Origin of the sequence: Methanobacterium petrolearium, assembly GCF_017873625.1 — an archaeon.
In the GTDB taxonomy this organism is placed as follows: Archaea; Methanobacteriota; Methanobacteria; order Methanobacteriales; family Methanobacteriaceae; genus Methanobacterium; species Methanobacterium petrolearium.
This window is the reverse complement of record NZ_JAGGKL010000007.1, coordinates 1-57,671: the sequence shown is the minus strand read 5'-3', so window position 1 is coordinate 57,671 and position 57,671 is coordinate 1. Positions and strand designations below refer to the sequence as shown.

General features: G+C 36.7%; 43 protein-coding genes (1 of these 43 running past the window's edge). 25 read left to right on the top strand and 18 right to left on the bottom strand.

The genetic code is table 11. The features are described from left to right. The 3 genes from J2743_RS07830 to J2743_RS07820 all read right to left on the bottom strand — a co-directional run. Window positions 1-4, bottom strand: partial view of a putative ATP-dependent zinc protease gene (locus tag J2743_RS07830; RefSeq protein WP_209626029.1) — the 5' end (the start) only. 548 nt of this gene lie to the left of the window's left edge; the window shows 4 of its 552 coding nt (coding positions 1-4); the start codon lies at window positions 2-4; its stop codon lies beyond the left edge, outside the window. 66 nt (window positions 5-70) lie between these two features. Beyond that, window positions 71-1,447: a 2,3-diphosphoglycerate synthetase gene (locus tag J2743_RS07825; RefSeq protein ID WP_209626028.1), complete on the bottom strand. Its 1,377-nt coding sequence runs from the start codon at window positions 1,445-1,447 to the stop codon at window positions 71-73. A gap of 34 nt (window positions 1,448-1,481) precedes the next feature. Beyond that, the gene (locus J2743_RS07820; RefSeq protein ID WP_209626027.1) at window positions 1,482-1,805 is read right to left on the bottom strand and encodes a UPF0058 family protein; all 324 of its coding nucleotides are present in this window, start codon (window positions 1,803-1,805) and stop codon (window positions 1,482-1,484) included. Window positions 1,806-2,067: 262 nt separating this feature from the next. On the opposite strand from J2743_RS07820, the gene hisD reads away from it, so the two are divergent. From hisD to J2743_RS07805, 3 genes are all read left to right on the top strand, one after another. After that, on the top strand, window positions 2,068-3,345 hold the full coding sequence (gene hisD / locus J2743_RS07815; RefSeq protein ID WP_209626026.1) for a histidinol dehydrogenase: 1,278 nt from the start codon (window positions 2,068-2,070) through the stop codon (window positions 3,343-3,345). Between the two features lie 373 nt (window positions 3,346-3,718). Continuing rightward, a complete protein-coding gene (gene aspS / locus J2743_RS07810; RefSeq protein WP_209626025.1) occupies window positions 3,719-5,038 on the top strand; it encodes an aspartate--tRNA(Asn) ligase in 1,320 nt (439 codons plus the stop codon). A 159-nt stretch (window positions 5,039-5,197) separates the two neighbouring features. Continuing rightward, on the top strand, window positions 5,198-6,436 hold the full coding sequence (locus tag J2743_RS07805; protein ID WP_209626024.1) for a BaiN/RdsA family NAD(P)/FAD-dependent oxidoreductase: 1,239 nt from the start codon (window positions 5,198-5,200) through the stop codon (window positions 6,434-6,436). A gap of 171 nt (window positions 6,437-6,607) precedes the next feature. Here J2743_RS07805 and J2743_RS07800 read toward each other — a convergent pair whose 3' ends face one another. Further along, window positions 6,608-7,228, bottom strand: a complete 621-nt coding sequence (locus tag J2743_RS07800) for an MATE family efflux transporter (protein WP_209626023.1) — start codon at window positions 7,226-7,228, stop codon at window positions 6,608-6,610. A gap of 173 nt (window positions 7,229-7,401) precedes the next feature. Between J2743_RS07800 and J2743_RS07795 the strand changes: the two genes are divergently transcribed. From J2743_RS07795 to J2743_RS07785, 3 genes are all read left to right on the top strand, one after another. Beyond that, complete coding sequence (locus J2743_RS07795; RefSeq protein ID WP_209626022.1) at window positions 7,402-7,941, top strand: SAM-dependent methyltransferase; 540 nt, start codon at window positions 7,402-7,404, stop codon at window positions 7,939-7,941. Between the two features lie 14 nt (window positions 7,942-7,955). Continuing rightward, complete coding sequence (locus J2743_RS07790; protein WP_209626021.1) at window positions 7,956-8,750, top strand: 2-amino-3,7-dideoxy-D-threo-hept-6-ulosonate synthase; 795 nt, start codon at window positions 7,956-7,958, stop codon at window positions 8,748-8,750. Window positions 8,751-9,010: 260 nt separating this feature from the next. Continuing rightward, window positions 9,011-10,135: a 3-dehydroquinate synthase II gene (locus J2743_RS07785; protein ID WP_209626020.1), complete on the top strand. Its 1,125-nt coding sequence runs from the start codon at window positions 9,011-9,013 to the stop codon at window positions 10,133-10,135. A gap of 375 nt (window positions 10,136-10,510) precedes the next feature. On the opposite strand, the gene J2743_RS07780 is transcribed toward J2743_RS07785, so the two are convergent. The 6 genes from J2743_RS07780 to J2743_RS07755 form a co-directional block, all read right to left on the bottom strand. After that, the gene (locus J2743_RS07780) at window positions 10,511-11,107 is read right to left on the bottom strand and encodes a TetR/AcrR family transcriptional regulator (RefSeq protein WP_209626019.1); all 597 of its coding nucleotides are present in this window, start codon (window positions 11,105-11,107) and stop codon (window positions 10,511-10,513) included. A gap of 260 nt (window positions 11,108-11,367) precedes the next feature. Beyond that, the gene (locus J2743_RS07775) at window positions 11,368-13,155 is read right to left on the bottom strand and encodes an ABC transporter ATP-binding protein (RefSeq protein WP_209626018.1); all 1,788 of its coding nucleotides are present in this window, start codon (window positions 13,153-13,155) and stop codon (window positions 11,368-11,370) included. Continuing rightward, window positions 13,156-14,952 (bottom strand): ABC transporter ATP-binding protein, encoded by a 1,797-nt coding sequence (locus tag J2743_RS07770; RefSeq protein ID WP_209626017.1) that lies wholly within the window; start codon window positions 14,950-14,952, stop codon window positions 13,156-13,158. A 237-nt stretch (window positions 14,953-15,189) separates the two neighbouring features. Then, on the bottom strand, window positions 15,190-16,017 hold the full coding sequence (locus J2743_RS07765) for an energy-coupling factor transporter transmembrane component T family protein (protein WP_209626016.1): 828 nt from the start codon (window positions 16,015-16,017) through the stop codon (window positions 15,190-15,192). 8 nt (window positions 16,018-16,025) lie between these two features. Next, window positions 16,026-17,750 (bottom strand): ABC transporter ATP-binding protein, encoded by a 1,725-nt coding sequence (locus J2743_RS07760; protein WP_209626015.1) that lies wholly within the window; start codon window positions 17,748-17,750, stop codon window positions 16,026-16,028. 87 nt (window positions 17,751-17,837) lie between these two features. Then, on the bottom strand, window positions 17,838-18,413 hold the full coding sequence (locus J2743_RS07755) for an ECF transporter S component (RefSeq protein WP_209626014.1): 576 nt from the start codon (window positions 18,411-18,413) through the stop codon (window positions 17,838-17,840). A gap of 657 nt (window positions 18,414-19,070) precedes the next feature. On the opposite strand from J2743_RS07755, the gene J2743_RS07750 reads away from it, so the two are divergent. The 4 genes from J2743_RS07750 (at window position 19,071) to cca (ending at window position 24,099) form a co-directional block, all read left to right on the top strand. Further along, on the top strand, window positions 19,071-20,273 hold the full coding sequence (locus J2743_RS07750; protein WP_209626013.1) for a hypothetical protein: 1,203 nt from the start codon (window positions 19,071-19,073) through the stop codon (window positions 20,271-20,273). Window positions 20,274-20,964: 691 nt separating this feature from the next. Further along, a complete protein-coding gene (locus tag J2743_RS07745) occupies window positions 20,965-21,906 on the top strand; it encodes a phosphoenolpyruvate carboxykinase (ATP) (RefSeq protein ID WP_209626012.1) in 942 nt (313 codons plus the stop codon). Window positions 21,907-22,034: 128 nt separating this feature from the next. Continuing rightward, window positions 22,035-22,583 carry an RNA 2',3'-cyclic phosphodiesterase gene (gene thpR / locus J2743_RS07740; RefSeq protein WP_209626011.1) on the top strand — a complete coding sequence of 183 codons (549 nt, stop codon included), beginning with the start codon at window positions 22,035-22,037 and terminating at the stop codon, window positions 22,581-22,583. Window positions 22,584-22,641: 58 nt separating this feature from the next. Next, entirely contained in the window at window positions 22,642-24,099 is a 1,458-nt protein-coding gene (gene cca, locus J2743_RS07735) for a CCA tRNA nucleotidyltransferase (RefSeq protein ID WP_209626010.1), read from the top strand. 192 nt (window positions 24,100-24,291) lie between these two features. Here cca and J2743_RS07730 read toward each other — a convergent pair whose 3' ends face one another. The 5 genes from J2743_RS07730 to katG form a co-directional block, all read right to left on the bottom strand. Beyond that, a complete protein-coding gene (locus J2743_RS07730) occupies window positions 24,292-28,893 on the bottom strand; it encodes a DUF1565 domain-containing protein (RefSeq protein ID WP_209626009.1) in 4,602 nt (1,533 codons plus the stop codon). A 280-nt stretch (window positions 28,894-29,173) separates the two neighbouring features. Next, on the bottom strand, window positions 29,174-30,142 hold the full coding sequence (gene priS, locus J2743_RS07725; RefSeq protein ID WP_209626008.1) for a DNA primase catalytic subunit PriS: 969 nt from the start codon (window positions 30,140-30,142) through the stop codon (window positions 29,174-29,176). 3 nt (window positions 30,143-30,145) lie between these two features. Continuing rightward, a complete protein-coding gene (locus J2743_RS07720; RefSeq protein ID WP_209626007.1) occupies window positions 30,146-31,597 on the bottom strand; it encodes a DNA primase in 1,452 nt (483 codons plus the stop codon). Window positions 31,598-31,716: 119 nt separating this feature from the next. Further along, a complete protein-coding gene (locus J2743_RS07715; RefSeq protein WP_209626006.1) occupies window positions 31,717-32,490 on the bottom strand; it encodes a hypothetical protein in 774 nt (257 codons plus the stop codon). A 191-nt stretch (window positions 32,491-32,681) separates the two neighbouring features. Further along, entirely contained in the window at window positions 32,682-34,844 is a 2,163-nt protein-coding gene (gene katG, locus J2743_RS07710) for a catalase/peroxidase HPI (protein ID WP_209626005.1), read from the bottom strand. Between the two features lie 797 nt (window positions 34,845-35,641). Here katG and metG point away from each other — a divergent pair. The 4 genes from metG (at window position 35,642) to J2743_RS07690 (ending at window position 40,751) form a co-directional block, all read left to right on the top strand. Continuing rightward, window positions 35,642-37,636 (top strand): methionine--tRNA ligase, encoded by a 1,995-nt coding sequence (gene metG, locus J2743_RS07705; RefSeq protein ID WP_209626004.1) that lies wholly within the window; start codon window positions 35,642-35,644, stop codon window positions 37,634-37,636. A gap of 97 nt (window positions 37,637-37,733) precedes the next feature. Beyond that, window positions 37,734-39,296, top strand: a complete 1,563-nt coding sequence (locus J2743_RS07700) for a DUF530 domain-containing protein (protein WP_209626003.1) — start codon at window positions 37,734-37,736, stop codon at window positions 39,294-39,296. Between the two features lie 20 nt (window positions 39,297-39,316). Then, window positions 39,317-39,778 carry a helix-turn-helix domain-containing protein gene (locus tag J2743_RS07695; RefSeq protein ID WP_209626002.1) on the top strand — a complete coding sequence of 154 codons (462 nt, stop codon included), beginning with the start codon at window positions 39,317-39,319 and terminating at the stop codon, window positions 39,776-39,778. Between the two features lies 1 nt (window position 39,779). Further along, window positions 39,780-40,751 carry an MraY family glycosyltransferase gene (locus J2743_RS07690; protein WP_245248160.1) on the top strand — a complete coding sequence of 324 codons (972 nt, stop codon included), beginning with the start codon at window positions 39,780-39,782 and terminating at the stop codon, window positions 40,749-40,751. A 106-nt stretch (window positions 40,752-40,857) separates the two neighbouring features. Here the strand turns inward: J2743_RS07690 and J2743_RS07685 are convergent, their stop codons facing one another. Further along, window positions 40,858-41,379, bottom strand: a complete 522-nt coding sequence (locus J2743_RS07685) for a hypothetical protein (RefSeq protein ID WP_245248159.1) — start codon at window positions 41,377-41,379, stop codon at window positions 40,858-40,860. A 60-nt stretch (window positions 41,380-41,439) separates the two neighbouring features. Beyond that, window positions 41,440-41,871, bottom strand: a complete 432-nt coding sequence (locus tag J2743_RS07680; RefSeq protein WP_245248157.1) for a hypothetical protein — start codon at window positions 41,869-41,871, stop codon at window positions 41,440-41,442. Window positions 41,872-41,959: 88 nt separating this feature from the next. On the opposite strand from J2743_RS07680, the gene J2743_RS07675 reads away from it, so the two are divergent. From J2743_RS07675 to J2743_RS07635, 9 genes are all read left to right on the top strand, one after another. Beyond that, window positions 41,960-42,526 carry a THUMP domain-containing protein gene (locus J2743_RS07675; protein ID WP_209626001.1) on the top strand — a complete coding sequence of 189 codons (567 nt, stop codon included), beginning with the start codon at window positions 41,960-41,962 and terminating at the stop codon, window positions 42,524-42,526. Between the two features lie 272 nt (window positions 42,527-42,798). After that, window positions 42,799-43,299 carry a methyl-coenzyme M reductase family protein gene (locus J2743_RS07670; RefSeq protein WP_209626000.1) on the top strand — a complete coding sequence of 167 codons (501 nt, stop codon included), beginning with the start codon at window positions 42,799-42,801 and terminating at the stop codon, window positions 43,297-43,299. Between the two features lie 212 nt (window positions 43,300-43,511). Next, on the top strand, window positions 43,512-43,781 hold the full coding sequence (locus J2743_RS07665; protein WP_209625999.1) for a TIGR00304 family membrane protein: 270 nt from the start codon (window positions 43,512-43,514) through the stop codon (window positions 43,779-43,781). A gap of 101 nt (window positions 43,782-43,882) precedes the next feature. Next, on the top strand, window positions 43,883-45,514 hold the full coding sequence (locus J2743_RS07660; protein WP_209625998.1) for a hypothetical protein: 1,632 nt from the start codon (window positions 43,883-43,885) through the stop codon (window positions 45,512-45,514). A 150-nt stretch (window positions 45,515-45,664) separates the two neighbouring features. Next, entirely contained in the window at window positions 45,665-46,783 is a 1,119-nt protein-coding gene (locus J2743_RS07655) for a glycosyltransferase family 2 protein (RefSeq protein ID WP_209625997.1), read from the top strand. A 161-nt stretch (window positions 46,784-46,944) separates the two neighbouring features. Further along, window positions 46,945-47,808 (top strand): glycosyltransferase family 2 protein, encoded by an 864-nt coding sequence (locus tag J2743_RS07650; RefSeq protein ID WP_209625996.1) that lies wholly within the window; start codon window positions 46,945-46,947, stop codon window positions 47,806-47,808. Window positions 47,809-47,877: 69 nt separating this feature from the next. Then, window positions 47,878-48,924 (top strand): glycosyltransferase family 2 protein, encoded by a 1,047-nt coding sequence (locus J2743_RS07645; RefSeq protein ID WP_209625995.1) that lies wholly within the window; start codon window positions 47,878-47,880, stop codon window positions 48,922-48,924. Between the two features lie 26 nt (window positions 48,925-48,950). Next, entirely contained in the window at window positions 48,951-50,165 is a 1,215-nt protein-coding gene (locus J2743_RS07640) for a glycosyltransferase family 4 protein (RefSeq protein WP_209625994.1), read from the top strand. A 226-nt stretch (window positions 50,166-50,391) separates the two neighbouring features. After that, window positions 50,392-52,545, top strand: coding sequence for a DUF2206 domain-containing protein (locus tag J2743_RS07635; protein WP_209625993.1), 2,154 nt, complete (start codon window positions 50,392-50,394; stop codon window positions 52,543-52,545). Between the two features lie 58 nt (window positions 52,546-52,603). Here J2743_RS07635 and J2743_RS07630 read toward each other — a convergent pair whose 3' ends face one another. Beyond that, entirely contained in the window at window positions 52,604-53,731 is a 1,128-nt protein-coding gene (locus J2743_RS07630; protein WP_209625992.1) for a glycosyltransferase family 4 protein, read from the bottom strand. A gap of 512 nt (window positions 53,732-54,243) precedes the next feature. Here J2743_RS07630 and J2743_RS07625 point away from each other — a divergent pair. After that, on the top strand, window positions 54,244-56,424 hold the full coding sequence (locus tag J2743_RS07625) for a pseudomurein-binding repeat-containing protein (protein WP_209625991.1): 2,181 nt from the start codon (window positions 54,244-54,246) through the stop codon (window positions 56,422-56,424). A gap of 652 nt (window positions 56,425-57,076) precedes the next feature. After that, window positions 57,077-57,671: pseudomurein-binding repeat-containing protein (locus J2743_RS07620; RefSeq protein ID WP_280904557.1), on the top strand; the 595-nt coding region annotated here is incomplete at its 3' end.

The following is a 57,671-nucleotide window of genomic DNA, read 5'->3' as shown; positions in this document are numbered from 1 at the left end:
CCAAAAGATCACCGCCTAATAAGATCAAAAATAATATGGGAAAAATTAGAAAAAAATGAAATTAACGTTACTATTTGCTCTTATGATCGGCAATGGCCTTATCCACCACATCAATGATGGCAGGATCCAAATTATCCCCTTCACGGATTACCAGGGGAATATTGTCACAGTACACCACTTCCAGCCCTGCCTGCAGAGCGTCCTTGGTGGCCACATCCACCGCTGCTGCCTTGAGTTCTGTGAGCATAACATCAACTTCATCAATGTATTTCTCAATATCCTTCTGAAGCAAGGGACGGTTAGACAGGTAGGGGGTGGTTCCAACTACAGTACAGCCATGTTCCTGTTCCAGGTGTTTTATGAGAACATCCTTAATTGAATCAGGAGCTGTGGTAGCAAATAAGACCCGTTTACCCTCCACTGATTCTAAAGGTTTGGGACGGAAAACCGTGGGTATAACCGTGGCTTCAGGGTTGAATTCATTTATGAATTTTTCAATGCGTTGGATTTTCTTTGGACTGGCCATGGGTTCTTCACACATGGTTATAACAGCTAAATCTGCCATTTTAATCCGATATGGTCCGAAGAATTTTTCAATGTTAATGATGGGCTGGTTTGCCCCAATAAGAACAATATGTCGGTTGGTTTTAACTGGTGGTATGGCTGCTCCACTTCCTTCCATGATGACAAAATCAGCATCCACTTCATTGGCCAATTGGGCGCCTTTTTTCATGTTAGTTATAAATACTTGGCCCACCATTCCCCCACCACAACGTCGGCAGCCTATGGTGAGTATGCGGCTCATCAGTGCATCTTCCCAGTGATCTGATGCAGCGTGGATACCTTTATCTGACTGTTCCATGAGGTACTGGGGTGTGATCTGGATCTGGTCACCCCTGACGATTTCGGGTTCTTCAGGACCTCCACGGCCCATAGCCACCACACAGGGATTGTAATTTTCATTATGGATTAAACGGGCCGCATAAGCTGATACTGCAGTTTTACCAATTCTTTTACCCGTTCCTAAAATTTTGAGGGATGGTTTGTCCAGTACATCATATTCATCCAGGGGTTGGAATGAAAAATCAGGACCCTCATAGAGTATGCCTTTCTCCAGGACCAGCGATGCTATTTTAAAACGTTTAGAATAATCAACTACTGGTTCGTCACTGAGGTCCATGACAACATCTGCCTGGTGTTCCTCTGCAACTTCTACAATCAAGTCATATGGAATTTTATTATGGTCTGGTCCAAAGTAAACCTTAACTTTGAGTTTTTCACCGATAGATTCTGGTGAAGCGTCTCTTAATTTTTCTGTGCCACCAATAAAAACAGCAGCAACTACTTCGATATGTTCAATGTTATCCAGAGTGTCTAATGCAGATTTAGTAACGGGAAGATAATGTTCACCATCAATCAAGCATACCATCTTCAGTAAGGTGCTCATCTAAAAATCACCAGCCTAAGGGGTTGTTATTTTTTCACATCTTAATTTGTTGGGCAGTTAAAACATCTTCATTTTGGAATCGTATGAGCTCTTTTTTAGACCGTTTAACCAGTTCTGAGAGGCCATTGGAAATGTTAGAAGAAGTTCCTCCGTTGTTAGCGGCGATAATCTCAGAAATAGCGTTGGATAATACAAAAATAGCATATTTGTGTTCGGCTTTGGTGCGGTGTATGTGATGGGGGCTGATGTTGAGGCACAAATACTCCTTACATTCATCTTTCACCTCATACTCATTGTCCAGATGTTTTAAAACGTATACCAAAAATTGATGCAACTGTATAAGCTCATCTTTGTACATATCTATCAGACACCTACAGATTAGTAAATTAAGTAATTAAGGTTCGACCAACAGGAATATATAAACTTTGTACCAAAAACTATACCCATAACACCATAAGCCCAAGGTATATAGTATTAATTAATTACAGGGCATAGTGGGTAAATTACTGTTTACTCATGATTGTAAATAAAGGTTTTGACTGATCAATGAATTTGAAAAAATGGAATCTGGCTTCACAAAGAGCTTTAAATTATAAATTAGGAAGTACGATGGTTATAAAATGAAAATCGTCCAATTAAAAAATGAAAAACGGGTAAACTTGTTGGAAAGGTCACAGCCTGACACAAGCGCTGTTATTAACACCGTGGGAGATATCATCAGTGACGTGAAAAATAGACAAGATGAAGCACTCCGTCACTACACTAAAAAGTTTGATGGTGTCAATTTAAATGAGTTATTGGTGAGTAAAGAAGATATTGAAGAGAGTTTCAATAAAATAGACCCCGAATTAATTGGTAGTCTCAAAAAAGCAGCCCTTAACATTGGGAAATTCCACCAATCTCAATTACCCCTGGATTGGTCAATGGAAGTTGATGATGGTGTGACTGCTGGTCAGATAGTGCGTCCACTGGAAAAGGTGGGATGTTATATACCTGGAGGAAGAGCAGCTTATCCTTCCAGCATCTTGATGACGGTTATACCTGCCAAAGTAGCAGGAGTACAGGAAATAGTCTGTTGCACACCACCAGGAAAAGATGGCAAAGTAAAGGATGTTGTCCTGGCAGCAGCTTATATTGCTGGTGCAGATAAATTATACAGAGTGGGAGGGGCACAGGCCATTGCAGCCATGGCTTATGGGACCCAAACCATCCAGGCAGTGGATAAAATCGTTGGTCCGGGAAACATCTTCGTGACTGCTGCTAAAAAGATGGTTTACGGTCAGGTGGATATTGAATTTCCTGCTGGACCCTCAGAAGTGCTGATCATAGCTGATGAAACTGCAAATCCCAATTTCATTGCACTTGATCTCATGGCCCAGGCAGAACACGACCCCCAGGCAGCAGCTGTGCTAGTAACCACTTCTAAAGAACTGGCACAAAAAGTAAAGGAAAACGTTACCCGAGATCTTCCCCAGATGGAACGAAACGAAATAATTGAACAATCACTGGCCCAGAACGGGTTAATCATCCTGGCTGACACCATCCAGGAATGTGTAGATTTCTCCAATGATTATGCACCCGAGCACCTCATGATCATGACCTCAGATGCAGAGGAAATTGTTCCAGATATCAGAAATGCTGGTTCAATATTCCTGGGAAATTTAACACCAGTTGCAGCGGGAGATTATGGTTCAGGAACTAACCATGTGCTGCCCACATCCTTTTGTGCCAGAATGTACTCTGGTTTATCCACAGAATCCTTCCTGAAAAAACCAACAGTTCAGAAAATAACAAGAGATGGTTTAAAGAATCTTAAAGATGTTGTTATTCCTTTAGCAGAATATGAAGGATTATATGCACATGCTGAGTCATTTAGAAGACGTCTGGATGAAAATTAAAATGAATTTTCCGTTATTAAGACTTGAATTTTCAAAAAGATGAAGAGAAATTAAAAAAAACCACAGATGAGTAAAAATAATTTGTTGACGAAAATTTGTGTCTAAAAGTATTCTGTTGACTAAAATTTCTTAAAAGTTAGAGGGCAATTTATATTAAAACTAGATTCAAATAGTAGTTACAGCATTTTATTATATCATTGAATATAATTCATTTTGTGAATACTTCATGATTCTGATTTAATGCACTATATTACTTATCTTGTAATGTTAAAAAGTAATAAAGATTAGTTTATTATATTAAAACTGAAAATAAAAATCAACTTGTTGTGATATATTAAAATAAGAATATAAAATCGTTTTACGGTGATTATATATGACAGATTCATTAGGAAACTGGAGAAGAACACATTACTCACGAGAACTCGACGATACAATGGATGGTGAATCAGTGACCCTTATGGGTTGGGTTCATGAAATACGTGACCTGGGTGGAATAATATTCGTACTCCTCAGGGACCGGGATGGAATTACCCAGATCACTGCTCCCAGCAAAAAAATCTCGCCAGAACTATTTGGGGAACTTAGAAAACTTAGAAAAGAATCTGTTCTGGCAGTTTTGGGAAATGTGCAGGGATCACCAAAAGCACCAGGAGGTGTTGAAGTGATACCAGAGGAGATCAGATTACTCAACAACTCAGAACAACCACTACCTCTGGATCCCACCGAGAAGGTGCGGGCAGAAATTGACACCAGACTGGATTCAAGATTTCTTGACCTGCGAAAACATGGAGTCAGCGCCATATTTAAAATAAAAAGCACAATGCTCCACTCAATAAGGGTTTATCTTGAAGAAAACGGTTTTCTTGAAGTGAACACCCCTAAACTGGTTGCTTCAGCCACAGAGGGTGGTACTGAGCTTTTCCCTATCACCTACTTTGAAAGGGAAGCATTCCTGGGTCAGAGTCCCCAGCTTTACAAGCAGATGATGATGGGATCTGGTTTTGATAAGGTCTTTGAAATTGCACCCATCTTCCGAGCCGAGGAACATGATACACTCCGCCACCTGAACGAGGTTATCTCCATTGACGTGGAAATGGCATTCGCCAATGACGAAGATGTGATGAATCTTCTTGAGAATTTGGTGCAAAACGCCATCAAAAAGGTTAAAGAGAACTGTCAGGTTGAACTGGAAGATATTGGGGTTGAATTAGAAGTTCCAAAACTTCCATTCCCTCGTCTTGAATACGATGAAGTGATCGATCTTGTTAACTCCAAAGGAGTGACCCTCCGATATGGGGAAGACCTTTCCCGTGCTGCTGAAAAGGCTTTAGGCGAAGCAATGGATGGATACTACTTTATAACTAATTGGCCCACTGATATCAAACCATTCTATGTAATGCCCCATGAAGATGAACCAGATAAAAGTTACGCCTTTGACTTGATGTACAAGGACCTGGAGATATCTTCAGGAGCAACCAGGGTACACCAGCATGACTTACTGGTGGAACGGATTAAAAAACAGGGATTGAACCCAGATTCATTCCAGCGATACCTGGCAGCATTCGAGTATGGAATGCCACCACATGCAGGATGGGGATTGGGAGCTGAAAGATTCACCATGTGCCTCACTGGAATGAAAAATATCCGGGAAACCGTGCTGTTCCCAAGGGATAGGAGAAGGTTGACTCCATAATATTCAACTTTCTTAAAACATTGAAAAAAAACCTTCTAAAAGATTAAAAATTTAAAAAAGTATAAAACAAAAACTCTTTTTTTACTATAAACATATTTTTTTAAAAAAAATTGAATAAAACATGGAGTTATAATAATTAAAATAAAATTGTATAAAAATATGAAGATTTATGACATAGCTGTAATTGGAGCAGGACCAGCTGGATGCATGGCTGCCATACAGGGGGCACAGCAAGGTAAAAACGTGATTCTCCTGGAGAAAAACGATCAAATAGGTTATAAACTGTCATTAACGGCTAACAGAAGATGTAATCTTACAAACACTGCAACTATGGATGTTTTCCTGGAAAAATTTGGTAGGCGAGGTTCTTTCTACCGGGATGCATTCAGTAAATTTTCCAATCAGGATCTTATGAATTTTTTCAAAACGCATGATCTGGAATTAACCGAAGAACAGGAAGGAAGGATCTTTCCCATAACTGAAAAAGCCAGATCAGTTGTGGAAGTGCTAGAAAAAGTCCTGAATGAAGAAAAAGTTAAACTTATCAGTAATTTTCGGTTAAAACATCTTAACAAAATATCCCATGTTTTTAAACTCGCTTCAACTAAAGGTGAATTGGTAAATGCTTATAAGGTAATCATTGCCACTGGCGGAGTGACCTATGGATTCACAGGATCTACAGGAGATGGTTTAACCATTGCAAAATTTTTAGGACACAACATAACAGACCTTAAACCAGGTGGTGTTCCATTGTTGGTGCGTGAAGAATGGATTCACCAACTAAAGGGAGTTACCCTGGAAAATGTGGGGTTAACCATAAGACACAGTGGGAAAAAGATCGATTTACCCCGCGGGAACCTGCTTCTAACACATTTTGGCGTTTCAGGACCGATTATTCTTGATATGAGCCATGTGATTGTTGGGCTTATGGAAAAACATGGTGATTTAAAGCTTTACATTGATTTTAAACCAGAAATCAGGAAGGATGCTCTGGGAATCATGTTGATGGAAGATTTCCAGGAACACCCTAAAAAAAGTCTGAAAAATTACCTGAAACATCACCTCCCCAATAACCTGATTATCCCCATCTTAAACACTCAATCCATTGATCCTCAAAAAAAGCTCAACCAGATCACTAAAAAAGAGAGACTGCAGCTACAGGATGTATTAAAATCCCTTCCAATAACTTTATACGGCCACCTGCCCATGGATAAAGCCATGGTTACCTGTGGTGGTGTCTCCAAAAGGGAAATTGATCCTCAGACCATGGAATCAAAGTTGGTAAAGGGGTTATACTTTGCTGGTGAAATCATTTCAGGGTGTGGTGGTAGGGGAGGTTATAATCTGCAACAGGCGTTTTCAACAGGTTATGTGGCTGGTGTGAGTGCAGCAAAATAAATTAAATCTTTTCTAATTTATCTGTGCCTTTCAGTTTAAGGGTATTTAGTTTAATGGCCTTTCAGTTTAATGAATTCATGTTATTAAATTAAAATTACTTCCCCAATTAAAAAAAAATAGTATAAGATTAAAAAAAATAATTAATTATATTAATCTATTTACAGATTAGGCTTATTTTGGATTCATTTTTTTGATGTACTCTTCTATGGGTCTGGTACCGAAGTAAAGTACAATGACCGCACCAATGATCCAGGTGAAGTTGGTGACAATGGTCTGTGCTGAGGCCCCGGTAGGGAATGCAAAAATACCAAATGCCATAAGGGGTACAAATGCCAGGTACACAGTTATAAGAGAAACAGTTAAAGCTTTCCTGATTTCTCCAGTGTTGAATGGGGATGTTCCCGACATGTAATTGGTTATCAATATTATCCCAAAGAAGGTCACCAGGCCCATGGACACAAATATCCACTGCAGGGGTATTCCAAGGAGTTTGATTACGAGAGGAACAACCACCAAGTCCAGCACACCCAATATTGAAATCATTTTAAATGCATTTTTCCAGTTTTTATCATTGGAATGACGTACTTTACGTAAAAGATTATCCCGTTCTTTGATAGCCTTCAATCTTTCTTTATCCATCCATTCCGATTTTTTTTCCAATTCTTCATTGATAAGTTCTAATTTTTCTATTTTAATGAGATTGAGATCGTTGATCTCTTTTTCCAGATTAATTCTTTCCTGGTAAAGTTCATCAACCTGTTTTTTTAACTCTTCTTTTTCATCTGCTGCCATACTAACTCCTCCAACAGAGAATAATTGGAAATTATGAAACTTGTTATATCTATATAGAATATTATAACTTATTCAATATATTAATTTTTAGATGAAAATAACATATTATTTAAGTGAAAATCAATTATGGAATGTGAAAAGGTGTTTTCCAAAAGAAGGGGTTTTGAAGGTATATGATAAAAATTGTTTACGATATTAAAGTTTATAGGGAAGTTCTAAAAAATATAATTAAGGAAGATGACGTTGTGGTGGAGTTAGGATGCCATACAGGAAATTCAACCCGCATAATTGCCCGAAAGGCACCCCATGGGAAAATCATAGCTCTGGATAAAGGCTCTCAGTCTGAAAAAAAAATGAATGAACTGATGGAAGAGGAAACTGGTTCAATTGAATTTATTAAGGGTGATGTGCGTCTCCATGAAACCCTGGAAGAAGTAGCAAAAAAGGTCAACCAGATAGGTGGTTGTGATGTTCTATCAATTGATCTTGGTGGTGGTTACCATCCAGACACTACCTTCAAAGTATTCTTCATATGGTCATCAACTTTAAAACCTCGTGAAACCATAATTAGAAATAGGGGACTTTTAGATTTCCTGCACTCAGCGTCAAGTTCTGAAATCATCAAATCCAACAAGGGATGGTTGGAGTCCAGTGGAGATGACGGCATCCCATCAAGATTAAAAGAACTTAAACTCTGGTCTTCAAAATTATAAACAGGAGGGTGCTCATGATAGGAAAAAAAATCAGGATTGAAAGGATAATCAATCGAAAAACCGGTAGATGTGTTATCGTACCTATGGATCATGGTGTATCCATAGGACCCGTGGATGGAATAATAAAAATGGCAGAGACTATTGATGAAGTGGCCAGTGGTGGTGCCAATGCTGTAATAATGCATAAGGGAATGGTTGGCACTGGACACCGAGGTTACGGAAGAGACATTGGATTGATCATTCACCTTTCTGCCAGCACCGCCTTGGGACCAGATCCAGATCATAAGGTGCTGGTGACATCTGTGGAGAAATCCATCCAGATGGGAGCAGATGCAGTATCCGTGCATGTAAATGTGGGTTCCAAGATGGAACCTGAAATGTTAATGCACCTGGGAAGCATTTCCGAGATATGTGATGATTGGGGAATGCCCCTCATTGCCATGATGTATCCTAGAGGCAAAAAAATCGACAGCGAACACGATGCTGAAGTGGTTAAACTGGCAGCCCGTGCCGGTGCTGAACTGGGAGCCGACATAATAAAAACCAACTACACTGGAGACCCTGACACCTTCAAAGAAGTTATCGATGGATGTCCAGTACCCCTGGTAATAGCCGGGGGCCCCCGTGTAGAAACAGACCGTGAATTACTGGAAATGGTTAAAAATGCTGTAGATGTTGGGGGAGCTGGAGTGGCCATAGGCAGGAACATCTTCCAGGCCAAATCACCACAGAAAACCACCCGGGCCATTGCTGAAATTGTCCACAATGACTTGGATGTGGATGAAGCCCTGAAAATCCTCAATGGATAAATAACTCCCTAAACCGATGAAGTCCTTAATGGATAAATAACTCCCTAAACCGATGAAGTCCTTAATGGATAAATAACTCCCTAAACTGATGAAGTCCTTAATGGATAAATAACTCCCTAAACCGATGAAGTCCTTAATGGATAAATAACTTCCTTAACCAATGAACTCCTAAATAGATAAATAACTTCCTTAACCAATGAACTCCTAAATGGATAAATCCATCCTCTGATGGATTAAAATATTCTTAGAAGGTCAAAATTATGAAATTTGCATGGATAATGGCAGAAGGCAATGTGTGGGATGACAAAAAACAGTTCATAACCACCGCCCTGGAATCCGGGATAGACCACATAGTTGACTTCACTGATGTGGACAACATTCGCAGGTTAGGTAATGTGAAGATCATCTCTGATAGCGAAGGCTCTGATATTGTAATGACCGGTCGAAACAGTGAAGGAGACGGCACCCTCAAAATACCCGATGAACTATCAGAATCCAAAGACCTGTCTGCAGTTAAAAGATTGAAAAGAATGAATAAAAAGGTAGCCTCCTATGTGGAGATCACCAGTAAAAAGCACGAACAACTGGCTTCAGTCCTGGGAAAAGAAACTGATTACCTTATACTGATGGGCCGTGACTGGAAAGTGATACCACTGGAGAATATCATTGCTGATCTGCAGAAAGAAAAGGTGAAAATCATTGCTGCTGTTGCAGATTATGATGAAGCTAAACTAGCCCTGGAAACCATGGAACACGGAACCGATGGAATCTTGCTCTGTCCCCAAGAGGTAAATCAGATAAAAAAGGTAGCCGAGTTAATTGAAAAGATACAGAGTGAAAGTTACCAGATGAAACCTGCTAAGATAACTAAGGTGGAACCTGTGGGGATTGGAGACCGGGTCTGTGTGGACACCTGTTCCATGATGCAGTTAGGTGAAGGCATGCTGGTGGGATCATACTCCCAGGGACTGTTTCTGGTGCACAGTGAATCCATGGAAAGTGAATATGTTGCATCACGACCCTTCCGGGTTAACGCCGGCCCAGTGCACGCCTATGTCATGACCCCTGGTAACAAGACCAAATATCTCTCAGAACTGGAAACTGGAGATGAAGTTCTCACTGTGGACCAGGAAGGCAACACCAAAACAGCCATAGTGGGACGGGTTAAAATAGAAAAACGACCCCTGATGCTGATTGAAGCAGAACATGAGGGAGTTGTTTTACGCACCTTACTCCAGAATGCCGAAACCATACGCCTGGTTACAGAAAATGGCAAACCCATATCCGTGGCAGACTTGAAGGTAGGGGATAAAGTAATGATCTACCTGGACCCCAATGCCCGGCACTTTGGAATGGCCATTGAAGAGACCATCATCGAAAAATAAAAAAAGATTATTAGGGGATTTTTTTTATTTCCCTTATCATTATTTGCCATACCATATTTTTTAATGCTTTAATAGCTTAAATCAACTGATTATTGTGTAAATTTCACTGAGTTTTACCATATATGTCCCTTAACATCTCTACATTAGGAAAAAGTACTTTAAAAAATGTGATCGTGGGGAATCATAAGCTAAACCCACACTGACGCCTAAAAATTAACAGGTACTGATTAACTAATCTAACGGAACCACTGATGGGTCTTCGGTGGGTTTTTAGATACGTATTAGAAAAAATAATTGAGAAATCCATTTGGAAGAATAAAGGTAATATGGGAAATTTTATCCATTATACAAGTTTTCGACATAATTCCATTAAATTTATATTCCAGAAAATGCTCGGACAACCATATTTTTGATATTACTTAAGTTTTCATTGTAAAGATCTTCTTCATTATATATATGACAATAGAAAGACATTGCGTGGATAACACTAATAATAAATTCTAACCTGCATTTTAACATTTTAGCATCCACATCAGGTAATTTTTCTAATATAAACTCATTTAATTTATCCAAAGACTTTTCATTAATCCTATCCAAAATGCCGCGAAATTCAGCATCATTAATTATTTCAGATACGGCCATGAAGTACAATGTACGCTCATCATATTGTTCCAAGACCATTTCTGCCAGTTTAGCACTTATCTCCTCAATAATTTCATTTTTATTCTTTCCTTCTGTTTCCAAATCATGCATAAATTCTATCTGTTCCATACCTTTTTGCTCTATGATTGCAAAAAATATCTCTTTGGTACTGTGGAAATAATAATAGAATCCCCCTACGGAAAGAGTGGTAGAATTGATAATATCTTCCATGGTAGTATTTTGATAACCTTTTTCTAAAAAAACTTCAGTAGCAACAGAAAGTATTTCTTCTACCCTTTCTTTTCTCGTTTTTTTTATAAATTTTCCCATTTATTACATCTCCAATTATAAGTAACCTCTTTTGAATGATTTTAACTAGTCTATACCTTTTTATTACAAGATCAGTTGGGATTACAAGATCAATCTGAAATAATCCATAACTACTATACCATATTGGAGAATCGGTTTAGGTAGTTTTTTATTTTTTAGATTATTATGTTTATTTTCCGTTTATTTTTTTCCAATCTTTTCTTTAATTTTAAGCTGATAAAAAAAAGAAAATGAAGACAATCCCCTGAACAATAGTATGATTAAAGATAATCCCTAATCTCTTTACTTCCATAACATCCCTTATCATCCATCCCAAATTTCCATCCATGTGCTTTCTGCTGTTCCTCCCACATACGATAATATGTTCCACCATTTTCCAGTAATTCCTCATGTTTTCCCTGTTCGACGATTTTACCTCCTTTAATCACTAAGATCTGATCAGCATCTGATATGCTGTAAAGACGATGTGCTACCACCACCACGGTTTTGGATTTCACCAGCTTTCTGATAGCTGCCTGGATTTTACTTTCATTTTCAGGGTCAAGTGACGCAGTGGCTTCATCCAGGAGGATAATGGGTGCATCCTTTAATATTGCACGAGCAACAGATATACGTTGTTTTTCACCACCAGAAAGAGTTGATCCTCCCTCACCAACCATTGTATTATAACCATCAGGTAATTTTTGAATGAAATCATGACAGTTCGCCTGCCTTGCCACCTCATAAACTTCCTCTGGAGAAGCATCTACACGACCAATCTTAATATTGTTGTATATAGTATCATTAAATAAGTAAACATCCTGGAAAACCATACTCATACCGGCGAGAAGGTGTTCATTTTTTATATCTTTAATATTTTTCCCACCAATCATTATTTTACCAGAATCTACATCCCAGAACCGGGCAATTAAACTGGTTATAGTTGTTTTACCAGATCCAGAAGGCCCCACCAGTGCCGTGATGTTTTTTTCAGGAATATAACAGCTCAAATCTTTTATTACATTTGTATCTTGGTATTTAAAATTTACATTTTCAAATTTAATATCGAAACTTTCAATTTTCATATCATCTACTGGTTCTGGAAGAATTTTAGTATTTAAAGTCGCCACAACACGATCAGCAGCCATACTCATATACCTTATCTTTCCAAAGAATAGACTTAAAGATTTGAGAGGTTCATAAAATGCATTACCCAATATAAGGAAGAAAATGAATGTTAAAACACTCAAAGTTCCATTTTCTATAAATTGAATTCCAAAAAATAGAATAGCTAAAAACCCAATTTCCAGCACCGCAAAACATATAAATATGGCAGGAACAGGGATCCCTTCCAACGATATACTATCCTTTTTTAGTTTGCCAAAGGATTTTTCCATACGTTGGAACTTGTTGCCTGTTTGATTGTACCCTTTGAGAACTTTTATTCCCACCAGATACTCCATCATCCTAGAAACTGCAGCATTTCTGGATCTAAGTTGTTTTCTACCAAAATAACTAAGTAATTTCATAGCTAATTTAAGGCAGATACATGCTATACTCACAGAAATTAAAATAATAATACCCAATCTCCAATCTGCAACGAAAAAGAATATGCTTATAAATGTTGCCAGTACAATCGAACTCACAAAATCAGGAAACAAATAACTAAACACATCTTCTACCATTGTCATATCTTGGAGTAACAGTGAAGTGACATCACCAGGGTCACGTCTTTTAAAAAAGTTTAGTGGAAGTTTTCTCAAATGTTCCCCTAATTTTAAGCGGGTTTCAGCAGACAATGAATAAGCTGTGATATATGCCGATTTATATGCCTTTTTACCCACCACTATCTGAATCAATAGGGTTATGAAAAGCCCTATAATCAACATGGTAATAAATTCCGTGTTTATGGGTTTCTGGTGTACAATAGGTGCAAAAAGTTCCACTAAAACCATGAAAAGTATTCCATAGGGAGCTCCTTTAAACATAGTTTGCAGGATATTCCACCCAATTACATGGTATAGTTTACCTTTTTCACCGGAAGTAATAACTTTAACCGAATTAAACATTCAAATCACATCTCCCTCTATTTTTGTGGATTTAAAGGTCCATTTTTTAGCAGAATTGTGTGACTCCCACATTTCCGAGTATAGTTGCATATTTTTAAGTAATTTGTTGTGCGTTCCCATTTCTACAATCTTACCTTCATCTAATACCATTATTTGGTCCGAATCAGTGATGGTGGAAAGGCGATGAGCGATGATCAACACTGTTTTGTTTTTTAAAAGTTCACTGAATGCTTCCTGGATTTTTACCTCATTTTCAGGGTCAGCAAATGCCGTAGCTTCATCCAGGATCACGATAGGTGCATCCTTAAGAATTGCTCTGGCCAGAGAAATACGTTGTTTTTCACCTCCACTGAGATGAACACCTGCTTCACCAATTAAAGTATCGTAACCTGCAGGTAGTTCGTTTTTAATGAAATCATGGATATTGGCCGCCTTAGCCGCAGCTATTACTTCTTTTTCAGTCATATTTTCACGACCCATTCTGATGTTTTCCAGTACAGTATCACTGAAAATGAACACATCTTGAAAAACCAGAGCCATTTTATCCATTAAATAATCAAGAGGAATGTCTTTAATATTTATACCTCCAATCAGTATTCTTCCCTTTTCAATATCCCATAAACGGGCTGTTAAATTTGCAATGGTGGTTTTACCAGATCCAGAAGGGCCTACGAGTGCAAAAATTTTTCCTTCATCAATTTTGAAGTTCACATCATAGATTACTTGTGTTTTATCATAGGCAAAATCCACATCCTGAAATTCTATAGAATAGTTTTCAGGAAATTTAGGATTTGCAGGCTCAGGCAAACTTTTTCGTTCTAAAATCGCGTCAATACGAGAAATTCCTTCAGTTATCTGGGCCAGGGTTCCGCTTACAAAAACCAGTTGATAGATTGGTTTCATATACGCCACGCCCACGATTAAAAATAATATAAAAACAGGTAGTTGAAGTTGCCCAGATAAATACAACCAAACACCCACCGGTAAAATGAAGAGTAATGGTGAGCCTAAAAGAGCAATGAACACTGCCCAAGGAGTAATGGATCTTTCTGTCCAGTCATTACAGCAATCACGAAAAGCATAAACCGTGCTTTGGAACCTGGTAAATGATTGTACAGTCAGATTAAATATTTTTATCACCGACATTCCACGAACATACTCAACTATAGTATTATTCATGTTTTCCATTGCCGTATGGTACTTTTTCATTTCACTTTTGTTATTAGAGAAAGCGAAACTCCATGCGATAAATATCAATGGCAACGGCACGATTGTAGCCAGGGCCAAACGCCAATCAAAAAAAAATAAAAATATAACGGTTATCAACGGTGAAACGACCCCAGTTGCAATATCTGGGATATGATGAGCTATAAACAGTTCTATTTTTTCTACATCTTCATTAAGAATCTTTTTCAGAGATCCAATGTTGTGTTTGTTGAAATAACCCATGTTCAAGGTACCTAAATGTTCTGTAATCTTCACTCTCAATTCATACAATATATTAAACGCAACTATATGAGACAAGGTACTTGAAGCATATTTAAGGATTAATCGACCTACTAATGCTATAACCGCTATTTCAATTAAATTCCATATATAACTCCACTCTATAGGAGGATTTATTAATTTAACCAACACTAAATAAATAACAAAAAAAATAACTAATGCTAACAATTCACTGATTACTGAATAAATAGTAGATGCAAAGAGCAATAATTTTTTAGTTCCTGCAATTTCCAATAAACGTTTTAATCCGTTTAAACCAGATTCATTTGATTTAACATTATTTTCTTCCATTGAACCACCAATGTATTACCTAAAATTATTTCAATTCCGCGCTTTTTTTTATTTTTTATCTGTTTAATGAGATCAACTGCTAAAAAATCTAAAAAATAGTTTAACCCTTTTCCATAAGATATTTAGACGTTTCCATCTATTTTGATGTTTATTATCTTTCTATTTCCATGGTACAAAAACTCCTAATTAAAACTAAAGATAGCAAACAAACCTGATATGATTCTAAACATTTGTGAGTCACCCACCAAGGCTCCCATAGTAAACTCCAATGTCTCCAATCAAACCAAAATTATACAAAACTAACAAGATGATCGTACATACACTCCAATAGGAAAAAATATATACCCAATCAATGGATTTAAATTCCATTTTACGGAAATAAGTACGTTCATCAAATGCACCGAAAGCACGTCCATCCATGGACAAAGCTGTTCTTTCTCCTATTCTTATAGCATTCACAATAATAGGGATACTATATCTTTTTATTTTTTCAAAATAACTTTGAATTCCTTTTTTTTCAGAAATTCCCATTACTTTATGGGCAGATCTAATGACATTAAACTCAGTTTCCATCATTGGCACAAATCTGAAAGCCACCAATACACCGTAACTGAACCTATAAGGAATTTTCAAGTTTTGTATCAGTGAGCGGATAAAGTTACTTGGTTCCGTAGTGAGAACGAAAGGAAATGAAAATAGTAATAATGCATAAATTCTCAATGCAATTGCCACTCCTGCCATGAAACTTGCCTGATAAATATTTAACGCACCAATAGTAAATAAAACAGGCGAACCAGCAGTTAATTCTGGTCTTGCTCCTAATAAGTAGAATACAAAAAGTGATAGGGACAATATAATGACAGGAATTGAAAGCTTAAAAAATGTAGTTAAGGGAACCTTTCCCAGTGCAAATATTATAAAAACATTTAGGACTATAAAAGCAATGGGTGGCCATATACTGTTAATAAAACAAAGTAAAGTAAAAAAGGGTAAGGCTGCAAAAACCGTGCTCAAAGGGTTAAGTCTGTTTAAAAAGGAATCGTTGTCGTGATAAATGAATTTCATAGGAATCATCAATTTTGTTTTAATGGTTTTAATGCGTTTACGTATTCTTCAACAGTAGCCATTCCATTCCAACCTTCATAATACTGAGATAGATTAACAGACAATTGTAACAATGGAGGTATGGTTAATCTGGCTTTTTTAAGTATTGAATTATTTTTAAAGAGTTTATGTGTAGATCCATTGAATATAGCTTCCCCTTCAGCCATCACAAGGACATTTTGAGCATGTTTAGCAACAATATTCATGTCATGGGTTATGATAATAATGGTTTTTCCCAGCTCATTGAGAGTTTTTAGAAATGTTAAAAGTTCATTGGAACTTTTAAGATCCTGACCAAAGGTAGGTTCATCCAGTATCAGAATATCCTGTCCCAACGTTAACATGGTGGCTACACTCAAAAGGCGTTTTTGACCATGACTCAACATATATGGACTCGATTTAGCATATTGTTTTATTTTGAACTTTTCCAGTGTAGAGTCTAACCAGTTAACAATCTTTTCTGATGGAAAGCCCCTTGATTGGAGTCCAAAAGTTAATTGTTCTTCTACCGTGTTTTTAATAAATTGATGCTCTGGATTCTGGAAAACGTAACCAACTTTATGACATAGCTCTTCTGTAGGAATCTTTAAAACGTCTTTTCCTTCCACAAATACTTTACCAGAGGGAGGGTGGATAATATTCACTATATTTTTGGCCAAAGTAGTTTTTCCAGCCCCATTAGCACCAATTATGGCCAAAAAGTCGCCTTTGTGTACTTTTAAACTAAGATTTTTTAATACTTCCTTATCATCATAGGCAAATGAAAGATCACGTATGTCAAGTACAGGACTGGAATGATGAGTCAACTCGGTGCAATTCTCCCTTTTTAAACCATTACCCAATGGTTTGAACTTTTTAAAAGAGTTATAAGCTTCATCTATGCTCAAAGGGATATTGTTAAGTTTAATATTATTTTGAACTAGTTTATGGGCTAATAAAGCTGTTTGAGGGATCCATATGCCATTTTTTATAAGTAAGTCTGAATTTTCACCAAATACTTCATATGGTGTTCCTTCCAGTAACTTAACTCCTTCTTTTCCCATTACAATTACCCGATCGACTAAATGGATTAGTTCATCAAGTTTATGCTCTATAATAATGATAGTGTGTTCATCTGTTTTTTTAAGAGATTCAACTGTTTTAAAGAACTCCAATGTTCCAACAGGATCCAGGTTGGCTGTGGGCTCATCGAAAATGAATACCGAAGGGCGGAAAGCCATCAATGCAGCCAATAATATTTTCTGTTTTTCTCCCCCGGAAAGACTATAAACATTTCTATAACGATAATCAAGCATGTCCACCTTTTTAAGAGAATCAATTATCTTTTCTTCCATTTCTTCTGTACTGTAACACAGATTTTCCATTCCAAAAACCAGTTCTTCTTCCACATTCAGGGAAACAAACTGTGCCTCTGGATCCTGGAAAACAATTCCAATTTTTTGTGTGATCTCATAAACGGGTGTTTGGTTATTATCTTGACCTTGAAAACTGACTGTGCCATTCATTTTTCCGGGGATTGTATGAGGAATTATGCCATTAAGGGCTAGTGCTAGGGTACTTTTACCAGAACCAGAAGGACCTAAAAGAAGAATCACTTCCCCCTTATTTATTTCAAGATTTATTCCTTTTAGAGAATTTTTGGAATTATTTTCATATTTAAAACTTAAATTATTGACTTCAATCAAAGATTCCATATATTTCACTCGTTGATTATTGTTTTTTAGAACTTTTTCCAAAAAAATGGATAAAATAGTAATATAATCTTTTTAGACAATTTTTTTTTAATCGACGTTTTCTGAACCTTTAGATATAACCCCTGTCTTGAATATCACATCACCGATCAATTTTGCCACTAAACCCCCTAATAACGCTCCACTAATTAGGGCTTCAATGAAAAAGATTATTTGAAGCAATATAGTCATGTTTCCCATACCATACATGACAAAACACAAGACCGCCTGGAGGCCACTGGTAATAACTCCTGCTAACATCATATACCATAATTTAAAATTCTTGTAACGTGTCACCAAGAAAATAATTTCCAGTGGCACCCCAATTGTTAGTATGTCTAACAACATAGCTAGACCCCAAGGAGTTAAAGGGACTGTTATCAACATACATACAGAAGTGGAAAATAAGGCAACTCCAGGTTTGCGTATGAGATAAATAATCATTAAAGTAGGAAAAAAACAAATTCCTTGAGTTGCTGCCAATATTAATGGAAATGAAGCAGTGTAACCATTTAAATAACTTATAGGAATAAAAATAAATCCCATTGCCACTGATATAATGGCAGTGACCATAATATCCTTAGTTGTCCATCTATAATTCATCTTTCTTGAACTTTCTTCTACCATTTTATAACCTCTACTGATTTAGTTATCCGAGAATTCTTTGAGATTGTTTATACGATCAACAGTAATTTTTCAGGAAAAACCATCTCAAGTAAATCCAAGTATAATTATAGGTAGAGGTCTACCTCTATTTATAAAACTTTCGATATGCTTTTGTTTATTACTTAGTACTTTATTTTAGACTTAATAATAATAACAAGTCCAAAATTTCACTTTAATCTTAAAACATGAGAAAAATCGTCTTTTTTATCTCATATGTGATTTTAACAATAATTTTCAAGAAAACTTGAATTTTTATAAACTATTCTGATTTCGGATCTTGATTTAGTGTGTTTTTGTCTATTTGGTAAGTTTATATGGTTATTTAGGGGTTTTTATACAATAATGGATCATAAAGCATTATGAGACCCTGAACAGTTTGTTTATAGTGTTGTGCAAATAGTTTTACACTAATAGTTTATATTGTTAGTATCATGGCTGTGAAAAAAATCTATGATATTATATTGCATTGGACGGCAGATAGTGGGGCACTGTCAAAAACTTGATGGTTTTTGATTTTCCATTTTCGATAAATAAATTTTTTTTTATTCTGTTAAAATTTCTTATTTTCTGAAATAAAAACCTAAAAACTTTTATATTAAGTGGAGCAAAGTAATTTTCATGACTAAAGAAAAAATACTTGCTCCAGTTGGTAACTTGTCTGATCAGGGTTATAAACTTTCCTATTTTTGTGAAGATTTATCGAAATATGAGGAAAATCATTTAAAATCGGTTGAAAAAGATAATAACGTATTTAAATCGTTGAATACTTGGTATAAAAAGGATATTTTTCATATTGAGGTGCTGGTTCCTTTTTGTCCGGGGTGTTTCAGTAAATCTGTGATTAAAAATGGAGTTAAAGAAAGAAAACTTTATTTTTATGATGAAGGAATTGTTAACGCTGAAATTCAAATGTACAAGTGTAAAAAATGTGGTAAAAAGTTTAAAACAGATATATCAGACATTGTCGATGATAATAGTAACTTTTCAAATGAATTCAAAGAAAAATGCGTTGAATTAGCTGGTTTATTCTTTGGATCAATCCGTAAAATTGCTTATAAAATTAAAAAAGACACAGGAATCAGTATTTCAAGACAAACAATTGAAAACTGGATACTTGGATATGAAATCCCTAAAAAAGAAGTAAAAAATCGTTATAGTGGTTATTACATTTTTGACGTGGAATGGATTAAGCTTAACGGTTTTTGGAATTACCGTTTCGCTTTATTCGACAGCAAACAGAATATTATCGTTGCTGATGAAATATACTCCAAAGAGAATTCCACGAACATAAAAAAGTTTTTAGAGGAATCCACCAGAAATCAAAAGAAAATAGCCATAACAAGCGATTTAGATGAAAAATATAAACCCATAATTGAAGGATTAGAGTTTAAGTATCAATGGTGTTTATTTCATGTGTTTAAAAACATAAATAAGAAAATAAAAGAATACATACGAGATAATGAACTGTCTGATGAGGAATTAGAGAATATAAGGCAAGAAAAACTAGAAATATTCAGTTTATTTAATATTCAATCATTTAAAGAAGCTAGAACCCGAATGGATGAAATATTAAATCAAATAAAAGATTATTCAAAGGTTATTCAATCAATTATCATGGATTCGTTAATGCCTTACTTCAAAACATACTTTTCGTACCTTTTAGATGAAAATATTGAACGAACTTCAAATAAATTGGAAAATCAATTCCAAAAAACCTTTCCTAAAAGTATTAAAAGAATAATGAAGATTAAAAAAGGCGCAATGTCGCGAATAAATATCAGAATAGAAATCCTACACCAGAAAAAGGTTTTTGACTCTTAACCCCCAAGTTTTTGACAGAGCCATAGTGGATCAAAATTTACATACAATAAGTATGAAAACATATGCACATACTCTGAAAGGTTCAAAAAGGCACATATTAATAACTTAATGATTTATATGGGAATATATTAAATGTTTAACGCCAAAAAACTACAGTGTTTCCCGTGTGGTAAATAATTATCATCCAAATAAGATTACCTACAGCCGTGAATGTGAAGATTCCCTGGACATGATAAATATCTATAAAAAAATTAAGGAAACTTATTTTAATAGCTGATTTTATACAAGAACAATCCTGGTACTGGAAATACTGGATTTTTTATCCTATAGATGATCCAACCAGGCGAGTTTAACTGGAAAAAGATGCCACTCCCCTTTTTTTATCAAAAAGATCAGGAACAAAGTTCGATCTGAAGTTTTTTAAAAACATAACCATACCATTCTAACCGGATCTTTCAAAAACCGTGAGTCATCCATTTAAATTACTAAGACAATTAAACTGTGTGCAAATTCTGTGTGCTGTGCATCAACCGGAAACAGGGGTGCATCAATATCTTACTTTGCAAATGCCGGTATCACCTTTAAAGTTTTATTACCAAAGGTGATGACTATAAAGAATAGGTTGATGAACTGAATAAGATAATACTCTCAAAACACAATAACTACATTAGACAATTTGTGGAGATAACAAATGTCAGATTACAAAGTGGATATTACTAGCCAAAAAATGAAAGATAAAGTGTTGGAAGAACTGGGTGGTAGGGTTCAATTTGAAAGAAAGGCAAATATCCACGGAGCCTGTGTTAAACTCCTTACCGATAATGAGGAGTTTAAAGAGGAATGGGAAGATAACTTCAAGTTCATGAATGAGGATATCCGGCCCCATGCTAAGATCTTCTCAGTTGAAGATGGGGGAGACCTTCATGTATTCTATGAACCTGTTTCCAAGACCTGTATCATTAAAAATTGCGACTATTATGGCTGGATTAAAAGCATTGCCCTGGCAGCCATATCCGACTTTTTCGAGGAATACCATTCTGAACACCCCCGTTACTCCGTGCATGGATCCGTGGTAGACCGCGGTGGTCATGGCATGGCCATAATAGGCCCTCCAGGAACTGGAAAAACAACTTTAACTTATGGATTACTGCAGAAGAAGGATTATAATTACATTTCTGATGACTGGTTCTTCACCAGATTGTTAAGCAATGCTTCAGTGGTTTATTCATCAGAAAAGAATTCATATATCCGTGATGATCTAGCAGATGTTTGGAAAGAATTTTCTAAAGCAGTAAAACAGGTTCATCTGGATGAGAGGGGCAGGGGAATATCAGATGTCAACACTCTGTTTAAAAGAAGGGTACGTGAAAGCAGCACCCTGAAAACAGTTGTTCTTTTAGAAAGAGACATCTCCCATCGTCCTTTTAGGAAATTGAAGGCTGATGAAGCATTAGAGTTTATGCTGGAGAAGGATTTCTGTAATCCCCATCAGTTAGTGAGGGATGAGCGTAAACTTCAAATTCGCCAGGAGTTCTTCTGGGAATTGTTCCAGTCCGTTGATGTTTATTTGCTTAATACTGTGGAAACTCCACAGGAGAGTTTGGATAGAATAAAAAATCTTATTATTGGTTAGAAACATAACTAGTAATTGATCTTGGATGAATACTTTCCATTAGAGTAGTTTTCTTATTAATAATACTATTTAATTGGAATAGAATTCATTTATTAAAATAATAGTGTTATACAATCAAAGGTGGTAGTATGAGAGCATTTATAGCAGTTGATGTGGATAGTCAGTTATCTTACAAAATACAGAAGGTACAAAAAGATCTCATGAAAACTGATGCTCCTTTAAAGCTGGTGGAGCCTGAAAATCTGCATTTTACATTCAAATTTTTCGGTGACATCAATGAGTCACAAACTGAAAATATAACCCGTATTATGGAGGATAAACTAGAAAATTACCAATCTTTCCCCTTACATATAAAAGGAATTGGAGTATTTCCCCACATGGAATATATGAGGGTTATCTGGCTGGGAGTTGAAGATCCTGGTAAATTTTCAACCCTTCAACAGGATCTGGATGAGGAATTTGTGAAAATGGGTTTTAAGAAGGAACGCAGTTACATTCCCCATTTAACCATATCCCGGGTAAAAGGTGCTCGTAACAAGGAATTTTTGGCAGATATGATCAAAGACTTAGAGGAAATTGAAATTGGCCAGATGACTGTGGAAAAACTGGTGTTGAAAAAAAGTGAACTCACTCCAGTGGGACCCATCTACACTGATGTTAAGGATTTTTTCATCTGATCCCTATTTACAAACTTTTTAACTATATAAAATAAAAAGAAATTTAGAGGTATTATAATTGATTGATTTTAACTCTATCCTGAAGGATATAGAACCCTCCCAAGAAGAGGAAGAAAAAGTTCATGATTTAGCAAAAAAATTAATGGGAATAATTAACTTTACTGCTCAAAACAAGGACATCTCAGCAGAAGCTGTGTTGCTTGGTTCTGTAGCTAAAAATACCTGGATTTCCAGTAGTAGTAATGGTGATAAAGACTTGGATATTGACATTTTTATCAAGTTTCCCTTAACCACTTCCCTGGATGATTTGAAATCCAGGGGTCTGGAACTGGCAGAAAAATGCATAAAACAGGTGGATGGGAGATATGAAGAGCGATATGCATCCCACCCTTACCTAACTGGAACCATTCAGGGTTATCAGGTTGACCTGGTTCCCTGCTATGACATCAAACATTCCCATGAACTTAAATCAGCAGTGGACCGAACCCTTCTCCACACCCAGTACGTGGTGCAAAACCTGAAAACTGATCAGGAGAAAGAAGTTCGCCTACTGAAACGTTTCATGCAGATGGTGGGAACTTATGGGTCTGAATTTAAGGTAGGGGGTTTTTCTGGTTATTTATGTGAATTGCTGGTTATTCATTACGGTTCCTTCTTGGATGTTCTCCAGGGAGCCTGGGATGACTGGAAACCAGACTACCAGATAGATCTTATGGATTATGGAACTGGAAAACTATTCAACGATCCACTGGTTGTAGTGGACCCTACTGATGAAAATAGAAATGTATCCGCTGCACTCACCCTTCAAAAAATGTCTGAATTTGTTATAGCTGCAGGTAATTTCCTTGAGAATCCTATAAAATCCTATTTCTATCCTAAAGTAATAGAATACAATAAAAAAGATATTCTGGAAGAATTTAGCCTAAGAGAAACCACCACCATTATCCTAAGTTTCCCTGCTCCGGATATTCCATCAGATGCTCTGCACCCTCAGATCAGGAAGACTGAGAAATCATTGGTGAAAATCATTGAAACTGATGATTTCAGTGTTTTAGGGAGTGATTCCTGGAGCAATGCCGATGCTATGGATGAAGAAGCAGGCAGTGATAAACCTACTAACCAAAAGGGAAATGAAAATAATACTAAAACGGTTGCCATTCTCATGGAAATGAACACTTGGAGTCTTCCAGCCTTCAAAAAACGCAACGGACCTGCAATATGGGATAAAGACAACACATCAAAGTTCCTGAAAAAACATCCAGATAGTTGGATTGAAGGTGACCAGTGGAAAACCCTATCCAAACGCAGATACCAAAATGTTAACTCTTTAATTCATGGTATTTTAAAGCCTGATGGTATCAGCCGCCTCAAAGTGGGTAAACATCTGAAAAAAGAGATCATGAAAAACTATCAATTAATGGATGTTATGGAAGTTTTAAATAATGGTAAAGTAGATACTGGTTTAGTGGAATTTTTCCACCATTATTTAAATAAAGGTGAATTTTTGATACGCTAAATGATATGTTACTTCCCTAAATGGACATATTCCCAATACCAATTTTGAAATTTTCTTTATTTTTATATTAAAACTTTTATTTATTTTTCTGTTGTATTAAAATAACAAGAAATGGACTCTGCAGAATTAAACTACATAATTAAAAAAAAAAATAGTAAAAAAATGGGGAAAAGGGATTACAACAGATCCCTTCTATTGTTTTTTCCAGTTGCTAATAAATCCACCGAGCACCATCAGGATGGCAAGTACCATGCCATGTAGTGGTATTCCTGTGTTTTGCATTCCAAAAGTAGTTTCTGTAGTTGCTGCGGTTTCCCGTGGGACAGCGTTCAGGACGAGTGATGTAACTCCTATGCTGTTGATGTTGTAGGTGTCTGAGAATATGGATGCTGTGAAGAGGAAGTTTCCTCCTTTTAATGCGTATCCATACAGGTACAAGTATGGATCACCCACTGCAACAGTGGTGAAGGTCCAGGTTATGGTTCCATTGTCATTCACTGTCCAGTTACCATCACCATAAATATTGAGAACATGGAATCCTTCAGGTATAGGTATGATGATAGTGACGTTATCTGCATCATCTGGTCCCTGGTTACCCAGTTTGTAGGTTACTGTGAATTTTTCACCCACGGTGGGGTTGTTTCTGTCACTGGTTATCTGGATGTAAAGATTTGCTGTAGGCACATACAACTCTCCAGTTGCATTACATCCCTGATACAAACCTGTTTCACCAAATACTGCCATCAAATTATGACTTCCAGGTGTTTCAGTGATGACATAGTTGAACCGTGCTGTGCCTGTGCTATCAGTGGCGTTTTCACCAACCTTCACACCATCAATCCAGAACTCAACAGTTTCGCCCTCCAGGGCATTGGCCTGATAATCAGTTAAAACCGCTTTAAAGGTGACAGTGTCACCTTTGTCTCCACGAACATCACCCATATTGATGTTTGTTGGTGTAATATTCGCTGTTAAATATGTGGTGTCGTTATCATACCCTTTATATGGGTATGTGCTCTGATTTACTGTTTCTGCATAGTTAGATACTGTTCCTGTCTGGTTGACCACCAATTCAATGGCCAGCCATCTTTCACTACCGATCATGGTTGAAAGGGCACCTACATTCCAGTTTGTTCCATTGAATGGATAGTCCTGATCATTTAAAACCCATGCAGATTCAGTATTGGGATAGGATCCTACAGTTCTGTAAACATAGTAGTTACCAGTCCAGGTGAAACCATCCAACCGATCCAACACATCAACTGAAGATGTACTGTCCGGTCCCTGATTGTGCACTTTCACGATAGCATAGATCTTGTCATTGTAGTAGGCAGTGGTTATAACGTTTCCCCATGGAAGATCTTGGAATTGCTTGGAAATAGTTAGGTAAGTTGCTGCAGGAACAGTGATAGTTGCATTATCTTTGCTCCAGGTTGATATGTCATGTGTGGTCTGTGTTGTTACATTGGCCCAGTTGGTGAAGGTTCCTGTGCTGGTGGCATTCACTACCAGGGTTAAAATAGCAGTAGTGCCATTGGTGAGAGTTCCTATATTCCATAGGCCGGCAGAATAGGTTCCAAAGCCATGTGTGTTGGAAGATATTATAGTCAGACCAGATGGTATGAGATCAGTGATCTGTAAACCTTCAACATCGTTGGGTCCTTCATTATAGGCATTTACAGTAAAGGTTACCAAACTCCAGTAATCAGGTGCGTAGTTATCCGCGTTTTTGGTGATGTTTACATGTCCAATGGGGTCTATGTTTATGGTTGAGGTAGCGTTTTCATAATCAATGGTTGCATTAACGTGTTGTATGCCGATATGGGTTGCAGTGAAAATGATACTAGCTGCACCGTTTAAAAAGGTTGTTTGTGAAGTAAGAGTTCCCAGTGGTCCGTCAATCAAATTAAAAATTACTGGTATTCCATCAGGCACATGACCGTTAGCTGGATTATGGTAATAACGTTCTGAATGGTCACGGTCAGTTAAAATTCCACTATCATATAATAGGTTGGCGGTGACTGTTGAAGTTTGTCCATTGTAGATTGAATCTGGATCTGCACAGGTTCTAAGCACCAACCATGGATCAGATACCACTGAACCACCACTAACGGCTACAAAAAGGTTCGAGATGGTTGATGGGTCAGTATTTGAACCCCACCAGTTCAGTGTGGCATTAACAGATCCGTGATCAGTATATATGCCATCACCCTGTGATGCTGTGTTTCCCACAATCCGGTTGAACTGGATGATGTTACTGGTGTAATCACCGTTGTAGATGTAAAAAGCCCCACCGTAGTTTGTTGCACTGTTTCCTGTGAACATGTTGCCAGTGATTATCATAGTATAACCAGGGTCGGTTTGGCTGCTGATTGCTCCACCAGTTCCTGCGGTGTTATGGGTGAATGTACAGTTGGTTACATTCATATTTGCCATGTTACAGATAGCTCCACCCACAAAATACTCACTCCAATCAGAAACTAAGTTTTCTGTGAATATGCTGTTGTAAACACTCAGATCTCCATAATTGTAGATAGCACCTCCATAATAATCTGCTTCGTTGTCAGAGAATCTACAATTTAGGACATTGAGAGTGCCTAAATTTAGAATAGCTCCACCAACACCATCAAAACCAGTACTGTTGACCATGGTTATGTTTTGAAGAGTAACAGTAGCCCCTGAATCTATGAGAAATATTCTACCATCACTATCAGCATCGATGATCACACTGGTTCCAGTACCGGTTATCCAGTTATCCTGGAATATTGTCATGTTTTTAGTTAGGATTAGTCCTCTGTCAAGTGGGTCTTTGTATACTCCGTTGGCGATGTGTATTCGGCCACCAGCTATTACAGCATTGATGGCTTTCTCTAATGTGAGGAAAGGATTACTAGAACTTCCATCATTGGAATCACTTCCTCCATCAGCAGCAGTGGCAACATAAACATCTTCTATTTGTGGTATTATGTTTATGGACGTTTTCACAGTTTCATCATCAACCGTAGCATTAACTTCGGAAACTCCAGAATTTAAGGCAGTAAATACGACTGTAACATTTTGACCACTGGGAACGGTTGTGTTGTGAGGTTTACTTGGTGTTAGGTCTCCTAAACTATCTGCATCAAAGGTCACTGGAGTATCTGGAACACATCCCAGTTCAGGTGCGTGGTAGTATGCTGGATTATTAGGGTCTGTTAAGCTTCGGCTGTCGTAGAGTAGGTTTGCGGTTATAGTTGATCTTTGAGTGTTGTAGATGGTAGCAGGATCTGCATTGATGGTAAGCACGATCCATGGATCATAGAGAATATTTGATCCATAAAATTGTGATGATGGATCTTCATTAGAACCCCACCAGTTGAGAGTGGCATCCACATAACCACCATCATTATAAATGGCATTACCATATAAGGATGCTTGGTTATTGTAAAATCTGTTGAAATGAGCTGTACAATTTAAAAACCCGTCAGCATAATTATTGTAAATTACACCACCAAGAGCTGCTTCGTTTTTTTTAAAAACGGATTTGATTACGGTAAAAGTGATACAATTTCCAGTAAAATCACCATTGTAGACAACACCACCCCTGGCTGCTTGGTTTTGGTTAAAAATGGATTCAATCACGGTACAAGTCAAAGAACCCTTCTTGCACCCGTTGTAGATAACACCACCATACCAATTTGCGTAGTTTTGGTCGAAAGTGGATTCATTCACTGTACAAATCACAAAAGCCCCATCAGTACAATAATTTTGGACAACACCACCATACTCTGCGTGGTTTTGGTTGAAAGTACAGTTAGTCACTGCACAAATCACATATCCCTTATTATTACACTCATTACTTATAGTGCCAATATTCCATCCGTAATTTCGGTTGAAAGTGGATTCAGTCACAGTACAAATCACAGAACCATTACTAACACAATAGTTTCCGACAGCACCACCACTGGATGCTTGGTTTTTGTTAAAAGTGGATTCAGTCACAGTACAAATCACAGAACTATCAATACAATCGTTTTCGACAGCACCACCACTATGACCTGCGCGGTTTTGGTTGAAAGTGGATTCAGTCACAGTACAAATCATAGAACCACTACCAATACAATAGTTTTCGACAGCACCACCACTATGAGCTGCGCGGTTTTGGTTGAAAGTGGATTCAGTCACAGTACAAATAATAGAATCACTACCAATACAATCGTTTTCGACAGCACCACCACTATAATCTGCGCGGTTTTGGTAGAAAGTACAGTTGGTCACTGTTAGATTACCTTCATTGTAGATGGCACCACCACTATAACCTGCGCGGTTTTGGTAGAAAGTACAGTTGGTCACTGTTAGATTACCTCGATTGTAGATGGCACCACCATAAGTGGTGGTGTATCCGTTGGATAGTGTTAAGTTTTCTAGTGTGACTGTTATTCCTTTGTTGATAATGAATATCCAGTAGGTGTCTGTTCCGTTGATTATGGTTCCTGTCTGGTTTTGGCCGATGATGGTCATGTTTTTGTTTATGGTGATTTTGGTGTTGTTTAGTCCGCTGTATTGCCCATCCGCGATATTTATTACTCCATTTGGATCTAACTTGTCTACTCCTTTTTGGATGGTGAGATAGGGGTTATCTGCACTTCCTGTCCCTGAAGTGTCGTTTCCAGTAGTGTTTACATAGATTTCGTTAGCAGAAACAGTATTTACACCAAATATTATTATTAAGCTTAGGAGTATTAATGGAATAAATGTTTTCGTTGTAATTGCTTGTTTTCTCGTTTTTTCACCTCCTTTATGCCCAATAATCAAAAAAATATAAAAATTAGTTAGTGAAAATACTAAATAAATTAACACTTTTACAATGAAAAAGAAAAATTTATATTTAATAAAATTATAACAATAAATTTAAATTCTGTAAATTATTTTAATATTTTAATCTATTAGTACATCAAATTATAAAAATATTAGTAAATATAAAGCTTTTATTAGTAATTTAGAGGTCCTTAATAGTTTTTATATAACTTATAAATCGATAGTTTTTGAAAGTTTATATGTAAAATTAATAAGTGTTTCCATTAAACTAAATAGTTTAATCCTTTCGTTCATAAACAAACTTAGGAACAGCGTCTTTAAAAGGATCAAAGGTTTCCAGGTTCTTTATCTCTGTACACTTCATACTGACCCCGGAGTGGAGAGATGATGGCAGTCTAAGGATCCTTTTAAGATCTATGGAAACCTTGGCATCGACTAAGGTGAGGTTCAATGATGCAATACCTTTTATCAGTTTTGAATAACGTATGGGTCCTATTTTACTGCGGAAGATGCCCCACTCCCCAGCATCTACAAAATCTTTGTGCTTTATGGCATCACGAATCAGTTTATCATTAACTCCATCCATTTCCATGAAAGGATCCAGTGCTAATATGGCCTGTTTTACCCGGTTAGTGAATACCAGCGGATAACCGAAGGGAATTGTAAAGTGTTCAAGGTTGTATTTCATCCCGGCGAGGGAGTATTCACTACGTGGAACATCTGAACCCACTAAATATTTAACGATCTGGCTACGTACATCACTGTCAACCCCTGTTACCAGATCATCCAGGACTCTTATGTGATATCCGCGTCCAGAATACACCACATGAATATCTGAAAGACCCAGGTCACCTTTAAGTGTATCCACCAATCCATGGACAATATCTTTGGCCTGGTTTAAACAGATCTCACATACATTGTCACAGCCACATGATCTGATGGGTATGTCCTTGGCATCAACATCAAAAACCAGTTCTGCCTTTATCCATCCATCCCGTCTTCTTGGTTTATGGTAGAAGGCCACTGAAGAATAGGCTGCAAAGGGTGCACGGTAGCGCATGAACTTCCTCAAAAAATCGGTATTCTGAAATACCCGGTAACGGTCGTTGGGCCCCCTGCCCATATGATCAAAACCAAATTCCCTTTGAATGAGGGATTTAAGGATAAAATCAGGAAGATTCTTAACATTCCACTCTTCCCGGTAGTACTGGCGTCGTTCATTGGGGTTTGCAGGTTTCAACTCCATGGCCTAGTCCTCCCCCTGAGTTTCATCACCAAACTGATTCCCATTGACAGATTTACTGTCTTGCTCTGCTTTACCTTCAGTAAGGTTTTCATTACCATTATCAGTGTTCCCCTGCCCATCCTCAGAACTTTCTTTTTCCTGACGCCTCACTTCCCATATCATCCGGTTATAATAGCTTAAGGGGTTACCGATCTTCTTACAAACATCATCTGGGTGGCAGAGATGGGGGAGGTGCAGTTTGATCTTCTCACAACTCATGGGGGTGTACCAGGTGGTTTCACCCTCATGTTCCATTTTAAGAGAGGAGTGCATTCCAAAACCCAACTTGGCATTGATGTTTACCTTTTCCTGGGGTTGATCATCAAATAATGGGGGTACACAATTCTGGGCAGCCTCATAAATCAAGGGTAGAATCTCATTTTCCACTATTTCCAGGTTGGGATCCTGATCAGACACCCTTTTGGTGATGTTCATCCTGAATACATCAGGATACAGTCGGGCATATGAAATAAAGGGTGTCATGAACAGTACGATGGCATCGTTCCTTCCCCCAGATTTTATGCCTTCCATGGCTTTTTTGACGCAGGGTGGGAAAGCCAGTGCATTTAATGGTCCGATCTTCATAGGACCGCCACCAGCCCCACTACCCGAACCATAACCATAACGTTGCATTGGTTCAGATAGAACCTCAGCCACCTGATCTGCCAGTTGCAGTAGGATGGGGTTGGGTTCCACCATTATTCTGGCTTTTTCATGGACCTGTTTAATGTAATCCTCAGTTTCCTGCATGATGAGTTTGACCATGATGAGTTCCTTGAGTTTGTCACCGATTAAAAGCTGGTACATGCTTTCTGGGTTTCGGTGCTTAATTTTTGGTCCGAATCTTTGGATGAAATCTTCCTGATCCAGTATTAACTCTCCCTGGTCAAGGATAAGGTCTGTGAGCCGGATTTTTCGTGAACTTAGAAGTTCCTCAAAGAAAGTCCAGTGCACAGTGTCATCTGCCAGGAGCAGTTGCAGGGATTGTTCCACCATCATCTTACCTTCATCAACGTGAAGCTTTCCCAGTCTTTCCCGAACCAGATCCCCCTGGGCCTCCACCATGACCCTGGTTTCGCGGGAGTTAGGTCCGAATTTTACTCCTATAGCCTGGCAGAGAAGATAAAAAGAGATTACATCGTACTTGGTAATGGCTGAATCAGATAAAAAAGCGTATCTGCGGCCGTTGAATTCCCTATCATTCTTTTTCTTAATATACCATTCCATCCTTTTTAAGGCCAGTTCCAAATAGTTTGAGGGTATTTCATCATCATCTGCTATTTCCTGGGATGGATTATGGGTTACAATACTTCTCAGTTCGGGTATATCCTGAGATATGCCTTCAAAACTTCCCAGTTCCCTTACTATGTCTTTTCCTTCTGGAGATAGGGGGTTTAAAAAAGAGATGGAAACCATGTTATCATTTTGTTCTTGATTCATAAAAGAATTTTTATTAAATGAATTTTTGTTCAATTATTTTTAATTATACTCAGTATTTTATTTAAAAAAATTAGATTACATGAGATCCAATTATCCTATTCTTCCTTAAGATCTTCCCGAAACTTCATTATAATTTCTCTATAATTACTTTTAAACATGGTTGTTATAAAAAAGGCTAATATAATTGCTAATACAATAACAGCAGCAGTGTCTGGATTTCTATCAAAAATTAACACTGCAAATATAGATAAGAACGTAACAACATAGCAAACCCATCCCTGCCATCGTAGAGGTTTTGGAATTCCCCAGATTTTATATCTAAACCAATATTCTTCAGGTTTTTCTGTAGTAAATGCCTCATCAAATTCATCCCTTAAGGCATCATCTTTCAATGTTCTTCTTCGAATAAACCGGGCAATAACAAGCATAATTAATATAAAGACCCCCATTATGAGTGATAATAGAAAATTATTATAAATAATACCCATTAAGACAAAAAAACTTATCATACCTAAAATGGATCCAGTCCAACACAAAATTTTTTCCCTTTTGTTAAGTTGATTTTGAGGTTTTAAAGAAAAGTAAAATGCTAAAAAATAACCTAAGCTCATTATTAAAAGGAATAAATAGAATGCTGTATTTTCTATTGGTACCATAAAATATTCTAATGTTAACATCAATGCTAAGGTCGCAACCATAATTATACTAAATGTTACATTCTGCTTTTTACCCTTAAAAATACTGAATATGAGGATATTTATCCCAAAAACCATTGCTATTGGACCAAAAGCGTTATTGCCCAACGTCCATAATAATCCGAATAACCCCATTAAAATACCAGGGGACTTCAAACTTTTATAATAGTTCATAAAAAAAATCCCATTTTTTAAATTTAGATTAATACTAGATAAAATAAAAATAGTATAAATGTTTTTGTTATTTTGAGAAGTGATCTTCATTTGTAATTTTTTTAGTAAATACATCTTCATTTAAAAAAAAAAAGGAGAAAAAATTAAGGTTTTAGAAAAAAATCTTAATTTATAGAGTGATGTTTCCACCATTAGGCCAGTTCAAACCGGTCCAGGTTCATGACTTTGTCCCATGCCATTATAAAGTCCTGTAAGAACTTTTCCTGGGAATCTTCGCATGCATAGACTTCTGCCACTGCCCTGAGCTCAGAGTTTGAACCAAAGATGAGATCAACACGAGTACCAGTCCACTTATGTTCTCCGGTTCCTCGATCCCGTCCTTCAAAGACATTATCTTCGGCTGAGGATGCACTCCATTCAGTTTTCATATCCAGCAAGTTCACAAAGAAATCATTGGTAAGTGCCTCAGGCTTTTGAGTGAAAACACCATGCTGGGACCCTTCGAAGTTGGTATTCAAGACACGTAAGCCACCAAGGAGAACCGTCATCTCTGGAAGTGTCAAAGTTAAAAGTTGTGCCTTGTCCACCAGCATCTCTTCGGCTCTGAACATGGTTTGAGTCTTCAAATAGTTTCGGAATCCATCTGCAACTGGTTCAAGTGGGGTAAAGGCTTCCACATCGGTTTCGTCCTGTAGTGCGTCCATGCGTCCGGGTGTGAATGGTACAGTTACATCATAGCCAGCATTTTCGGCGGCCTGTTCAACACCAGCACAACCTGCCAAAACAATGATATCAGCCAGTGAAATCTTCTTGTTGCCAGATTGAGCCTGGTTAAATTCTTTTTGAATACTTTCAAGTACTTTTAGCACTTTGGTTAGCTGGTCTGGTTGGTTGACTTCCCAGTCCTTCTGGGGTGCCAGGCGTATGCGGGCACCGTTGGCACCTCCACGTTTGTCTGAACCACGGAAGGTTGATGCTGAAGCCCAGGCTGTGGAAACCAGTTCTGAAACTGACAGGTTAGAAGCTAGTATCTGGGATTTTAGGTTATTGATGTCTTCTTCATCGACTAGTTCATGGTTGACTGCTGGGATTGGGTCCTGCCAGATGAGATCCTCGTCTGGTACCTCGGGACCAAGGTAACGTGTCTTGGGGCCCATATCACGGTGGGTTAATTTGAACCATGCTCTGGCAAATGCTTCTGCAAGTTCGTCCGGGTTCTCATAGAAGTGTCGTGAAATCTTTTCATATGCTGGGTCGAATCGTAGCGAGAGGTCTGTGGTGAGCATTCCAGGGGTGCGACGTTTGGGTGAGTCATGGGGATCAGGTACGGTATCTTTGCCTGCTTCACCTTTCGGCCTCCACTGGTAGGCACCGGCTGGGCTCTGAGTTAGTTCCCATTCGAATTCAAACAGGATCCGGAAGAAGTTGTTGTCCCATTTAGTGGGGGTGTTGGTCCAGATAACTTCTGGGCCACCAGTAATCGTGTCATCACCTTTACCAGTGCCGAAACTACTCTTCCAGCCTAATCCCTGTTCTTCGATTGGGGCGGCCTCTGGTTCTGGTCCCACATTCTCAGGATCACCTGCACCATGGGTTTTACCGAAGGCGTGGCCACCGGCAATGAGGGCTACTGTTTCCTCATCGTTCATTGCCATCCGAGCAAAACTTTCCCTGATGTCATGGGCTGCTGCTATGGGGTCTGGTTTACCGTGTGGGCCTTCTGGGTTTACATAGATCAAACCCATCTCCAGGGCTGCGAGTGGATTGTCGAGGTCACGATCGGTACGCTTGCCTCCAAGCCATTCCTTCTCTGAACCCCAGTATACGTCTTTTTCTCCTTCCCAGATATCTTCACGTCCGCCACCAAAACCAAAGGTCTTAAAACCCATGGATTCCAGGGCCACGTTGCCGGCAAGTATCATCAGGTCTGCCCAGGAAATTTTCCTGCCGTACTTTTGTTTGATGGGCCAGAGCAGTCGGCGTGCTTTGTCGAGGTTGGCATTGTCTGGCCAACTGTTTAATGGTGGGAAGCGTTGATTACCACTGCCTCCACCTCCGCGGCCGTCTCCTACACGGTATGTGCCTGCACTGTGCCATGCCATACGGATGAGTAACGGTCCGTAGTGACCAAAATCCGCTGGCCACCAGTCCTGTGACTCTGTCATAAGGTCATGAAGGTCTTTCTTCAGGGCCTCGAAATCAAGACTCACAAATTCTTGAGCATAGTTGAAATCTTCATCCATGGGATTGGACTCAGAACAATGCTGGCGCAGGATGTCCAGATTCAACTGGTTGGGCCACCAGTCAATGTTTGTAGTACCACTCATAGCAGGTTTTTTGCTTTTTTCATCCATAATTTCACTCTCTTGTTTAAATCCAATTCATCTATTTTTGATTTTACAAAAAATGTGAATTTCGTGTTTCAGAGCTTAATTAAGACTTAATATACTTCGTTAGAAATAAATATAATTTGAACTTTTTTCAAACATTTCTAACAATTATATTATTAGTAACAGCTTTTATTAAAAAATTTTTATTTATTGGTACGATGAATTCATAAGTTGGATAATAATGTAGAATCTATGAATTCCAAGTAATCCGAAAATTAAAAGAATTTATCTCTTTTTTATCCCAGGGAGAGTTTGACTGGATTATGTCATGAATTTCCTTAAAGATTGATCTGGTATATATATAAAAATATATAAGACGTTATAAATGGTTATATACAAAAATATATAAGATTTTGTGAAAAAAAAGATGGTGAAGTAATTTTAAGTTATTTAGCAAAAACTTTTCTCACTTCGGCTAATTTATCACTTACATCTTTCTTTTCTGTCAATTTTCCATCGTGGAATATGAGTTCATTCACTTCCTCAAACTTCCAAGCCGGATGAAAGCCCCTATGGGTATCTTCTACGAACAATGGAGTGAGATAGACAAAGTTTTTTTTTATCACCAACTAATGGGATACTTAGTATAAGATTTTATATGACATCATATCCTAAATGAAATTAGATTTTATTATTGAATACACATAGATTTTTAGATGAATTAGTTAAAGATTGAAATACCCTTAATCTCCCATTTTGATTGGGAACTAACTCATATCATCTTTATAATATTTTATAATCTTTCTTGAGGAGGAGTAAATTTGGTTGAAGATTCAAATAAAGTTTTTATCACCTGTGCACTGCCCTACGCCAATGGTCCCTGTCACCTGGGACATCTGCGTTCCACTTACATCCCAGCAGATATCTATGCCAGATACCATCGGATGAAAGGCACTGATGTACTGTTTGTATGTGCCACAGATGAGCATGGGACACCCATAGCAGTTCAGGCAGAGAAAGAAGGTGTACCTCCACTGGAGATCGCAACCAGAAATTACGAACTGATTAAAAAAGACCTGGAATCCTGCAATATCTCTTTTGATAATTTTTCACGTACCACCGACCATTTACATTATGAAATTTCCCAGAACTTCTTTTTAAACCTTTATGAGAATAATTACATTTATCCCAAGACCATTGAACAACTTTACTGTCCTGAATGTGAAAGATTCCTCCCTGACCGTTACGTGGAGGGTATTTGCCCCCAGTGCAATGCTGAAGGAGCACGGGGAGACCACTGTGAAACCTGTGGAAGACACCTGGAACCAGTACAACTTGTTGAACCCCGCTGCTTAATATGTGATACCACTCCAGAAGTGAGGGAATCCAACCAGTACTACTTCCGTTTAAGCAACTTCCAGGATCAGTTAAAGGAATCCATTGAAGGTAACACTACATTGCCAGCAAATGTCCGTAATTATGCCATGCAATGGATCAATGAAGGATTGAAAGACTGGATCCTCACCAGAGACATGGATTGGGGTATCCCTGTCCCATTGGAGGATGCAAAAGGTAAAATCATTTATGTCTGGGGTGAAGCATTCCTGGGGTACATCTCCTCAGCAGCACAATGGGCCCGCAGAGTTGATCAGACATGGGAACCCTACTGGGATGACCGGGCAGTGCACTTCATTGGTAAAGACATCATCTACCATCACAGCATATTCTGGCAGGCCCTGCTCATGGCTTATGGCTGTAAACTACCCTACAACATCATAGCCGGAGAATACCTGTCCCTGGAAGGAAAAAAAATGTCAACCAGTAAGAACTGGGTGATATGGGCCTCTGACTTCATGGAAAAATTCGATTGTGATCTTTTAAGATATTATCTGGTGGCCAATGCACCCCTCACCCGGGATACTGATTTTTCCTGGGATGATTTCCAGCGCAGAGTCAACGATGAACTGGCAGATGTGGTGGGAAACTTCATGCACCGTACTTTTTCATTCACCCACCGCTTTTTTGAGGGAAAAATACCCCAACCCGGCCCCCTGAATGAATATGACCAGGAAGTAGAATTCCAAATCAAATCAACACCCAAAATTGTTGGTGAACATATTGAAAACTTCAATTTCCGGGAAGGTTTAAAGGCCATAGTCAAATTGGCTAAACTGGGTAACAAGTACTTCAATGACCAGGAACCATGGAAAGCAGTTAAAGAAGATCCTGAAAGGGCTGCTACCTGCCTTTACCTGTGTAATCAGCTGGCAAAAGTCATCAGTGTTATCATCACCCCCTACCTACCAGGCAAATCCCATGAAATGAGGGAAATCCTGGGCTTAATTGATGATAGCCTTGAATGGGAGGATTCTGCTCAGTTCATCCCTGCAAAAACCGCCATTAATAAAGCTAAACCATTATTTGCAAAAATTGAAGATAACATCATCCAGAAAGAAAAGGATGACCTGTATAATAATTTAGAGGAGACAACTACTATGAAAAAGATTATAAGTATTGAAGACTTCGTTAAACTGGATTTAAGAGTTGGAAAAATCATTGGGGCTGAAAAAGTAGAAAAATCAGACAAACTACTGAAGCTCATGGTGGATGTGAAGGATAAAAAGTTGCAGATTGTGGCTGGCCTGGCCACCAATTACTCCCCACAAGACATATTAAATAAGAAAGTGATTGTCCTGGCGAACTTGAAACCAGCCAAACTCTTCGGCATAAAATCAGAGGGAATGCTCCTAGCAGCAGATGATAGTCTTTCACTTTTAACTGCTCCTGATGCAGATGTAGGGGAAGGAATAAGATAATTTAGGGTTAAAACCTGTAAATAAGTTACTGTTAGTTTAAATGCCTTAATATTTAGGTGGTATGTTATCACATTAACTATTTGAACGAAGGAATAAAATGAACGAATCTGTACTCATAGGTAGATCCGAACGTTTTCTGGACCAGATCAAAAGAAAAATAATATCAATTGATGATATTCAGGAAACAGAAGAGTTTTTCAAGCTTTACAATTATTTAAAAAGCAACATGAATACTCTGCAGGATATGCGTGAGAATATGGAAATGAAGGGATACACTGCACCCTATCGTTCCATTAACAAGTATGGCCGTACACCTTCTGCAGAGGTGAAGGCAGAAGACATGTACGATATCAGCCGTCACAGCCAGTACTTCCGGATGAACGCCGCTGCCAAGAAAAACATCCTGGACCGGGTTAAATCAGCTATGAGTTCCCACCGTATTGCAATTGGACATTTAGAAGAATTCGTAACCATAGAATGTGAATCATGCCACAAAAAATACAGGGGCCATGAAATATCAGAGTTCAGCCAGAAGCAGTGTGAATGTGGAGAAACTAATCTGAAATTGCACATAAACCATGATGGTGTTTATCGTCTGGAAATCATTCCATTCTTACCTCTTTCAGGGGATTATATGGTTAAATTATCCCAACTGAGCCCATTAAGTAGGAAAGCATTCCGCAGTATGGTGCGTATTTTAAAACAGGAAAAAAGGGGCATAGTTAAGACAGTGACCCTGGTAATTAAGGTGATGGAAGATGGTAGGTGGGTGAGGAAACGGGTGATCATTGATGCTGATGATGAGGGAAACTATGAAAAAGAGATCAGAAAGCAGTATGGTTCCAACGCCCGTATAGAGTTGATGCAGTTTCACCGGAAAAAACCTTCCATAATCAATGATAAGCATGTGCAAACTGCCCTTTCACTGGGTTATGTTAAGCATGCAGAAACCCAGATCCTCCAGTTTTTACCAGAATTACTTGAAAAATCCTTACATGATAAAAGTAAAGTTGATATCTACCATGATTCTTTAAATGTTGCCTTAAAAAAGGCCAATAAATTAGACACTGGTGAAGATCCTGAAACATTACAGAAAATGTTTTTAAACAGGGAACTGGAGGAAAAGGGACTTCTAAATTCTGAAGGTGTTCCCCCGGAAAGTTTCAGGAAAGATTTGAATAAAAAAGAGAAAATTGAAAAATGCCTATTTCAGGAGATTCCCAGGATCTACATCCTCTGGGATCTCTTGCATTACTATTTAACCACCTCTTATGATCGTAGGAATAAATATTCAGGGCCATTTCCCTACCTTCGCCCGGGACTGGATTCTAATCAGATTAAAGCTTTCCAGGATTTCCATGTGGAAGCAGTAAAGATCATTCAGGAGTATCTGGATGAAAAAATTGAGTACATACCCCGCATGGCAGAGGTACTGTCCAGTAAGTTCTCAGTTGAAAAGAAGATGAAAGGTCTTCATCTGCAGATGGGACCGGCCATGGGCGCTGCCATTCTTTCCACCAAGGGAGGTTTATCTGTTGAAAATTCTGCCAGGGTATTTTCTGTAGATCGTGAAGATGTTGCAAAAGAAGAAGAAAACCTCAGTACTTTACAACCGGTTAGTAACAAAGCCAAAAGATTTATGGAAATGATGAAAAAATAGAATTCTGTGGAGTGGCTGCTTTGAAAGATGAAATATACTTTAATAAACCATTATCTTTCAGCAAGATCATGGAACTTTTAGACCAGTATCCTGATCTTAAGAAGATAAATTGCCCTCCTAGTTTATATTCACGGACTTCATCAAAATATTTAGAGGCACTGGATGAACTGGGCATTGCTGTTGTACCAGTAGAAAAAAAAGGACGTCCCAAAAAGTATAAAGATGAGGAAGCAAAAAAAGTACAGGAATTATTAAAATCTGGACAAACGCCTACTGAAATATCAAAAAATTTAGGTATGGCCCTTAAAACTGTGTACTACCTTAAAGATTCTCCACTGAAACCCGGACGGAAAAATAAGTACAGCCCACAACAAGTTCAGGAAGTTAAAAACCTTAAAAATAAGGGGATTCCTGCAAAAAAAATTGCATCTCGCCTGGATATTCCCATTAGAACTGTTTATTCCCTGTTAAAACGTGATTAAAATGGAACCTAACCTTATTCTCTTATACCAGAACCTGCTTTTAAACTCGACTATCTGTGCCCTGGTGGCATTTGCAGTAACCTTCTTGAGCATGCCCCGCCTTATTAAAAAACTTAAAAAAGCAGATATTGTTGGAAAGGATATTCACAAACCTTCCAAGCCACTAGTGGCTGAAATGGGTGGTATTGGTATTCTTTTCGGTTTTATTATTGGGATATTTCTGGGGATGTACTTTTATCCTGAACTGCAGTTCCAGCTTATCATTTCCTTACTGGTGATCCTTCTGGTGGGTATGGTGGGTATGGTAGATGATCTGGTTATGCTCTCTTCCAAGGAAAAACTGATCCTGCTTTGGTTGGCTGGATTACCCCTTATCTGGATTGCACCCCCTAATGTTGGAATAATTTACATGTTATCCATGCCTATTGCTGTTTCCATTGCCGCCAATTTAACCAATATGTTGGCTGGCATGAATGGTATTGAATCAGGTCTGGGAGCCATTGCCATGACTTCCCTCAGTATTGCCTGTATCATCATGGGAAAATATGATGTGGCAGTAATCAGCATGTGCATGTTAGGAGCTCTCCTGGCATTCCTTTACTACAATCGCCATCCTTCCAATGTCTTCCCCGGAGATGTGGGAACATTAATAATCGGAGCTACCATCGTGGTAGTGGCTTTTTTAGGCAGGGTTAAGATCATTGCCCTTATAGTTCTTATACCAAATATTATCGACATGTTATTCAAATTAAAAAGTGCTGGGGTAATGGAAAGGCAACAACACCAGCCCACCCAGGTGGGGGAGGATGGGAAACTTGTGGCTCCTGAAACTGGTTTCAACTCATTGATCCGCTGGATCCTGAAAAGACCCATGCAGGAAAAAAACGTGGTTATCATTGTATGGTTAATTGGATTATTATTCGGTGTGGTGGGAATTATCACAGCATACCTTCTTAAAGCACGTATGTTTTAAATAAAGATTAATATTCACCTATTTATACTGTATAACTATTTCACTTATTTTTTTGTATCAGTACAACAATAAATTCAACAATAGTCTAATATATCTATAAAAAAAATCACTCCCAACACACATCTGCAGTAGTAAATACATAATTATCTGAAAAAGCTGGATTGAAAACAGAATTTGTAAGGTTTTGTGTGTGAAATGATTCGCAAATTTTTTTCCGGGCATAATAATTTATCCGATCACCTAAACAGTTCCGGTCTGACTCGTCAATTACTGATGGTGCCGAAGCATGAATCTTTAATTGAATCTTTGTTTTCTGATAACTCTGGTTAAAACCCTCTTTTGAGTAATAAATTTTAGTGATTTTTACCCCAGATGGATTTACCAGTCTAGGATGTTTTATTATATAATCCCTGTAGGCATCATCAGGATATATGGCGAGGCCATCATAAAGAGCTCCCTGTAATGCTCCTGCACGAGATGCACTCATGGCTTGATTTAACTCATTAGAATTCATCAAACCCATAATTAGTGGAAATAGTAACACCACAGTAATACCCATCACAATCACAAATTCAATGGGAAGCTGTCCTTGGCGATCATCGGTTAAATTTTGCATTTTATCATTCAACTTATCACGATATCACTCAATTTCTAATTTACCCACTTGTCTGGATAAAACTGGATTTAACTACAAATCCTCAAAAATTATCACCCGGTGATGATTATTGTCATCTTTTACATTTCTGATGGTGTAGTTACGTTTTGGAAACATCAAAACCTCATATTGGTCCTGATCATAGTTGGAAATATATTTGCGATAGGAAAAGGAGTATCCACATCTTCCGCCAATAATCACCAAAACACCGGATTGATTAACTTTAACTTTATAAGTTGATCCCCTAATGTACGATGGCATTTCAATCCTTACCTCATGACCTTCTCCACCAGAATACGACACTTCAAGGGCATTGGCAATTTTTTCCGATAGCAAACGTGCTTCAGTAGATTCAACAGTTTCTTGTACTGTAGTTAATCTTCCTTCAGCTATGCTGATAACACTGCCAGTTATCATCAGCAAGAATAGTACTGAAATTATGAAATCCATATTCAGACTAGCCAACTCATCATTTATAATATTATCACCGATAAAGTTATTAAGGTAATAATATTATTAATACTTAATTATGTAATAAAAGGAGGGGGTTAACATGTCCCCAAATAAAGTAATGGAAAAAGCCGTTGAACGTTTTGAAAAAGAGGTAGAGAGTTTTGACTTGTTGGTTACATTTAAAGAAGATATAAAATCTTTGTATTCGGAAGATGATATGATAAATCAAATTGAATTAGCATTAGATAATGTAAAATCCTATTATATTAAGGAAACAGAATTCTATAATGTAGTTACCTTAGATTTGGAGATTGATGACTCCAATGAAATTATTCAGAGTTTAACAGAATCATCTCCAGAATTTATTGAAAAGGCAGTTCCTATAGATGCAGTAGTACCATCAATATCCGATAATATCATAAGTACGGCTATAGAAATCGCTGCAATGAAGATGACCGGAGAAGAATCATTCACTGTGAATTGTGAACTTAGAAGTAATCATACAGAACCCTTAAAAGAAGTTACCAACAAAGTCCCTTGTGAAGTATGCCGAAAGTTAAATCTAGAATATACATTAGAAACCCCAGACTGGATGATAATAATTGAGGAATTGGGTGAAAACACTGGAATAGGTATTTGCCGCCCTGATGAAATCCTTATCAATTGATAAATTTATGTCAATTTTAAAAATATTTTTTTATTTCTTTTAATCTACCACCCTTTTTAAAACTATCATCTACCCTTTTTTTTCTATTTTATTAAGTTTTCAACAGCATACTAGAGAGTTTTCTACATCTTTAAAACACATGCCAATTTATCTTGATCAATATTCAGTTGACAGTTTTCTACAAACAATTAGTTAACTTTCACTTGGTAGTTAACTGTCACAGGGAAATTTTATTTACAACTTCAAGAAATGAATTATATTGTGTATCAATTATGTACAAAATATTGCTCTTCAGTGGTGGAGTATACAAATATGAACTCCTGGTAGAACATGTAGACGATGTAGGTGGATTAATAATACAGGAAGATGTCCTCCGTATCTCTCGTGGAACTTCATTTCTAGCTGATGAACTTCGTGTAATATTGATCGTCCCTTCAAATGAAATTTCCAGCATTAATTCTGTTGCCAGTGATATTAAAGGCCATGTAGAAGAATTAAAACTTGAAAAACCTGTCCATGAAAATCTCGTAGATATTTTACAAATTTATGATATTCTATGTAAGACCAATTCATGGTTGAACATTGATTCGGTTATGAAACTGATGATATCCGATGATGAAAATGGATTCATAGAAACTAATGAGGATTCTGGAAAGAATGATACTGAAACCATCCAAAAACTTGAAGAATGTCTGGATTTAATGTTATCCCTCAAGATTGTGGATAAACGCACCGAAAATTCAGAGTCAGAATATTGTATCTCAAAAGATTAAAGAATCACATCTGATTAAACAATCTAAGTTACACTATTGATTAATAGTACTATACTAAAAATTAGATGAACATACGTATACTATGATTAATTTACCTTACTGAGTAATATGGATGCTTATTCATCTGTTAAATCTAATTTAAGCAACACGTACTTGTTAACTTACTAAAACAATACTCTCTTGATGAAAAAAACTTAAAAATAGATGGAATTATGATCAAAGGAGAAACTCTGATTTTCATAGGAATTACAGCTGTAATTGTCGGGATGCTGCTCTTATTCCTGGGAACAGCCCTCTTATCATCAGGGAAAAACCAGGACAATGAAAAGGATGGCAGAACCGTTAAAACTAGTGGAGTGATACTAATCGGACCCATTCCCATTATCTTTGGCAATGATAAAAGCATGACCACAGTTACCATAATCGGTGCTATTCTTTTAATGGTGATAGCATACTTCCTATTTTATAGGGGAGGTCCCTGAGTTAATAAAAAACCCGTAAAAACAGTTAAATACTTTATTTAGTTTGAATATTATTAAATATTATCCATTGATTTATATAACTGATTAAAAATGGTTTAAACATGAACATTAATCTGAAAAATCGGAAATACTTAATTGCTTTACCAGCCTTGGCTGCACTTTTTATTGCATTAATTCCCACCATAAAATATCAATGGCCCATAGGATGGGATATAATATATCATGTGCAGTACGCCCAGGTTTACGCACAGTACGGATTCACATTAACTGATCCTCAGTTAAATGCCCCTTTCGGTAGAAAAATTGCTTATCTCCCCCTTTTCCATTTTTTGATAGTTGGAATTGGCAGTTTATTCAACATCAACTATTTCCAAGTAGCCCGCATCTTACAGCCCATATTTGCCATGTTTATAGTTTTTTCGGTTTCATATGTGGCTAAAAAATTATATGGCACACTGGCTGGAGTCGGAGCCGGATTTCTGATACTATCCAGTTATCTGGTTAGCAGGATAATTTTACCTTTACCTGAAAATCTGGCATTGATATTTCTCCCCTTATCAGTTTACCTGTACTATAAATCTTTAGAAAATAAAAATCTCAAAACTGCCTTTTTTGGAGGAATACTATTTCTCATAATACTTTTAACCCATCAAGGAGCTACATTATGCCTCCTCATCCCAGTTATCGCCATTACCCTCTTAGAATTGCTTGTTTACAGAAACATTGATGTTTTAAAGAATTTCACATCATTTTTCCTGGCCATAATACTAATCATAGTAGCTGGACTTATATCACTCCAAATAGTTGCACCCCAAATATTACAGAACATTATGCAGCAGGGTATAACTGCTATTACCGGGTTAAGTACTTCACTTCCCTTAAATCGTTCCCTTGGATTCTTTAGTTATCTGGGAAACCTGGGAGTTTTAGTGCTAATATTTTCCCTGATTGGATTCATATCCATATTAAAGAAAATTCAAATAAAAGAATTCATGAGGAAGGATCTGGTCATCCTGGTGTGGATTCTTTCCATGTTCCTTTTGAGCAATGCTTACTGGTTCGGAATTAATGTTATTTCCTACAGAGTGCTCATTTACCTTTTAATACCCCTTTCAATACTGGGAGGGTATGGTATAAAAGTTGCCTACCAAAAAATTAAGGATAACGAACGATTTTCTTCGAAAAATGCCCATAGTGTCTTTTTAGTGGTAATTTTTTGTCTGGCATTTTTTAGTGGAATTCTCACAGTTGAAAACCCTAAAATTGCAACATATGGTATCAAAAACCAGGAAGGATACATCCAGACTGCCCCTCCTTCAGATTCAGAGGCGGATCTGGCTAATTGGTTTAACGAGAATGGGAATAGCAGTCGTTATGTGGTTATTTCCAATCAATTTACTGGTATGTTTCTAGCCGCGAGTACTAACATGTCTTTTCGTGAAGGTTTCCAGTATTTTTCCACTAACAGTAATGTAACCATAGAAGAAAAAGGAGTTAAAACTAGTACAATAAATAATTTCAAGAAAGCCAATGTTGGTTACGTAGTTTATGACAAAAGATTGGTAACATCTCCTGAAGAAAAACCACTTGCCTTGCGCATGGTGGATACCGAATTTTTCCCTCTACAATATTTCACCCAGGACATCCATTCTAACATTAACCGTATAAAACCTGAATTTTCAAGGGTGGTGTATGAGAATAAGGATTTCATTGTTTGTGAAATAAATTGGTGACCCTTAAAATAGTATAGAAACATTATTAAAGGTAGATTAGTTATATTCAATAAAACAATATCCTCAACGATATTTAGCTAATGAAAATTAACAGAAAGGATAAATAAGATCAATATAAACAAGATTTAAGCTTATACAAATGTGATTATAATGAAAGTTTCTGTGGTTATCCCTGCTCTCAACGAGGAAGGAATTGTTGGAAAAACTGTCAAATCAGTGCCTTTAAAAAAATTGAAGGATGCGGGATTTGAAACCGAAATAATTGTAGTTGACAACGCATCAGAGGATAATACTGCTGATGAAGCCCGAGCAGCTGGTGCAAGGGTTGTTTATGAAGAAAACAGAGGATATGGGAATGCTTATCTTAGAGGGTTCAGTGAAGCATCTGGAGATATTATTGTAATGGGAGATGCTGATGGAACCTATCCCTTCAATGAAATGGTTGAATTTATTCAACCCATCCTAACTGAGAATGCAGATTTTGTGATGGGATCAAGATTAAAGGGTGATATTAAAGAAGGTGCCATGCCAGCACTGCATAAATACATTGGAAACCCTTTCCTGACATGGGTGCTTAATGTTCTGTTTCGAACCGGAATATCCGATGCACACTGTGGTATGAGGGCCATGACCAAAGAAACCTGGAATAAGTTAAAGCTCCATACCTGTGGAATGGAGTTTGCATCAGAAATGGTGATAGAAGCATCACGTCTGGATATAAAAATCGTGGAAGTTCCCATCACTTACTATCCTCGTGGGGGAGAATCAAAACTCAGCTCATTTTCCGATGGTTGGAGACACTTGCGTTTCATGATGTTATACAGACCGGGACCGTTCCTTCTAATACCGGGTTTAGTGGCTTTGATATTGGGTATTAGCTTAACTGCTCTGGTATGGGTAACAGGACAGTCTAGAATGCACTCCCTAATCCTGGGTGGTTTAATGCTCATTGTTGGATACCAACTGTTACTCTCTTGGTTTTACTTTGAAGCCTTTGGAGCTTCCTATGGATTTTCCACCAGTTCCAAAATGGCGAAAAGAATTTTGAACTACCATTCACTGGAAAAAGAGTTAATTCTGGGAGTGATTCTCCTGGCCATTGGAATACTACTGGGTATAAATGTTATAATCAGTTGGAGCACAGTTGGATTTGGAGCGCTGTTTGAAATCCAGAGTGCAATCTTTGCTATGATCCTATCTATTTTGGGTATTCAGACCATATTCTCCAGTATATTCTTGAGTCTGCTACTGTTAAACAAACAAAAATGAGAGGCTCATAACTTCCTATTTTTTAAATTCATCTACTTGATTGAAAATACAGATTTGTTTGTATACATTAATGAATTAATCAAATCAGAAATTAATTAAATTAGTAATGTAATCAATATAATAATACACATTTTACAAAAAAAGATTGGAGTCAATTTATTATGGCATTCCACCTGAGTATCATACTTTTAGTAAAAAATGGGGGTATGAGACTGGAACTTTTAATGGAGAGTTTGTGTAAGCAAAATTATAAGGGTAATTTTGAGATTATTGCCATAGATTCCGGTTCCGAGGATGATTCCATTCAAATTTTAAAAAAATATAACACCCTACTGTATAGAATAAAACCTGAAGAATTTCATCACAGCAGGACTCGAAATCTGGGAGCTGAAAAATCAAAGGGGGATGTTTTAGTTTACTTAACACAGGATGCTCTACCTATAAAAGAGGATTTCCTGGAAAAATTAGTGGCACCATTAAATGATCCTGAAATTGGCGTATCCTACGGAAGGCAAATTGCCAATCAAAATGCAAAGGAAGCAACTAAATTCTTTTACTCCTATTTTTATCCTGATGAACGAAAGGTTCTAAGAAAAGAACTGGCTGAAAACCCTAAAAATTTTTATCTTGGTTATATCTATGTTTCTGACGTATGTTCTGCAATAAAAAGGAATGTTTGGGAACAATTAAAGTTCGCTGACGACATTCCCATGTCCGAAGACAAAGATTTTGCCCTTAGAGTATTAAAATCAGATTATGAAATTGTTTATGAACCTGAAGCCACCGTTTATCATTCACATGATTATTCCCTGGATTCATTATTCAAAAGACGCTTGCAAGATGGTTCTGCTTTTTCTAATATTGCCTTGGAAGGTGAAAATGAATTTTTAGATCGGGGCTTCCAATTTGTAATAGAGGAAATGAAGTTTCTAATAAGAGAAAAACATCTTTTAGATATTCCCTACGCAATTATATATAATTTCATTGACTTTGTAGGATTTACTCTGGGAAAATATAAAAAATAGATGCATGGTTCATGCATAAAAAATGTAATAAGACAAGAATTAAAAAAAATAGAATAATACAGACGAATTATGGAAAAAAAACTCTGGAACTATGTTAAAATGAAAAATTCGGCTAATCCCCTGGTGAGTATCATAATCCCCAATTACAATGGTAAAAAACATCTTAAAGAGTGTTTGAACTCACTGGAAATGATGGAATGTGATGATTACGAAATCATTATGGTAGATAATGCCTCCAGTGATGGTTCTGTTGAATTTGTGAAAGATTTGTGTCCCGAAATTAATGTTCTTCCACTTGAAAAGAATTACGGATTTGCTGAAGGTTGTAATTTGGGTGTTCAGAAAGCCAGAGGATTTTATATCGTTTTTTTAAATAACGACACAAAGGTAGACGTTTTTTGGCTGAAAGAATTACTATTGGCTGCAGAGAAGTATGGTGAAAATCATGTTTATTCCAGTAAAGTTTTATTCTACGACCAACCTGATACCATAAACACTGTTGGTGGGATAATAACCCCCATGGGTAGCGGACTGGACATACATTTTGGGAAAAAGGATGTCGATAAATACAATAAAGTTCGCTTTGTTGCTTCCCCTTCCGGATGTTCTATGCTGTTGAAAAAGGCCTTATTTCTGGAAATGGATGGCTTTGATAAGGATTATTTTGCTTATCTAGAAGACGTGGATTTTGGATGGAGATGCTGGCTGAAAGGACATAAAACCTATTACATTCCCCAATCTGTTGTATACCATAAATATGGAAGTACCGGGGGGAAAATGGACACACCATTTAGAGTTTTTAACGTTCAAAAGAATAGACTCTTCAATATTTTAAAGAATTTCTCTCTTCCAAAGATAATAACCGGATTTGTTGTTTCTGTAATGTTTGATCTTGTTCGCATCTTTACCTTCCTGGTTCATGGGGACTTTTCCCTCATATCCTCAATTTTAAAAGGAAATTACGCTTTTGTTAAAGGAATATCAAAAACACTTCCTAAACGGAAGTACATACAAGAAAACAGGGAACTTTCTGATGGGCAAATGGAAAAATTAGGTTTGATAGCGTCTTTAAACTGGTGTTTAAATGAGTATAAAAGGTTAGGAAAACTAAGATGACAAATAAACTATAAAGGAAAACTAAGATGAAAATCTGTCAATTAATATATACTTACCCCCCTCATACAATTGGAGGGGCAGACATATACGCCCATACCATATCAAAAGAACTCTCTAATAAGGGTCACCAGGTTGTGGTTGTAACAACCCAACCATATGATGGTTTATCTTCATTGAAACCATCCTGTACCATGGAAGATGGAATTAAAGTTCATCGTTTTTATCCATTAAACATATATTCCTGGACAAACTCGGCAGAACAATCCTTATTACGTAAAATGATATGGAGTGGACTTGACATATGGAATTTACACACCTATTTAACCATTAAAAAAATATTAAAAGAAGAAAACCCCGATGTAGTGCATATACACACCCCAATATGGATATCTTTATCTGCATTTGATGCTATAAAAAGTCTGGATATACCATTCATATTTACTGTCCATGAATTTCTTTTATTGTGCCGCAAAGCCTCATTATTACATGCCAATGGAGAAGTATGTGACGATCCACGCTCGATTTGTAAATTATATCAAAAAGCATCTAGACGTATAATTTCTAATAAACCTGATGTGGTTTTATCACCATCCAACTTTGTGTTTGAAGTGTTGAAAAAAAATAAGTTCTTAAATAGGTCTAAATGTGTAAAACTCCCCCTTGGTATTACTCCGAGTGAGAATAAACCTGAAAAAGATTATAAAACCATCGATATTATATATACTGGTGCTCTTACTGAGCATAAAGGAGTGGATGTTCTAATAAAAGCATTTAAAAATTTGAAAAATGAAAGTGTTAAGCTGCATATAATTGGTAAGGGCGAAAAAATGGAAAATTTGAAATCACTCGCCCATAACGATGAGCGAATAATATTTCATGGTTTTTTAGATGGCAATAAACTTACATCACTTCAAAAAAAAGCAAATATTACTGTTATGCCCTCAATTGTATTTGAAAATTCACCAATGACAATATATGAAAGTTTTAAGTTTGGAACTCCAGTAATTGCGAGTAGAATTGGAGGAATCCCCGAATTAGTTGAGGAAAAAGTTAATGGTTTTCTTTACGAACCTGGGAAGGTGAGTGAGTTGAAAGATCTGCTCCAATATTTAATTGAAAATCCAGAAGAATTGAAAAAATTAGAAAATGGGGCTTTTAAATCAAGCCAGAAATATAGTATGGACTTACATATTGAAACTCTGGAAAAACTATATAAAGAAATATCTGACAAAAAGATATAAAAATCTGACTGATACTAACCTCCAATTTTTAGAACACATAAATAGTTTAATTGGTTAATCACTGTAACACTACGAAAATCATTATTATATATAATTAAAGTTCAAGTAATCTAATAAAATCACTGCTAAACTGGTATTTTAATTACAGGTTTAAAATTGATAGTATCTTTAAATACTGAATATACTATGTTAAAATTAGTCCTGTTATCTGATTTGGAGAATATTCATGTTATCATCAATCAATAAGATAAAAGATATTGGATCAAGAGAGGTTTTTGCCTTAATTATTTTACTACTTTTAATAACAGATCTGGTTAGAATTCTAAACATCCCTGGTCTTAAAGAAATTTTACCTTTGATCTATTTCACCATAGTCCCTGGATTATTAATTGTTATTTTAATGAACTTGAATAAGCTGGAGTTTATCAAAAAATTTGTATTGTGGATAGGAATAAGTTTGTCTTTTCTAATTCTCGTCGGACTAGGTTTAAACAGCTTGTATCCATTTATACTGAAACCATTAGATTTGTTACCTCTCCTGATTACACTTAACATTATAATAATTCTCCTGGCATTTATTGCCTATAAAAGGAACAAAAAAGAGTTTGAAATTCAGAGAATCTTCAATTTCACTATTGATACAAAGGATAAATTAATTTCTCCAATGATTTTTTCCATAATTTTCCCGTTCTTGGCATTTTATGGGACTTATTTGATGAACACTACCAGTAATAATTCTATTTTGTTGTTAATGTTGTTTTTAATTCCAGTATATTTTGTAGTGTTAATTGGTTTGCGGGATAAAATATCTAATTCTACTTATCCATTTGCTATTTTAATGGTTAGTTTGAGTATTTTTCTGATGCATGGGCTAACATCAAATTATCTCATTGGAAGAGATGTTCACCGGGAGTTCTATTGTTTCCAATATACTCTGTTAAATTTACACTGGGATCAATTGATATATAATATCACTTTAAACAGTTGCTTGAGTATCACTATTTTACCCACGATTTACAGTGTTTTAACATCTTTATCAGGTTTATCTGTTTTTAAGATTGTTTTTGGATTTATTGGATCAATAATACCTCTGGTAATCTACATTATATCCAAAAAATTTGTTGGGGATAAATACGCCTTATTTGCAGCATTATTAGTGATGTTCCAAATGAACTTCATAGAGTTACTGGGTATTGTTAGACAAGAATTTGCATTTTTATTCTTTTTCCTGGCTATTATGGTTATGTTTGACTCTAAATTAAGTGATAAAAATAAGAAAATCCTTTTCATTGTTTTTATGATTTCGGTTATCTTATCTCACTATACTTCAGCGTTCATAGGTCTGGCCCTAACCGTTCCCATCCTTTTAATCCCATTCTTAAAGAGTTTATGGTATGAAAAAAAGGTTAAATTTACTAATTTTGATACACTGGCTGTTTTAGGTGTTTTATCGTATGTTTGGTATTTTGTGGTTTCCCAGTCACAAAAGTCTACTGTAATTCGTACAGCAGCTAAATCTACTGGATCAGTCACAGGAGGAGCAGTTGGAACTACAGTTAACACCACCACCGATACCACTATATTATCAGTTTTTGGGATCCATGTTGAATCAATTCCCCAACTAATAAGTGTTATAGTAAATGATGCAATTTTCCTAATCATAGGTATAGGTTTAATAGCTGTATTATTAGGATATAAACATTATAAAGATAAGATCCCATTTGAATTTATTTTTGGGTCTATAATATCCGTGATTTTGTTGGTAATCTTTGTTTCTTTCCCATTCTTTTCACATGTGTATGGTGCTAGCCGAATCTTTCTTCAATGTTTAGTTTTTCTAGCACCAATGTTTGTTATTGGTGTAATAAAAATTACCAAAATAATTAAAAGACCCAAGTTGGATGTTGTAATTTTAGTACTACTGTTAATCTCACTTTTCACTGTATCCATACATTTTAACTATTATTTCAGTGGAATTCCATCTTCAATTTATTATGATACAGATTCCAATGAGCGAATAGAAACCTACATTTATGATCAGGATATCAAAGGTGCAGAATTTTTGAGCAAATATGGTGAAAAAGAATTATTAAAGATTCATGGAGACAGAATAGCACCTAGTAGACTAATGTTCGCAAATAATTTCTCAATAAATAATATAACTTTTATAACAAGCCGGAAATCCTTCCAAATACGGTACAGTCCTTTTAGATATCGTTATTTATATTTAACTTATCCAAACACTCAAATAAATCGTGTTTATGAAGCAATTGCTCCTCCACAATATATTGTAAATGCCACTCAAGGCTATAAACTTTTAAATGACTGGAAATCGCGAATATATGATAATGGAGGGTCAATGGTTCTAATACCATTTTGATTATGTCATGTGTATTTGATTATATCATGTGATAATCTCTAACATTTTAATTATTTAATCACTGAAATTTTTCTAATGATTTCAGCAAATTTTTACCTACTGAATTCCAGTCAAATTCATTTTCAGCTAATTTTCTTGAATTTTGACCCATCCTTTTGAGTTCTGCAGTATTTAAGTTTTTAAACTGGTTAATTCCATTCACCAAATTATTTATACTATTATCTTCGACTACGATACCTGAATTGTATCTTTTCACCAAATCTGCAGCATCACCAACATTTGAGGTTAAAACAGGTTTACTCATAGAAGTGTATTCAGCAAATTTTGTAGGAGCAGCCATTTCAGTTGCCAGATGGGAAGGTCTGGGTAAAATTAACACATCAGATAATGAATAATAATCAGGAACTTCATGTCGGTTAATTTTTGGGATGAAAACAATGTTTTTATCATTTACATTATCAGATTTTTCACCTCCCACAATCAAAAACGCGATTTCATCATTTTTAATGGTTTTTGCAGATTTTATCAGATTTTCTGTACCCTGCCAGCTTTGGAAACCGCCAACATAACCAAATATCAATTTATCCTCTAAGTCCAATTTCTCTTTTAATTCCTGAACTTTATCCTTTTTGTATTGGAAAAAGTCTAAATCAACACCATTGGTAACATAATCCATTTTTTCTAATCCAACACCTTTACTACTATGTAAATAGTCAATCATACGATTTGAAACACACATTATATGGTTTGAACATTTTAAATTTGCAAATTCCATAATTTTAAACAAGGTATAATCTGTTAAAAATTTAGGATTCATACTATATCCACATCTTAACAGAAGTTCCTGTAAGAAGTCTCCGTGCATGTCAAATACAAGAGGGACATTAGTTAATCTGCCAGACAACGAACAAAAAGCACTGGCACCTGTATTTGCATATACTAAATCATAGTTATGGTTACGTAATAGTTTTAAATGCTTAAAATAAACACCTAGTTGGGATGTTGTAATAAATTTGTCACTTGAAAATTTGTCTTTATCCTCAAAATTTGCATATTTTGATTTGTCACAATAATGTACTAAATCAACTTCATGACCTGCATCTTCCATAATAGTTCTTAAATTTGAAATACGCCACCATTCAGCATTATCTTCAGGGATTGAAATGTGGATACTTAATATTTTCATTATTACACCGTTTTATTATGAAAGTGGAGATATGAAAATTTCTATTAATTTCTTTTAGATTTTTTTGTGTGTTATTAATGTTGATTGTAATATTATAATATATTAAACTCAGTGAATTTTTTACTGGAGAACTTTGATGTATGGCCATATAAAATGAAATAACATCAGCCTTGATGATTAAAAAACCATTTAAAGTTTGGGTTTTATTTTTTTATTTGATATCTTATGCTGTTTATATTTTTATAACAAGAATATTAGATGATTTTTTATCCAAAAAAGCAACAAGAATATCCCAGATAAAAACCAATTAAGAAATCTTCATTGAATGTCTAAAAGTATATAAAAAGACCGTTTGTGTCTTTTTTTTTAAAATAAATCAAAACATTTATATGATTAATGAAAATATAACTTATAAAACGATCTTAAACATATAACTTCAACATCGAAGAAAGACTTTTATTTGATGATTGTTGGATGGGCGTGTTATTATTAAACGGAAAGGAATATTTATATTGTTAATATTTAGCTTAACAATTATTTTAAGTTCAGGAATAGTAAGTGCAACTGACGAAAATGTCTCACTAAACACCACAAACACCAGCCAAAACCTAGCAGAAACCACAACAAACAACCAAACACTCACAAACAACCAAAACACCACACAAACAGAAACCACAACAGAAACTGTAATAGAATATGCAGCAGCTGGAAGCACAACATTCACCCAAGAACAAATAATCGAAGCAAGCAACCGAGTACAACAATACATAGAAACCAACCAAAAACTACCCAACTACGTAACCATTAACGGCATAAACGTGAACATGCCCTCATTCCTAGAACTCTTAACCACCACAACCCAAAGAATCTACAACAAAGACACCAGAAACATCGAATACATAAAATGCAACAACCCCACATCACCCAAAGAATCCATACAATCCGGAGACATGTCACTAACCACATACATCACTGTTGCAGGAAAAGTGCAAAGATACATGGACCGCTACCTAATAGCACCCAACTACTCATCCCACAGCACCCTAGGAACACAATTCGGATACCAAAACCTCATCTACACCTACAGCAAAATCCTAACCACCTACAACAACACCAAAACACTACCCACAAACATCAAAGTATTCTCCTGGAACTACATCACCAACTACAAAGGCAGCTTCACCATAACCCAAACCATCGAAGCCGCCAACTGGGTACAAACATACATAGAAACCAACCACAAACTACCCACCAGCGTAACCATCACCGGAACCAACCTCCAAGGAAACCCCATAACCACCACACTAACCATGCCCACATTCCTCAACCTACTAACCACCATAACACAAAAAATCAACAACAAAGACACCACACCCGCAACCATAACCAACACCTACAGCACCCCCACATCACCCAAAGAATCCATACAATCCGGAGACATGTCACTAACCACATACATCACTGTTGCAGGAAAAGTGCAAAGATACATGGACCGCTACCTAATAGCACCCAACTACTCATCCCACAGCACCCTAGGAACACAATTCGGATACCAAAACCTCATCTACACCTACAGCAAAATCCTAACCACCTACAACAACACCAAAACACTACCCACAAACATCAAAGTATTCTCCTGGAACTACATCACCAACTACAAAGGCAGCTTCACCATAACCCAAACCATCGAAGCCGCCAAATGGGTACAAACATACATAGAAACCAACCACAAACTACCCAACACAGTAACCATCACCGGAACCAACCTCCAAGGAAACCCCATAACCACCACACTAACCATGCCCACATTCCTCAACCTACTAACCACCATAACACAAAAAATCAACAACAAAGACACCACACCCGCAACCATAACCAACACCTACAGCACCCCCACATCACCCAAAGAATCCATACAATCCGGAGACATGTCACTAACCACATACATCACTGTTGCAGGAAAAGTGCAAAGATACATGGACCGCTACCTAATAGCACCCAACTACTCATCCCACAGCACCCTAGGAACACAATTCGGATACCAAAACCTCATCTACACCTACAGCAAAATCCTAACCACCTACAACAACACTGGATCACTACCCGCAAGTGTCTTAATCAAACCATGGACAACAATTATAAATCCAAATGCTTCCTTGTACAAACCCGTGTTTATCACCACCGATTATATATACAGTAACAGCACAGATTGGGCGATGATGAACGAGATTGTAACGTATTTAGAAAGTAGGGGAGTAGATGCAACTGCATGGAAGAGAGATCCTAACGCACACTATTCAATCCTTACAGATTCCAGTGTGCCTGAAAATGCATTGATTGTTAATATATATGGTGGTGCATGTGCCGCAACTATTTATGAAATGGGAACTTCCAGTTATAAAACAATAAAGGGAATTACAGAAATATTTAGTATATGGATCTCCCCACCTGCCTGGAACATAACAAATTGCCCTACTAAAGACATAGATGGTAATAATTTCCTGCCTAAATCTTGGGATGATGATTTCAGTGGTGATCTTTTACCTGACTGGGGATACAACAGTACAGGAGATCTTGTCAAAGGATTAAGCAATCCCGATGAATACTTGAAAGAAAATGGATATAACTTTTTGGTGACCAGTAAAAACATCGAAGAAATGGCAAAAGCCATATACGAACAATTAATCCTCTAAGTTAATATCTAATTGAAGTTGAATAAATCCTTTCACATTAAATCAAGACTAATATGAATTTATGGATTTTTATCAACTTCAACATTTTCATTTTATAATATTTTTAATTAGAATTATTTGTTCGAATTTTTCCATATTTTTTTAAAGAAAAATAAATATATTAATATAAAAAAATTGTTTTTTTAAGGTTGAAATTATTAAAAAGAATCAGATATAACCCAAAAGCCAAAAAGACATTAAATCTTATAAAACATGGCAAAATTATTTATAAAGAGTTTTTAAAAAAAACTCTCGATTCGACTACTTTTAATCATATAAAGCCAGATTAATTCCTTTTAAGCTCTTATAACAGAAAATATTTCACAAATAAGAAAGAATCGGATATGACTATTTTATGGAAATAAACATTAAAATAAGTTAATTTACTAAAAATACCAAAGAAACTACCCCACTCAAATTAAGAAAATCTAAAAGGCTCAAACAAAGTCTTAAATCATGCCAAAAGACCTATACATGTCTTTTTTTGGAAAATAAATCAAAACATTTATATAAGTTAGGAAAATGATATTATAAATTAAGTTAAATTGAATAAAATTTATTTATTACTATCGGAGATGGGCGTGTTATTATTAAACGGAAAGGAATATTTATATTGTTAATATTTAGCTTAACAATTATTTTAAGTTCAGGAATAGTAAGTGCAACTGACGAAAATGTCTCACTAAACACCACAAACACCAGCCAAAACCTAGCAGAAACCACAACAAACAACCAAACACTCACAAACAACCAAAACACCACACAAACAGAAACCACAACAGAAACTGTAATAGAATATGCAGCAGCTGGAAGCACAACATTCACCCAAGAACAAATAATCGAAGCAAGCAACCGAGTACAACAATACATAGAAACCAACCAAAAACTACCCAACTACATCACCATCAACGGCATAAACGTAAACATGCCCTCATTCCTAGAACTCTTAACCACCACAACCCAAAGAATCTACAACAAAGACACCAGAAACATCGAATACATAAAATGCAACAACCCCACATCACCCAAGGACAACCAAAAAACAGGCACCATAACCCTAGCCAACTATATTTACATTGCAGGAAAAGTACAAAGATACATGGACCGCTACCAAATAGCACCCAACTACTCATCCCACAGCACCCTAGGAACACAATTCGGATACCAAAACCTCATCTACACCTACAGCAAAATCCTAACCACCTACA

Bases quoted from the DNA above. Each gene is read 5' to 3' on its own strand.
- J2743_RS07760 (WP_209626015.1), bottom strand. From the start codon at position 17,750: ATGGAATCTTTGATTGAAGTCAATAATTTAAGTTTTAAATATGAAAAT.
- J2743_RS07795 (WP_209626022.1), top strand. From the start codon at position 7,402: ATGATAAAAATTGTTTACGATATTAAAGTTTATAGGGAAGTTCTAAAA.
- J2743_RS07750 (WP_209626013.1), top strand. From the start codon at position 19,071: ATGACTAAAGAAAAAATACTTGCTCCAGTTGGTAACTTGTCTGATCAG.
- J2743_RS07720 (WP_209626007.1), bottom strand. From the start codon at position 31,597: ATGGTTTCCATCTCTTTTTTAAACCCCCTATCTCCAGAAGGAAAAGAC.
- J2743_RS07790 (WP_209626021.1), top strand. From the start codon at position 7,956: ATGATAGGAAAAAAAATCAGGATTGAAAGGATAATCAATCGAAAAACC.
- J2743_RS07770 (WP_209626017.1), bottom strand. From the start codon at position 14,952: ATGGAAGAAAATAATGTTAAATCAAATGAATCTGGTTTAAACGGATTA.
- katG (WP_209626005.1), bottom strand. From the start codon at position 34,844: ATGGATGAAAAAAGCAAAAAACCTGCTATGAGTGGTACTACAAACATT.
- J2743_RS07640 (WP_209625994.1), top strand. From the start codon at position 48,951: ATGAAAATCTGTCAATTAATATATACTTACCCCCCTCATACAATTGGA.
- J2743_RS07775 (WP_209626018.1), bottom strand. From the start codon at position 13,155: ATGTTTAATTCGGTTAAAGTTATTACTTCCGGTGAAAAAGGTAAACTA.
- J2743_RS07755 (WP_209626014.1), bottom strand. From the start codon at position 18,413: ATGGTAGAAGAAAGTTCAAGAAAGATGAATTATAGATGGACAACTAAG.
- priS (WP_209626008.1), bottom strand. From the start codon at position 30,142: ATGGAGTTGAAACCTGCAAACCCCAATGAACGACGCCAGTACTACCGG.
- J2743_RS07765 (WP_209626016.1), bottom strand. From the start codon at position 16,017: ATGAAATTCATTTATCACGACAACGATTCCTTTTTAAACAGACTTAAC.
- J2743_RS07780 (WP_209626019.1), bottom strand. From the start codon at position 11,107: ATGGGAAAATTTATAAAAAAAACGAGAAAAGAAAGGGTAGAAGAAATA.
- J2743_RS07665 (WP_209625999.1), top strand. From the start codon at position 43,512: ATGATCAAAGGAGAAACTCTGATTTTCATAGGAATTACAGCTGTAATT.
- J2743_RS07745 (WP_209626012.1), top strand. From the start codon at position 20,965: ATGTCAGATTACAAAGTGGATATTACTAGCCAAAAAATGAAAGATAAA.
- J2743_RS07690 (WP_245248160.1), top strand. From the start codon at position 39,780: ATGGAACCTAACCTTATTCTCTTATACCAGAACCTGCTTTTAAACTCG.
- J2743_RS07650 (WP_209625996.1), top strand. From the start codon at position 46,945: ATGGCATTCCACCTGAGTATCATACTTTTAGTAAAAAATGGGGGTATG.
- J2743_RS07825 (WP_209626028.1), bottom strand. From the start codon at position 1,447: ATGAGCACCTTACTGAAGATGGTATGCTTGATTGATGGTGAACATTAT.
- J2743_RS07635 (WP_209625993.1), top strand. From the start codon at position 50,392: ATGTTATCATCAATCAATAAGATAAAAGATATTGGATCAAGAGAGGTT.
- thpR (WP_209626011.1), top strand. From the start codon at position 22,035: ATGAGAGCATTTATAGCAGTTGATGTGGATAGTCAGTTATCTTACAAA.
- J2743_RS07645 (WP_209625995.1), top strand. From the start codon at position 47,878: ATGGAAAAAAAACTCTGGAACTATGTTAAAATGAAAAATTCGGCTAAT.
- J2743_RS07655 (WP_209625997.1), top strand. From the start codon at position 45,665: ATGAAAGTTTCTGTGGTTATCCCTGCTCTCAACGAGGAAGGAATTGTT.
- J2743_RS07785 (WP_209626020.1), top strand. From the start codon at position 9,011: ATGAAATTTGCATGGATAATGGCAGAAGGCAATGTGTGGGATGACAAA.
- J2743_RS07805 (WP_209626024.1), top strand. From the start codon at position 5,198: ATGAAGATTTATGACATAGCTGTAATTGGAGCAGGACCAGCTGGATGC.
- J2743_RS07715 (WP_209626006.1), bottom strand. From the start codon at position 32,490: ATGAACTATTATAAAAGTTTGAAGTCCCCTGGTATTTTAATGGGGTTA.
- J2743_RS07800 (WP_209626023.1), bottom strand. From the start codon at position 7,228: ATGGCAGCAGATGAAAAAGAAGAGTTAAAAAAACAGGTTGATGAACTT.
- J2743_RS07820 (WP_209626027.1), bottom strand. From the start codon at position 1,805: ATGTACAAAGATGAGCTTATACAGTTGCATCAATTTTTGGTATACGTT.
- J2743_RS07700 (WP_209626003.1), top strand. From the start codon at position 37,734: ATGAACGAATCTGTACTCATAGGTAGATCCGAACGTTTTCTGGACCAG.
- aspS (WP_209626025.1), top strand. From the start codon at position 3,719: ATGACAGATTCATTAGGAAACTGGAGAAGAACACATTACTCACGAGAA.
- J2743_RS07660 (WP_209625998.1), top strand. From the start codon at position 43,883: ATGAACATTAATCTGAAAAATCGGAAATACTTAATTGCTTTACCAGCC.
- hisD (WP_209626026.1), top strand. From the start codon at position 2,068: ATGAAAATCGTCCAATTAAAAAATGAAAAACGGGTAAACTTGTTGGAA.
- J2743_RS07630 (WP_209625992.1), bottom strand. From the start codon at position 53,731: ATGAAAATATTAAGTATCCACATTTCAATCCCTGAAGATAATGCTGAA.
- J2743_RS07670 (WP_209626000.1), top strand. From the start codon at position 42,799: ATGTACAAAATATTGCTCTTCAGTGGTGGAGTATACAAATATGAACTC.
- J2743_RS07675 (WP_209626001.1), top strand. From the start codon at position 41,960: ATGTCCCCAAATAAAGTAATGGAAAAAGCCGTTGAACGTTTTGAAAAA.